Here is a 43412-nt window from a genome sequence, read left to right on the forward strand (position 1 = left end):
TTTTCAGGCATAGCAGGAAATGGCGGGGGGATGACTCTGACTGCTGGTGGCAATATCAACACTCAATCCCTAGACTCCTATTCATTTTCAGGCATAGCAGGAAATGGTGGGGGGATAACTCTGACTGCTGGTGACAATATCAACACTCAATCCCTAGACTCCTCATCTTTAGGCACAGCAGGAAATGCGGGAAATATTACACTAAAAATCTCTGAAGGTAATATATTCATACCCTACATTATATCTTATGCTACAGGAAAAGGCGGAAATGGCGGAACAATTCAACTCACTGGAGACAAATTAGATATTAATGGTATTGTGATTAATAGCGATGGACAAAATGGTAGCAATGGCGGTCTAATTAAATTAGATTCACCCTTGATACAATTAACAAATAGTGATCTTAGTAGTTCTAGCTATGGTAGTGGTAAATCTGGACAAATTGAATTAAATTCCACAGGGGATATTAACTTAAATAATAGTCGGTTATTTACCACATTAGAACCAGGTAGCACAGGACAAGGTGGTAATATTGAGGTTAAAGCACAAAATCTTAATCTCACTAACTATGCTGTGATTAATACTGGAACTTATAGCAGTGGTAATGCAGGTAATATTAAAATTACTGCTGAAAATGTCTCTTTAAAAGATGGTAGTAGTTTGCAAAGTTTAACCACAGATAAAGGCAACGCCGGGAATATTTCTTTAGATGTCGCCAATGGCAATATATCTCTGAATACTAATAGTAGTATTAGTACATCAGCCACGAAAATCGCATCAGGAAATAGTGGCAATATAAAATTAAATTCTCGCACATTATCTTTGTCAAATGGCAGTCAAATTCAAGCCTTAACAGAAGGGGAAGGAAGATCAAAAGCCGGAGAAATCACCGTTGATGCTAGTGATAGTATCACCATTAGTGGAGTTGATTCTAACTTTACTAATTCTGATCCTAATGCTTTACCACCGCAAAATATAATTAAAACTGATTATGTTGATGATTATGGTCTTTTTTATGTTAATAATCCTTTGCAAAAACCAACTCTAGATATAGGAACAAATAATTCAATTTCTACAGCACAGCAACTACAAGCTAGTGATTTTTATGTTAACAATCCTCAGCAAAAAAATAGGAATGTAGAATATTCTACTAGAGTTCCTTATGTTTCTTTAAAAGCTACAGGAGATGATAAAATTCATGTTTATGCTATCAAAGTAAATGCTGGGACAAAAGCAGTTTTTGATATTGATTATACTGGTGATAATTCCTCTGGAACTAAAGATACTCGTGACTACAAAATCTTTCCAGCAGTGAATACAAAATTAACCTTATTAGATAGCCAGGGTAAAGAATTAGCATCTAATAATGATAGTCCTCATGGTCTTGGTGCGGCAGGAAGTAATGCTAAAATGACTTTACAACAAGACCCATATCTGAGATATACTTTCACTCAAGGGGGAACTTATTATATTCAAGTTAGTGATTCTGATGGTCAAGGTGTTCCTAGTGGTAACGATGATTTTGGCATCCCAAAATCCTACAATTTGCAAATCTCTCTAGAACCTAATCCCATTCAAGCAAATATTACCAGTCAAGGTCAACCTTCAGGCATTTTTGCCTATACAACAGGTGCAGGAAAAGCCGGAGATATTACCTTAAAAACTGGCGATTTAAAATTAGAAAATAGTGGACAAATATCAGCTTTTACTAAAGGTAGTGGTAATGGTGGTAGCGTCAATATTACAGCGTCGCAAAATATTAACATTACCGGACAAGGAAAATTAGCGGTTGAAAGTTCAGGAACTGGTAATGGCGGTGATATTTCCATCACTTCCCTAGCCATTAATTTAACAGATAATGCCAAAATAGAAGTTGATAGTACCAGTTCTGCAAACACAAGTTCTGCGGGAACTATTACTATGAAAACTAATTTACTCAAACTAGATAATGCTGCTATTACTGCTAGAAATGCCAGTGGTAATGGTGGTAATATTGACGTGACAACAGAAAATTTACTCCTGCGTCATAACAGCGAAATTTCCACTACAGCAGGTTCAGCAAATAATCCTGGCAATGGCGGAAAAATTACTATTAATGCTAAAAATGGTTATGTAGTTGCTGTTTCCACAGAAGACAGTGATATCATTGCTAATGCTTTTGGTGGAAATGGTGGCAAGATTGATATTAGTGCGATTCGAGTGCTGGGATTAGAGACAAGAGGAAGATTAAATACAGCGCAATTACAAACCATTCGGACTAATGAAACAAGTGATATTACTGCTAGTTCTGATGTGGGAACAGATGGAACTGTAGCAATTCAAAGTTTAGGGATTGATCCTAGTCAGGGACTTGTGGCCATACCTGTAAATTTAATAGATCCATCAGGATTAATTGCTCAAGATTGTAATTCTAATAATAGTAACTCGGCTCAGAGTCAAAGTGAATTTGTCATTACTGGACGGGGAGGACTGCCACCTAGTCCTGATGATGTGCTGACTGTTGGGGCATTGCCAGCTAAATGGGTGACAAGAGAAAAAGGTGATCGAGCAATTTTACCGATAGGAGTAGTACCTACTACTACTGCTCCTTTAATAGAAGCTCAGGGTATGGTACGGAATGCAAATGGTGATATAGTTTTAATTGCTCAACCTGTAATTTCTACTAATTTCTACTCTGGGTTATCTAGTCAATTATGTAGGATTACTCAGAACCATCATAAACTATGAATTTTCTTGGTGTCGCATCTACTCGCATAACTTTAGAAACCGCTACAAAACCTCATCTATTTGGGTTTTGGCGGGTGATATTCCCATTGGTATCAATTATTGTTCCTAGTTTCCATGCACAACCTTTATTAGCCCAAATACCTCCAGAGGTTAAACCGCCTTCGAGAGAATCGCTACCAGAAGCCCAACCGCTGCCAGTATTACCACCACCTGACCAACTCCTCCCAATTCCATCACCAATACCGAACCAACCCCAAGTGACTCCAGAGACCCTATCTACAACATTGGTAGTGGAACGGTTTGAGTTTGTTGGGAATACGGTTTTTAGTGCTGAGGAATTGGCGAAAGTAACTGCACCCTATACGAAGAAGCAAATTAGCTTTACTGAACTGCTGCAAGTCCGTTCCCAGATTACGAAATTATATGTTGATAAAGGCTATGTGACATCTGGGGCAATTATTCCCATCCAAACTATTAAGAATGGTGTGGTGGTGGTGCAGTTGGTAGAAGGAAGTTTAGAGAAGATTAATGTTACTGGTACAAGCCGTTTAAATCGTAGCTATATTAGCGATCGCCTTTCCCTAGCTGCTGGTAAACCATTTTCACGCGATCGCCTCCTCATAGGATTGCAACTCTTACAACTTGACCCTCTAATTAAAAATATATCTGCGGATTTACAAACCGGTATCCGTCCAGGGACAAATATTTTAGAAGTTAAAGTTACTGAAGCTGATTCTTTCCAAACTCAACTATCTATAGATAATGAACGCAGTCCCAGTGTCGGCAGTTTGCGAAGACGAATTAATATTAATGAAGCCAATTTATTAGGACTGGGAGACGGTTTCAATTTTGGTTATACGAATACAGATGGAAGTAATGGCATAGATATTAGTTATAGTTTGCCCGTAAATGCCCGCAATGGTAAATTAATTTTCAACTATGGTGCGACAGGAAATAATGTAATTGAACGTCCTTTTAATACCTTAGATATTACCTCTCAGTCCCGCTTCTACGAGTTACAATTTCGGCAGCCACTCGTACAAACGCCTACTCAAGAATTTACTTTGGGACTCACGGCCAGCCAACAAATGAGTCAAACATTTTTGGGAACTGACAATATTGGCCCTTTTCCTCTAGGAGTTGGTGCAGATAATAATGGGAAAACGAAAATTTCTGCATTGCGATTTTTTCAAGAATGGAGTCAACGCAGTAGTAAACAAGTTTTAACAGCCCGTTCTCAATTTAGTTTAGGGTTAGATATTTTAGATGCCACTATTAATAGTAATGAACCTGATAGTCGCTTTTTTAGTTGGCGAGGACAAGGACAATGGCTGCGTCAATTAGCACCAGATACCATATTGTTAATGCAAACAAATTTACAATTAGCAAATAAGCAGTTGTTGGGACTAGAACAATTTGGTTTAGGTGGACAAAAAACCCTGCGCGGATATCGTCAGGATAGTTTATTAACAGATAATGGTTTTTTAGCGTCTACAGAAGTAAGATTACCAGTTTTGCGAGTTCCAAAACTCCAAGGACTTTTACAAATAGCACCTTTTTTCGATTTAGGAACTGGCTGGAATAATGGTGGCTCAAATCCTGATAATAATACTTTACTAGGAGCAGGTTTAGGACTAATATGGCGACAAAGTAGTAAATTTAATGCTCGTTTGGATTGGGGGATTCCCTTAACAGAAAATAATTCCAAAAAGGAAACATGGCAAGAAAATGGTTTGTATTTTTCTCTCACATACAGTCCTTGATAGATTTAATTGTTCAATATTCTCTATACACACCCACCAGGGAATAAATTCCCTGTCTCATAGCTCAAGTCCGTTTTAACGGACTAATAAAATTTCTGGGTTATTTAGTCATCTTTAGATGACTTTTGCTATAAGAATGGGAATTCATTCCCAGGCTGACTTCTCCCCTTACATATAATCAACATTCACTAACTAAAAATGAATTTATCAATCACCCGTTTTCTTGTATCATTGCCTCGCTGGCTTCGCTATATATTTTTAGCTTTGATCATAGCTATAATTTGTATATTGAATTCACCAGTAATTGCGAAAAATAATCCTGAATCAGTTATTAATTCCCAAGAAACCCAAGCACAACTTTTATATACAGAGGGACGATTTGCTGAATCAATAACTTTATTAAAAGAATCTTTACAAGATTATCAAAGTAATGGAGATCAGCTAGGAAAGGCTGTTATATTGATTAATATGGCTCTGAATTATCAGCAAACTGGAGAAATCCAAGAAGCTAACAAAACCATTGTAGAAGCTATGAATATTCTGCAAAAAACTCCTAATTATTCACAAAGTTCTGCTATTTGGGCGCAAGCTTGGGATGTTAAAGCTAGTCTACAACTGGCACAGGGAAAACCAGAAGATGCTGTATTATCTTGGCAACAAGCTGAAGCTACTTACCAAAAGTTAGGAGATAGTAACAAAGCTATCCTGATGGGAATTAACCAGGGTCAAGCATTACAGAATTTAGGATTATATAAACGGGCAAATGCTGTTTTTCAAAATTTAGCAGCAACCTTGCAAAATCAACCAGATTCACTCACTAAAGCTATTAATATTCGTAATGTAGGCGGCGCTCTTCGGGTGTTAGGTGATTTGGAAAAAGCAAAATCAAACTTTGAAGAAAGTCTCAGAATTGGCCAAAAACTACAATCACAAGAAATTATTGCATCGGCTTATCTTGCTTTAGGTAATGTTGTCCGTGCTGACGCAAATGTAAAAACTGCCCAGGGAAATATTGCAGCAGCAAGAGAAAAAAAAGTTGCAGCAATTAATTTTTATCAAAAAGCAGAAGTTGATAAAACTCCTATACAAATTCAAATTAAAGCCAAAATTAATCGGTTGCGATTATTGATAGAAATAGAAAAATGGCAAGAAGCTGAATTACTTTATCCGCAAATCCAAAATCTAATTCCTAAATTATCTCTGGGTCGTGCGGGGATATATGCTCAGGTAAACTTTGCTCAAAGTTTGATGAAATTAAATGAAGAAAAACCCGTAAATTTACAAACAATTGCCCAAATCTTAGCTGTCGCTCGTCAACAAGCCGAACAAATTCAAGATGTGCGATCGCAATCTTTTGTTTTGGGGAATTTAGGACATATATATGAATTAACAAAACAGTGGAATATTGCTCAAGACTTAACTCAAAAAGCCCTAAATTTATCACAGTCAATTCAAGCCCAAGATATCACCTATCGTTGGCAATGGCAAATCGGACGGATTCTTTGTCAAGGTGAAAATGAATGCTATCAACAAGGAGATATTAAAGGGGCGATTCCTACGGAGCGCCTCGCTATCGCCACATATACTGAAGCATTTAATACTCTCCAAAGTATTCGGGGTGATTTAGTTGCTAGTAGTGCAGATGTGCAGTATTCATTCAAAGAAAGTGTCGAACCTGTATATCGCCGATTAGTAAATTTGTTATTACAATCTCCAGAACCTAGTCAAGACAACCTCAAACAAGCTCGTCAAGTATTAGAAACTTTGCAAGTAGCGAAATTACAAAACTTTTTGCAACAAGCTTGTCAAGATAGTAAATTACAACTTGATGAGGTGATTGATACTAAAGACAAAACAGCCGCAGTAATTTACTCAATTATTTTGAATGATCGCTTAGAAGTTATTCTCAGAGAACCTAATAATCCCAACTTATATCACTATCCTGCGACCAAATTATCCAAACAAGAAATTGAAAATACTTTAACCAATTTGTATAAATCTCTTCAAGATCCTGGTGCTTATGAAGAAGTCCAAACCGCTGGTCAAAAAGTCTATAACTGGCTAATTAAACCAATAGAAGAAAAACTAGAAAAAAGCAAAATTAACACTTTAATTTTTGTTTTGGATGGTTCACTGCGGAGAATTCCTATGGCCGCACTTTATGATGGAGAAAAGTATTTGATGGAGAAATACGCCGTTTCTTTAGCTTTAGGTTTACAAGTTCGTGATCCTATGCCTTTACAAAGAAAAGAAATGAAAATATTGGCAGCTAGTTTAATAGATCCTCCTAAGAGCGTTCCTGGTTTTGCTTCTTTGCCAGGTGTTGCTCAAGAAGTTAGAGAAATCCAGAAAACAGGAGTATCTGTGAGTTGGATTGCTGAACAAGAATTTACCAATCAAAACTTCAATAAAAAACTCAATACTGCTAAATTTGATATCGTCCATTTAGCCACTCATGGTTTTTTTGGTGCTGATAGAGAAAATACATTTGTGGTGACAGCAGATGGAAAATTGAAAATTGCTGAATTTGATAGACTGTTCAGAACCCAAAGGAAAAGTGCTAATGAAGGCATTGAACTATTAATTTTGAGCGCTTGTCAAACAGCTACAGGAAACGATCAAGAAGTCATGGGTATTGCAGGGACAACAGTGCAAGCAGGAGCGAGTAGTGCGATCGCTAGTTTATGGGATTTAGATGATCAGTCAAGCGTACCCTTTATTAAAGAATTTTACCAGCACTTAGGAGAACCCAACATCAGCAGAGCCGAAGCACTGCGTCTAGCACAACAGGCTTTACTAAAAGATCCCAACTATGATCATCCGCGTTTTTGGGCGCCTTATGTATTAGTTGGAAGTTGGCTTTAAAAGAGGTAGGAGGTAGAAGGCAGGAGGCAGGAGGCAGGGAGAAAGAATTTACCAATGACTAATGACTAATGACCAATGACTAAGATCACTTAATTTTTTGGAGATGACTAATGAACGATTTTCAAGATGCATTTATATCTTATGGCAGAGCCGATAGCAAAGCCTTTGCTACCAAACTTCATAACCGACTCAGAGAAGAAAAACTAGAAATTTGGTTTGACCAAAATGATATTCCTCTGGGTGTTGATTTCCAGAAGCAAATTGATGATGGCATCGAAACATCAGATAATTTTCTCTTTATTATCGCTCCCCATTCCATTAACTCACCATATTGCGGTAAAGAAATTGACCTAGCACTCAAACGGAACAAACGGATTATTCCCTTGCTGCACGTAGAGCAAATTACCGAAGAAATTTGGCAGCAACGTAACCCTGGCAAAGATCCCAGCGAGTGGGAGATATATAAATCAAAGGGATTGCATTCTAGTTTCCCGAATATGCACCCGGCTATTGGCAAAATTAACTGGGTATATTTTCGTGAAGGCATAGATGACTTTGAGCAATCCTTTACGGGATTATTAGAACTGTTGACTCGTCATCAAGAATATGTGCATCAACATACCTATTTTTTAGCCAAGGCTCTGGAGTGGGAACGGGAGCAACAACAATCCAGTTGCCTCTTAATTGGCGATGAACGAGTAGAGGCAGAAAAATGGCTAAAAATCAGGTTCAAAGAGGAACAGCCACCTTGTGAACCCACAGATTTACATTGTGCTTTTATTTGTCAAAGTGTTAAAAACGCCAATAATTTGATGACTCAGGTGTTCCTTTCCTATTCGGATAAAGAACGGGAGTTCATGGAGAAAATTACCAAAACCTTGATGCGGGAAAGCTTCACAGTTTGGACAAATAAAACTGATATTCAAACTGGGACAGATTTTCAAGCAGCAATTAATCGCGGGATTGAAGAAGCAGATAATTTAGTTTTTCTCATGTCTCCATCTTCTTTAGCATCAGAATATTGTCAACAGGAACTTACCTATGCGTTGTCTCTAAAAAAGCGGATTATTCCCCTATTAATACAACCATTAGACTTAGATCAAATTCCCCAAGAATTGCGTAATATCCAATTCATAGACTTTACCGACAAGGAAGAAGAGGGCAAAGAATCGGCTGATACCGATAATTTAATTAATATTCTCCATCAAGATGCGGCTTACCACCACCAGCACAAACTGATTCTGACAAAGGCTTTAAAGTGGGAACGACAAAAACGTAATCCTAGTATTCTGGTACGAAATAACGATCTCCGTAATGCGGAAGCCTGGTTAAAGGTAGCAAAACCAAAAACACAGCAACCGTCTTTACCTATACAAGAAGAATTCATTGCGGAAAGTCTCAAGCAACCACCCAATGCGGTTTTAGATGTATTTGTTTCCTACTCTAATGCTGATGCAGACTTTGCCCGTAAACTCAACGATACACTGCAAATTCAAAATAAAACTACCTGGTTTGATCAGGAAAGCATCATCTCTGGGACTGATTTTGAGGAAGAAATGTATAAAGGAATTGAACTTGCTAACAATTTCTTATTCATTATTTCTCCTAATTCGATTAGTTCCAACTATTGCGCGACAGAAGTGGAATATGCAATTAAACTGAATAAGCGTATTGTCACAGTTTTGTATTTACCCGTTGATGTTGATAGTCTTCACCCTGGTTTAGCAAAAGTACAATGGATTGATTTTCGCAAACATGGCGGCGATTTTCTCACCAATTTTGGGGAATTAACCAGAACCTTGGATGCAGATCCAGATTATGTCAAAAATCACACTCGTTTATTGCTCAAGTCTAAAGAATGGGAACAGCAGAAACGTGATGATAGTTTCTTGCTGCGGGGAAAAGATTTAGCAGCATCTGAGGAATGGCTAAAAGAGTCTGAAAACAAACAACCAAGTCCTACCAACCTCCAGCTAGAATATCTTACTGCTAGTCGCGCTCTCCCCTATCGCAAAATTAAACTTCGCAGCGTATTTTTAACTAGCTTAGGTGTGACAATTTTCATGTTCATAGCGCGGTTGTTGGGAATCATGCAGCCATTAGAATTAGCGGCTTATGACCAAGTAGCGCGGCTACGTCCTAATGAACCACAAGATGAACGATTTTTGATGGTGGATGTTGATCCTGAAAGCATTGATAGGATGAACGAAAACCCGAAATATCAACAAGGAAGAGGTTCAATTGCTGATGCTGCTGTGGATGATTTACTGAAAATCCTCTCCCCAAATCAACCCAGTATGATTAGTTTAGATTTCATTCGGAATTTTCCAGCAGAAGGCGGTTTGGGTAAACGTCTCCGAGAAACGACAAACTTTATTGCATTGTGTAAAAACAGTTATATCAATGAACGTGGTCAAAATATTCCGGGCTTTAAACATCCCCCAGAAGTGCCATTAGAACGGGTTGGATTTAGTGATTTGGTGGATGATGATTCTCAAGGCGCTCGCTTTGTTCGCAGACATTACATGATGCAAAAATCAGAACCTAAATATTGCAATGTTCAGGAAGCTTTGAGTTTAGTAATTGCGCGTCGTTATCTGGAAGCACAAGGTCATAAATATATTTCTCCTTTAAATCCAGAAACGAGAGAATATGATCAAGACATGGCCTTTGGAAAAACCGCAATTCCCCTACTAACGGGCAATGGTGGTGGCTATTCAGGGTTTAATAACAACCAGCTTCAAGGTTATCAAACCATGCTGAAATATCGCGTTTATCAGGGTGATGCTGATAAGTTTGCCCCCAGAGTCAATATTTTAGATGTTCTGAACAACAAAGTACCAGCGGAAAAGATTAAAAATCGGATTATTTTAGTTGGCTTCACAGACAGACAATTCCGACAAGCAGATTATTGGAATACGCCCTATGGGGATGTGCCAGGGGTGACATTGCATGGACAAATGATTAGCCAGATTCTCAGCGCTGTCTTGGATAATCGTCCCTTGATTTGGTGGTGGCCTTTTGATTATGAAATCCCTTGGATTTTTGGTTGGTCTTTGGTCGGTGGTATCGTCTGTTGGCGACTTAACCGCACCTCTTATCTAGTTATGGGTATGGTTGGTTCTGTAGCTGTCCTATACACCGCTTGCGCTGTGATTATGGTGTCCCAAAGCGGTTGGGTTCCTTTAGTTCCTCCGGCTTTATCCTTGATTGCTACAGGAAGTGGAGTGATTTATCTAACTTACAAATTACGTAATTTGTAACCTTTCATCTCGTTCCTAGTCTCTGACTAGGAATGCTATCATTGAGGCTCTGCCTCAAGTACAAAGGAAGCCAGAGTCTTCCTACATTCATTCCCATGCAGAGCATAGGAACGAGATGATGATTTTATTTTTTGGGTGGAGTAAAACCAAACTTTGTAAACATCCAGTGATACCATTCTTGATGAGTAGTAACAAAAGTTAAAGCTGATTCCAAATCTATCTCTAAATCTTTATTATGAATACTGATAATTAGATCATAAATCAAATCGAAGAGAATTCTATCTTCTTTATTAAACAGAACAAAATTCCCATTAGCACTGTTTTCTAGTTGTTGTATTCTTTCTTTACCGACTTTAGCAGTAATGCCTGGTTGACGTTCATCTCTGATTAAATAAAATTGGCTTTGAGGATTATTAATCACCAATTCATTAAAATTACTAATCCGACTCGTAAAGGGAGTACCACTAATTTCTAAAAAAGCAATTACATGATATTGATTACCCTTTTCTATGACAATATGTTCTGGTAATACCTTTTTCCCTAAACGATATTGTGTTAATTTAAACGACTAGATATGAGTTAAAGCTTCAGCAATATTCCTCAACTTACCAACATCATCACCATCACTAACAATAGATGGATTATGATATTTTTGTTCTAACTCAATTCTATGTTCATTGAGATATTCAATTACAGGATTTACAGGAATTGCAGTTTCACCAGATAAATAAGTTGCTAATCTATTCTGTAAGTTGCTTAAATCAACAGCATTAGGTGATTGTATAGCTTGAATTAGCTGACTTAAAACTTCCATTGATGTTTGTTGCTGTTGCTGTACAAATTTTAATTGCTGTTCTATTTTTTCATTACTATCTAATTCCCGAATTGGTTTTCTTTCCTCTGGTAAAGGAATTCCATTAACTCTATAGTCATAGTATTTAGCCGCACGATTTAAAGCCGCACGAATAGGTTTCTTTCCTAAGATATCATCTAAATCTTCAGGTAAAAATAACTGTTCTAAGGTAATATCTACAGTTTGTATTTTCACTTTGAGAATAGATTTAACTTCCGCTTCTGTCGGTTGACGTAAAGAAACCTGATATTGAGATACTCTCCCAATAATAGATTGATCAAATGTTGTTTGAAATTTTTCCCACCTATCAGGAAATAAATTCAAAATAATTAAACTATTGGGAACATGAGTGAAAATTTCTTTGATAGCTTCCCCAAAATTTAACAAGATTTCTTGATTGTGAGGAAGTCCTAAACCTTCTAATTGATCAAAAATAATAATTAAAGGTTCATCTAAAACAGATAATTTACCTAAAACTGAAATAGCTTCTAAAGAAAAAGCTTCTTTACTAATTTCTTCTCCCCAATTTGGTAAACCAACGGTTTCAGCTTCTTCGTCAGTTAAAACATTTCCTGCTAACCAACGAGTGGTAATATTTCTATATTTATAATCTGTATAACTGCAATATTTAACCATGCCTTTAATGATAGATAAAGCAAAACTACCCGGAGCATAATTACTCATCCACCATTCATTAATCGTCTTTTCTATATATTGCCAATATTCTCGTTTTCGTTGTGTATTTTCTTTACTTAAAGCACTAATACTATTATCTTCTAAATCATATAAGGCTTTTAAAATATCTATATCTTTTTGTGTAACATCTCTATCATTAAGACTAACTATTTTCCGAAAAGTGTTAATAATTAAAGAGTATAATTGAGGTAAATTTCCGGCTTTCTCAACTAGGGATTCTAAAATTCTACTATAAATATGATAAAGTACAAATTGGGCATTATTCGGTTGACGAATAAATAGTAATCTATTACTTGATAATCTCTCATTAGCAAGTCGCATCATTAAATGAGTTTTACCAGTACCTGGTTCTCCAATAACAACTACACCTTTACTCTGATGATTAGGATCTAATTTAATATTATTTAAAGCAGTTTGTAAAATCTGAAATTCTCGATGATAAGTATCAGCATAATCTGGATGATGCTGAAAAGGAGTATCAACTCGACTGCTAGTAAAGGGATTAGGTTGTTTTTTGAGATTTTCTAACATTATCTTTCTATAAAGATGATAAGTAAATGTGGCATCATAACTAGCGGTATGTGCCATATTCGGCAGAAAATATTGATTATTAGCTCGCAGATTCAAATATTTACTCAGATACTCTAAAGAATAACTTTCTAAATTTGGAAAACAGTCTTTTGCCAAAATCCAAGTACAATCAAATTGTAAATTTTGCCAAGGTAAATCAACTTGTCGAAAACTATGCTTGAGGATATCAATATCATGTTCTGCATAGTGACAAATAATTTTTTTATTTTCAACAATAGTCAGAAATTCTGTTAATAAGGTTTTGAGACTTTTGAGATTTAAAACATTCTGAAACCCATGAGAATTACCATCACAGAAACCTTCATAAATTACCACACCTTGACTATCAACAATAGCTAATTCAGTTAAATTTGGTTTACCCTCAGTATCTAAAATAACAAAGTCTATATGAGTTTACTTTTAAGTATAACACCTGTGATAGTTCCATTGTAAACTATAAAAGACTTATTTCACCAGATATCTACCTATGAAACGTCAACAATTATCACTTTTTTCTCGAACTGTTTTAGTCTGCACCTTGACAACGATTTTCTCTAGTAGTCTGCTATCTTTGGTGTCTCCTGTACAGGCTTCAATTTTTGACGGTCTCTTTAATAACAAAGCTGAAGGAAACGCTTCTGGACGGTCTAGAGGTGGAGCAACTCGTTCTCAATGTTCGCAAATCAGCGACAAAAGCCTCATGGCCTTAGTTCCTCAAAGTAATGAAGGATTAACTACTAAGGACTATCCTGAATTCTGGTTTTATATCCCATTTGATAGAACGTCTCAATCTCCCCCAGGACAATTTAGATTATTAAATGAAAAAAGAAAATCTGTTTTGCAAAAACCACTTTTATTCCCTTTACCTGATAAAAAAGGGATTGTCCATTTTAGTCTTCCTACTACCGAAAAACCACTATTAGCAGGAGAACGATATCGTTGGTTTTTCAAAATTGCTTGTGTGAATGATCAAGGTTCACAAACTAATATTACTATTGATGGTTGGATTAAAAGAGTCGAACCAAGTCCTAAACTTGTAGAGCAACTAAAGAAAACCAGTTCTCAAGAACAATATGTTCCCTATGCGGAGAATAATATCTGGTATGAAACTTTGAGTAAGTTGGCGGAAAATCGGACTACTTATCAGCAGGAGTGGAGTGAAATGTTATCGCTGTTTAGTCTGACAGAATTCAAAGAATCTTCTATTTCTGAACTCAAGCCGCAAAAGTAATTTAAACAAGAGGTGATAATTGATAATTGTCAATTTCTAATTATCACCAAATGTTGGTAATTTTTAATGTTTCCGTCCCCTTGCGGGGATTAGTTATAGTTGCTGCTTGTCTAAGTAAGTAGACGAAAATAAATCAAAGTAGATTAAGTAATGTAAAAAATCTGGAGATGATTTCGTAGTAAGGGCTTCAGCCCTCAAATGAGGAATAAATTCCTCACTACAAACTTTGAATTATTCAAGCCGTTCTACTTAAGTAAATCAGACATTACCTACGTTTACCAGAACGACGTGGTGTAGGAGAAGTAGAACCAGGCTTTTTATCACCTGCTGCTGTGCGTGAAGAAGGCTGTCTAGGTGATTTTGAAGAAGCAGATTTAGGCGCAGAACGACGAGTTCGCTGATTTCCACCACCAGCAGGGGCTTTGCGTCCATTGGGAATTGGTTCGGCCTTAATTTCCGGGTTGACTCCAAAACCAGCCACCACCTCTTTCGGTAAACGCTGCTGAATTAGTTGCTCAATATCCGCTAACAAATGATGTTCATCAACACATACAAGGGAAATCGCTTGACCTTCCGCACCTGCGCGTCCAGTCCGACCAATACGATGCACATAATCCTCTGGGACATTAGGTAAATCGTAATTAATAACGTGGGGTAGTTCGCTGATATCAAGTCCACGCGCAGCAATATCCGTTGCTACCAATACCTGCAAAGTCCCATCTTTGAACTTAGCTAAAGCGTGAGTTCGCGCTCCCTGACTCTTATTACCGTGAATAGCCATCGCTTGAATGCGGTCTTCACCCAACTGCTTCACCAACCGGTCAGCGCCATGCTTCGTGCGGCTAAACACTAATACTTGATACCAGTTATTTTCCTGAATCAGATGAGAAAGTAATTGCCGCTTGCGATCGCGGTCAACATGATAAACTTTCTGTGATATCGTTGCCGCAGTTACGTTCCGACGTGCTACCTCAATCATTGTCGGGTTATGTACTAACCCAGCCGCAAGAGTTTTCACCTTATCTGAGAATGTCGCAAAAAATAGCAAATTCTGGCGTTGTTTGGGCAAAAGCGAAAGAATGCGGCGAATATCATTAATAAAACCCATGTCCAGCATTCGGTCTGCTTCATCCAGTACCAACACTTCCACACGGGACAAGTTCAGAGTCCCTTGTTGAACATGATCTAACAATCGTCCTGGAGTTGAAACCAAGATATCTACGCGGGTTCGCAATTTCTGTTTTTGGGGACCAATACTGACTCCCCCAAACATCACCATTGAATTCAGATTTAAGTATTTACCATAATCACGGACACTTTCTTGCACCTGTGCAGCGAGTTCACGGGTAGGTGTCAGAATTAACGCCCGAATTGGGGAAAATCCAGTAGAATGACTGGGAACGTTCTTATTTGCAGATAACCGATGTAACAGCGGCAAAGTGAAGCTGGCAGTTTTGCCTGTACCAGTTTGCGCTCCAGCCATAATATCACCACCAGCCAATACCACAGGGATAGCCTGTTTCTGGATTGGTGTGGGTTGATTATATCCTCGCTCAGTGACAGCACGGACAATTTCCGGGGACAAGCCGAGATTAGAAAAAGACATAGAACTCCAAAAATAACATCGGCCTGTCGCCACTCACGGCTTCAGTCTTAGGCGGACGAATGGTTTAAAATGCTAAATGGGCGGTAAGCACCAAGACTAGGAGCAAATGCCACAGTCAACCATCATAGCAGAATTATTGTTAAATCTGAAACTATGTTTAGTATGAAGTTAATTTCCAGAAGGAATTAAATATACGCTTTCTAAAACCTTTGTAAAGACGTTCCATGGAACGTCTCTACTTTTTTACCAGATGTGTCATTCTCAATAATTAGAGAATCACTATTGTTGGCTGGCTTTTTCCCTTAACCAAACTTCTAAATCACCAACTTTTGAAAAATCTAATAATACATCTCCTAATGACTCCAATTCATCAGTAGATAATCCTTGAATTTGCCCTATTAAAGATAATTCAAGTTCCCCAAATCGGTGCTTTAATAACCGGAGAATTATCTGTTGTTCTCCTAGTTGCTGTCCTTGTTGTTTTCCTTCTTGTCTAGCTTTTTCTCTGTCTTCTTGATAAAGCGGTGCTAATCTCATCACTAACTCCCTATCATCTGTTTCTATTTGTTGATTAATGTTCAAGTTTTTTTGGAGGTTGTATAGCAATTCTAGCGTCACTTTCCGAAATGGATGATTTGCCGGTAGTGCTGCTAATTCATCAATTGCCTGTTTTTGAACTGTGCCACGTCCCAATACTCTCAACCACAATGTTTCTTGAGTACATGGTAACTGATGCAAGGCAACGATGACTGTCCGTAAATACTCAGGTAAAAAATGTACTCCTGCAACCCAGTCTGGTTTTTGAGTTGCACCAAATCCTGAGAGGATAGTGGAAGATGCAGTAGGAGTGAGAATCCATAATTGCGGGACTTCTATATTTTGAATAGAAGTTTTATTGCGGTTTGCTTCTCGTTGTAATGCACTCCGCACTTCCAGTAATTTTAACAGACAATCACATATTTCTTCTTTGGCTGCTGGATTGCGAAAAGGTTCAAAGATTGCAGGTTTAGTGGCTATCTTCCCCAATAACCCTAATATTTTTAAACTAGGATTTTGTGGAGAAAAAGGCGAAAATAATACATCTATTTCTCGAACTTCTGCCGCAACGCGACTAGGTGCTTGAATTTCTCCATAGGGTTTGAGTAATTCTTCTAAATAGTCCTTTGAAAATTGGTCATGAATAAATCGCGTCATTGAAAATCATGTCAGACAATGTGCTAATTACTCGGATCTTATCTGTTTTTCAGTAGCTTTAGAAAAAGGTTTGCAGAAAATAACTTTAGAAACAACTCTTAATAATAACTATAGTGAGATAATTAAAGATTGATATAGAGACTTTGTAAACTATGGCTGAACTACCCAAAACCCTAGAAGATGCGATCGCTCAATCAACTGAAGCGGTAAAATCAGCTTTAGCTGATGGTATGACTCGGATTCAAGTTGAGTTATTATTTCCAGAACTCAAATTCATGACAGTTGCAGAACAGTTTCTTCCCCTGTTCACTGAATATGAATCCCGTCTCAAAGTCTTCTTTGCTGATGCTGGTGCGGCTGCATTAGCCCGTCGTGATTGGACAGATGCCCAATTCCAAATTTCCGATATTGGTACAGGTAGGGCTGCATCTTTAGAAGCGAAAATTCAGCCAGAAGATGAAATTTTCCTATTTATTGCTCCCACCTCCGTAGAAGTCCCACAATTAGAAAAGTTGTGTGAACTGATTGGGGAACGTCCCGTCATCATGTTAACACCCAGGCTAGAAGATTCCAGCGTAGTTGGTATTGGTTACACAGCCAGAGAAACCCGTCGTCGCTTCATTAGTACCATCGAATCTTGTTACTATATCCGTCCTGTAGATGATGAATCTGCCCTTTTCCGCTGCTACCCTGGACTATGGGAAGTATGGCTAGAAACAGCGGGTGAATATCAAAAAGTTGCCGAACTCCCTAAAAAACCCTCCGGTGATGAATTAGACGCGATTCTCATGGGGGGACAAAGGGAAAACACTACGGACGCTACACCTACGAGAAAACCCAGTGTGTTTAAGAGTTTGCAACGGTTTATCAAGGCTTTGAGCAGTTAGGATTACGAAGTAATGGGGAAATCGGTTAATCACCCAATTACCCATTACCAATTACAATTACCAATTACCCATTCTTTTGATTATTTATTTTAAAGATGAAATTAATCTGTTCTCAAAGTGATCTTAGTAGCAATCTTTCCCTCGTCAGTCGTGCAGTCCCGTCCAGACCAACTCACCCTGTCCTTGCCAATATTTTATTACAAGCAGATGCCGAAACTAATCAAGTCAGTTTAACGGCTTTTGACCTCAGTTTAGGTATCCGTACCAGTTTTACTGCCGAGGTATTAGAAGGTGGGACAATTGCTCTCCCTGCCAAACTGCTTGTAGATATCACCTCTCGCTTACCAGAAGGGGAAATTACCCTTGATGACCAATCAGGAGATAATACTGGAGAAGGTATAATTGTTACTCTCAAACCCAAAAGCGGACGTTATCAAGTGCGGGCTATGGGGGCAGAGGAGTTTCCTGAATTACCAGTGATTGAAAACGCCGAAGCAATTCATCTTACTACTGCGGCACTAATTGAAGGGTTGAAAGGTTCTTTATTTGCTACCAGTTCAGATGAAACCAAGCAAGTCCTCACAGGTGTACATTTAACCCTGAAACAAGATACTTTAGAATTTGCAGCCACGGACGGACACCGTTTAGCAGTTTTGGAAACTACTAATGAGCGTCCTGTGGAGGGAAGCGAACAGGTAGAGGTGACAGTACCTGCAAGAGCATTACGAGAGCTACAACGGATGTTAGGACATAATTCTACATCAGAAGAAACTGTAGCTGTCTATCTTGATCAAGGGCAAGTTGTCTTTGCTTGGCAAAATCAACGGTTAACCAGCCGCACTTTAGAAGGACAATATCCCGCTTATCGGCAATTAATTCCTCGGCAATTTGAACGCCAAGTCACATTAGAAAGAAAGCAATTTATCAGCACTTTGGAACGAATTGCTGTATTAGCAGATCAGAAAAATAATATTGTCAAAGTCAGTATTGATCATGCCAATCAAGAAATTACTTTATCTTGTGAAGCGCAAGATGTTGGTAGTGGTACAGAATCAATGCCAGCCCAAATATCTGGAGAAGATATAGACATTGCTTTTAATGTCAAATATCTGATGGAAGGTTTGAAGGAATTACCATCTTCAGAAATTCAAATGCACTTAAATCAAAGTTTAACTCCAGTAATTTTCACGCCTTTGGGTGGTTTGAAAATGACCTATTTAGCTATGCCTGTACAACTGAGAAATTAGTTTTTAAGTCAGCATTTAGCTATCAGGTCATACAGCAGATTTCGCTCTAATGAGGTACTTGAATCATGAAACTCTTGTAGTGCGGGCATACTTCGACAAGCTCAGTACAAGTCTTGCCCGCTGGATATATACCTCATAACACCGGAAAGTGCTGTAACTAGAATATCCTAGATTTGTAAGGGTTTAGCAGTGCTAAACCCCTACCTATAGAATCAAGCCTACGGGAATAATTTAGTAATAAATTTTACCGCCACCCCATTTAGTCCCAACAACTTTTGGTTGGAGGAGAATGTGTCCAGAGATAGCCACCAAGTTATCTTCCGTCAGATTTCGCATTTGTGGGAAAATATCCGCACTCTTGATACTGGGGTGGATTTCAGAAATCTCGGTTTCACCATCATAGGTAGTGGGATTTTTGATATAGTCCACCAAACCTACAATATTATTGCGTTTAGGTAAAGCTCCTGCCAAAGCTTCTGGGTCAAGTCCCACGTTTTGGTTAGTCTTAGTTACACCACCAGCATGGCATTGAGCGCAAGCAAAATTAAAGAGTCTTTTGCCTTCTTTGACTTGTTTTAAACTGAGAACGACGGTATTACCTTGATCATTTAATGGCACCGTACGGATAGCTTCATCTAGTTGCATTGCTGTTGCAGTACCGACAACCATCTGTAATGTCAGCAAAATAGTAGCAACAACAACACCAATTAGTCTTTTAAACATATTTCCCCTCAAAGATTTTATTGAGTCACTGTAATACCAATATCATGTTAGGAGTCCAATTTGTTGCCAAAAATACGATATGTTAGACTCTCAAAATCTAAATTTCTGGATAGGATTGGGGAGACAAAGCTAAAATCGCTATTTTTGGTGTTGTGAAATGGAAATGGTATAGTTGTACTTTTGTTTCGACAATTCACCCACATACACTGAGTATTTGCCTACTGTCCAGTAGCCAGAATGTTTTGGTTTATTCGCAATATCATCATTACTGAGTACACAGAAGCGCCCTCCTGGTCCCTCAACCAATAGTGTTGGCTGTCCTTCAGCCTCTACTGTTAACTGTAGATAAGGTAGTGGCTCTGTCACTTCAATCACTTGACTGGGTGCAGTGGAAGTATACCCGCAATCAGTTTTTGCCTGTCCTCCAGAGATACCAGTTAAAGTTATGGGGTCTATATCAAGAGGATTTTTAATTTTAGTAGTTGGGGGTTGTGGGGGTTGGGCAAAACCGGACTGAGTCAGCAATAAACTCATGGTTAACCCGACGGGAACAACTGTAAATATCCTGAAAGTTTTCATGTTATTTCTATGACCTTAAATGTTGAGAACGCAATTTATGCATATAGTAATCTTGAATAGTCTATATTCTCAAGACGAAGGCAATCAGATGGAGTTCCTATGGGATATTTTCAAAACTAAGGCTGTAATTGACTAAATTAAGAATATTTGGAGGCGGAGAGGATGCCTAAAAAGTATCATGCAAGTAACTGAACAAAATTAATTGCACATTTTTTTCATAAACAGAAATCTCTGTATTCCTTTCCTGTTCCCTCTCCTCAATCTGAAATTTATTTTGCACGACTACTTATATCTGAATTACTGCTTCAGAGTGCGGGAAAGAATGGGAGGATTGCGTTAGGCTGGATAAAACTGAAAAACAACGGGTTGTTCCATCCGTATAAATCCTGTTGACACTCCCCGGTCTAAAGACACGAGGATTCTTGGTTCAACGAGACCACTTAAACTAGATTCCTTGCGTTATCTAGCTCAGAGGTGGGACTCTCCCCAAGCGTTAACTTTCGGTCTGTCCGACCGTAGTTGCATGACTGCAAGTCCTGTTTAACTTGAAACGAGAAAGTTTCAAAATTCTGATTCGTCTAGTTCCTATAAATCTTTTACCTACTGCTAGGAGGAAACTAGAACAATGCAGTAGAACCGCATAGATTTAATTGTCAAGGTACAGAAAAGCCGTTAGGCAGTTAGGTTTTTAGACAGGTTGATTACCCTTCCTGTTACAAATAGTGTAACACTAATCGTCACTGGGGGATAAATCCCCTAGATGGCTTTCATCCCCGTCTTAAAAGACATTGACACCTAAAAACTTTTTGGATTTTTAGGTGTCAATTCCGGGGTTTTCAGCTTATTTTCTTATAAAATTTCCTGATGTTCAAACTAAAACATCCTCAAAACACTAACACAGGGTGGTCTTTGGATCAACGAGATCCAAAGTTCATCGAGTCTATGATGCCTATACTAGGCTTGTTATATAATTTCTATTTTCGAGTCCAAACCAGTGGCTGGGAAAATGTCCCAGATGAGAAAATTCTCATTGTCGGTTCTCATAATGGCGGACTGGCTTCTCCGGACACATCCATGATGTTATATGATTGGTTACGTCGCTTTAGTGTGAAAAGACCGATTTATGGCTTGATGCACCCTAAAGTTTGGGATGTGTTGCCACCGGCGGCGGAAATGGCGATGAAGGCTGGTGCAGTGAGAGCGCATCCGAAAATGGCTTACAAGGCCTTGCGGGCTGGTGCTAGTGTCTTAGTCTATCCTGGTGGCGCTGAGGATGTGTTTCGACCCCATGCAATGCGGGATAAAATTTATTTTGCCCAACGGAAGGGGTTTATTAAGTTGGCACTCCGGGAAAATGTCCCGATTATACCAGCAATTTCCTGGGGATCACATGATACTCTGATTGTCTTGGCTGACATATATGAAATTATGCAGCAATTTCATAAAATGGGGATGCCTTGGCTGTTTGGGATAGATCCTTTGGTGTTTCCTGTTTATCTGGGATTACCTTGGGGATTGGCTTTTGGACCTTGGCCGAATATTCCTTTGCCCGTGCCTATCTATACTAGGGTTTGTCCCCCGATTGTGTTTGCAAGGTATGGAAAAGAAGCCGCAAGCGATCGCATTTATGTGAACGAATGCTATGAATTAGTCAAAAGCAAAATGCAGCAAGAGTTGGATAGTTTAATTCAAGAAGCTGGTCATTAATATTATCCTGGCGGTGCTTTTGTCGCCAGGTATTTTAAAACGTTAATTAGGTATTTGTAGGTGTAACAATTGCCTGTATATTAAGTAAGTGGACGGGAGATAAACAAAACTTGTAACAATATGTAAATTTGCCTCTATGCGTTATTGTGGTTGAGTTTTAGCCATTCCCCAAAACGAAATATATTTTGATTTTCCTCCGCCCACCTACTTGGATTTCATATTGAATATATCAGAGAGTTTTATGGTACAGAAAAAACCGCAATGGTTTGAAACCGCTCTACAAATTAAAGGTTCAGTCATTGCTGCTATCTACAAACGGGTGCTGTTATGTGGTGCTTTTGGAGTTTTAATTTCTCTACTTTATCATCTTCAAATTCCCGTTTCTCAGCCAATTTTAGGGACTGTTATTCCCAGTATTGTTTTAGGTTTATTATTAGTATTTCGCACGAATACAGCTTATGATCGCTTTTGGGAAGGGAGAAAATGCTGGGGGCAATAGTCAATACTACCCGTAATTTAGCCAGACAAATATGGGTATCTATTGATGAAAAAGAACCAGAGGATAAAAATAATAAAATTGATGCCTTAAACTTACTTGTGGCTTTTGGCGTAGCGACAAAACTACATTTACGAGGTGAGCCTATCAATAATGATTTAGAAGAATTAATGCCAGACTCTTACTATATAAAATTAAAGATTATGAATAATCCTCCTTTAGAAGTAGCTTTTTGGATTAGCGATTATTTACAACAGCAATACAATCGTCATTGCATTAATAGTTATCAATTGACATCTCTACAGGAATTATTAAATATCTTGGTAGATAATTTAGGTTCTTGTGAACGAATTTTAAGAACACCAATGCCTCTAGCTTATGCTATTCACCTTAAACAATTATTATTACTGTATTGCTTCCTCTTGCCATTTCAAATAGTTCAGAGTCTTGGCTGGTGGACTGGGTTAATTTCTGCTTTGGTTAGCTTTACGTTATTAGGTATTGAAGCCATTGGTTTAGAAATAGAAAATCCCTTTGGTTATGATGAAAATGACTTACCTTTAGACGCAATTTGCATAACAATGAAACGGAATATTGATGATTTAATCAGCTTAACTCCTACTGTGCATAAATCATGAAATTTCAAATAGCAGTGGCAATTAAAAGAATGCAGAATTTAGAATTTAGAATGACGTTTTGCAACGGGGATTTTACCCCGACGCAAAACCCGCTGCTTGTAGAAGCAGGGGACTTTAACCCCCAAAGGTAAGTTAAAAATCTCATCTTAGATTATCAGGAAATATCAGCTATAAATGGAGATACTGCCTCAACAAATGCCTGAGTATATTCATAGGGCATGACATTTTTGCCAATGATTTTTACTCCCTGACTTTGAGGTAAGCAATTCAGATAATATGCTAATCGTTCGTCGGGAGCTTCTGGTTTACTTTCTTTACTAATACCGCGAGCTTGTTCTCCCACAACCAATAATGTCCGGTGCGAAATTGAGGCAATATCACTACTGTAATCTCTTTGCCAAAATCTCGCTAAAAAAGCAAATACAGCATAACGCCCTCGCATATTTTTAGCATCTGCTATGAGAGTATTTAGCCATTCATCATCAACGTTTTCACTAACAGCAAACAATTTTTCAACAGAGAAAGAATATAAAAATTTGCGGGTACGGGCATAGCGGAAAAAAGCATTACCTATGGGAGATGTAAAAATGCTCCAAAGTAAGTTCTGTTGCCATTTGGGGGCATTTTTAGTAATAACTGGACGAGATGTAGGATCAGATAATACTAACCCAGCAATTAAGTCTTTTTCCAGTTTCACTAATTCAATGGCAACGGGTAATAAAGCTCCTTGGACTACGATAATAACGGGTTGTTTAACCACAGTTTGCAAGAAGTGTTCTAACTGTTTTGCCCAGTTAATTGGTGTATGCGCTAAAGCTGGCATATCACTTTCACCACATCCCAATAAGTCGGGATTATAAATAAGATTTTGGTGCTTTTTATCATACCATTCTCGGCAAAATCGCTGCCAAAATTGCCGTGATAATCCTACTCCGATAGGATGAATTAAAAGTAACGGAATACCTGAAGCAGTAGAATTGAGAGGTTGATGAATTTCATAAGCACAGCGGTAGTTTTGCCAACTATAATACTGGGTTGGAGATGCTGTGGAGTTGCTGATTGTAGATGATGACATGATGGCAATTTTTAATAGTAACTAAAAAATCATGTGAGGATGAATGAATTGATATCCAGCATCTTTCAGTTTTTGATTGGACACCCAGGCATTATATGGGCGGGTATTTTTATTATCTGCATCCCAAATAACATTAGGTAAATTATTTTTTGTCATCACATTATTAAGTAATTCTTTATTCGTGAGATGACTATCATCTACAAGATTATAAATACCTTGTAAGCGCTGCTCACGAGCAAATTCTATTGTACTAACAATGTCATCAAGATGAATCCAATTGCTGATATCTTCCCCATTACCAGGACGGGTTGTTCCTGACGCTCTACTAAATAGTTTTACCAGTTCTCTACCGGGTCCATAAATACCTCCTAAACGTAAAATACAAACGCGGGTATTGTCATTATTTGCTGTTAATAATATATCTTCTGTTTTTCGCAGTAGTTGAGAATTGCGATTAGCTGGTGCTGGTGGGCTTTCTTCGTCTACCCATACACCGTTTCTATCTCCATAAATTGAATAACTACCTGTATATATTACTTGGTGAATATTAGGAAATTGGGGGAGGAGAGAAACTAGATTTTTGGCAGTGTTTACATAAGTTTCTTCATAAGAATCAGCGGTTTTTGCGCCGACACTTAATAAGATAACTTCTTGATTTTTTAATACAGCTTTCAAGCTTTCTAGATCATTACCTGAAGTGACAATAACCCTTTGTGCTACTGCTTCTAAAGTAGATATCCTTTGGGGATTAGTGGTAGTTGCCGTCAGCATAAAATTACTATTTGACTGCCAATATTTGCTAACGGCACAACCGACATAACCACAGCCAATAATTGCAATGTTCATGATCATTAATAGAACTAAAATAATTTATTTTTAACAATTACCAGTCAATCATCAATAGTACAGGAATCCAGAAGCTTTTGGCTAATAAGTATTAGTCTAACTTTAAATTTTCCTACCTATTCAGATGTATAACGGGAGCAGGAAGCCACATTGATAATTAAATTTGGTGAATATAGCAGCCCTATTTTCTATTTAAACTTGACTGATGCACTCAAGCAGCAGGAAATAGATTCTCTCACATATTATGGAGTATGGCTATATTATTAATTTCAGTGGCTATGAACTGTTACTCACTGGTGATTTAGTTTGTAAGTAATTTTAACTTACTTTTTTACTTTTTATCCTCTGAAGTCGTTTTTAGTTATGAATTATACCATCTGGCATGATTGCTCCAGTTAATTTAGCACCAATTAATTTTACCAGCAGGCGATCGCCTGAACGAATTCTCGCCCCTGTCAAGTCAGCACCCCGCAAGTCAGCACCGCTAAGATCCGCACCAATCAAATTAGCCGAGCGTAAGTTGGCATCTCTTAAATCTGCTAACAGTAAGTTAGCTCTAAATAAATTGGCTTCTGACAAATCCGCACCTCTGAGAATCACCTTGTGCATAAAAGTATCACTGAGATTAGAACCGCTTAAATTTGCATAACTCAAGTTTCTTCCTGATAAATCCCGATTACTCAAATTAGCGCGGCTAAAATCTTTACCACTTAAATCTGAATTTGCCTGTGGTTGTTGATAGGTTTTTTGTGGTGAGTAAGAGTATGTAGATGATGGTTTATCGGCTTGAGGTGGTGGAGAATAAGCGGGAGTGGGCTGTTTATTCCGGAAAGAGCGCAATTTATCACGAGCTTCATTAAATAATTTCAGCTTCTCATGTGCCTTGTTTTGTAAGCGCAGGTTGTCTTTGGGGAGGCGGTCCGGGTGCCAAACAAACACTAAATCTTTATAAGCCTGGTTGATTTCTTCAAGTGTGGCCCCTAGCTCTAATTCTAAAATTCTGTAGTACCGCTCCAGTTCGCTGCTCGTCATAGTGTATTGATGAATATTAATTAATAATTGAACAAATGATGAGTTATTTGTTCATTCTACAACTTTCTTATTCAATGAACTTACGTTGAATAGGAGTTTGACTGCTTTTACAGCCACTAGCATCTTGACTAATTTAACTGGTTTACTTGCTATTTTTTCAGCATCAAGGAACACATCTAAATTTTCCAAAATTTACATTACAAAAAAGGGAACAGGGAATAGGGAACAGGGAACAGATAAGAAACTCAAGTTTCACCAGTTTAAAGCTCAGTCAAGAAAAAGATATTTTTCAAAGATGCGTAGCCCGAAAAAAACAGTGTCATTCAAAAGCGAACCCCAACAGTATCATATAATTGATTGTTGAGTTTATTTTGTCAATTTGATCAAATAATGTATTTTCTATGAGCTTATGTGGCAACTTTCATAAAAGAGATAAATTGAGTTTATTGCCAGATTACTAATATTTATTTGCGATATTTTGAGAGAGTTTTAAAAGGGGCATTCGATATATTAAAAATAAATTTTGTTGCCGCAAAATTTTCGGCAGTAGTATTTGCATTTTTGATAGCAGCTACAATGGACTCATCAACTTTGTTCCAATCAAATTGTTTATCAATAAATACTAAGTAGGTGAACGGAAAAAAACCGTAGACGCGGAGCGGCTTCTCGAAGAGTAATATGTAACGAAAAGTAAAATATTTAGCATGAGCCATACCAGTAATTACCAAATCAGGTTTCAATTCATAAATCCGTTAAATTTGATTGTAATTATCAGGTTTTTCCACAATTCTGAATTTTTGGAAATTGGAAAGTAGATGATTGGGTATTGGGGAATGGGTACTAAAAACAGGTTTTCACCCTGATAGAAAGCCCCCTGATCCCCTGCTTCCTCTCGCCCACCTTCAACAATTAATTGTTGGGGAAGAGACGAGCCATTTCTGATTCATTAAAAACCTCAGATGGCAGTTCTTCCAAATTGTCGTCACCATTCTGAAACGAAGTTTCATCACCCCAGATGTCCGAAACTACATCATCAAATCCATTTTCTGCAGATGTATTCAGCCCAGTCAAAGCATGATCAGGTATTTCCCCAAAGGGATTTTCACCAACTGAAGTGAGGCTATTAAGGCTCTGATCATTGCTTTCATCAGTTAAAGACATGGAAGTAAAGGAAACATGACCAAAATTACCCATTGCTTCTGAGTCATGGGCAATATCTTCATCAGATAAGGAAATATCACCAAAGCCATCATCATCTTGTTCTACAGCCCAAGTCGCTTGTGTTTCGTTTCCCAACTCATTCAGACTCATCTCAGGGATTGAGAAAGATTCCGCTTCTGGTTCAGGTCCATCCACCATGACCACAGCCTGCTGACGGGAGTACATCTGTGGTTCTACTGTAGGACTGAGACGATTACCAAGGGCAATATCGGGGTCAAAATGTAAATTCAGAACTTCAATTAAAGTATCCGCATCTGGATTCAGTTTGGCAAAGGGAAGCATTAGCTGGGCCAATTTCGGTTCTAGAGCATTAATAACTCCCAGGATAAGGTAAGAAGAAGGTCGCTTGCCGCCATCAGGGGTATAAACTGATTCAACAGTCATCTGAAGCGTAATCCATTCACGATTGGCTTGAAAGAATTGCAGCCACTTTTGTTTGATCGAATCGGTAAAACTATCAAAGAAAGCCATAAACCCATCCTGAGAGGTAAAATGTTTGATACAATCATCAAGTCTAATTCCTCTTCAGCATTTCTGGGTTGAACTTTTACTGAATTGAGATAAAAATCTGACAATAAAGAAAAAAGTTCACGATCTGAAGTATCGGAGGGAACAACATTCTCATAGTCATCATCACTGCTGAATTAGTAAATATTTTTAAATTAGAAAATACCTGATATAAAACTTAATAAATGATGCGTAATAGGTAACGGGTAAGGGGTGAAAAAAGAAAGTTCTTCACAACCGACAACCGACAACTAACAATTGACAAATGACTAAAAAACAAAAATTTCCTTACCTACTGGGTTCTAAATGGACTGCACAACAAAAAGTTGATGGCTGGCGACATTTTCAGGTTGTTAACCGTAAAAATCAGGGTAAATGGGTATATGCAGAAATGGTAGCAGCTTGTGATCCTCAAGTGCGCTTTTGGTTAAATGCTAAATTATTGCAAGATAATTCCCAGTGGTATGCTGGGTGGCAAACTTTGCAAGAAATTAATTCTATTGAATCCGATCCAAAAAAGCTAACAAAAGCTAACAATTGTTAGCTAACCCTAATTGATAAAAAAACAAGGGATGATCAAAATATAGGAAAATTTTGATCATCCCTTCCGACTAGATATTTTATTGTAAAATCTGATTCCGACAGTATTCTTGCGTAGGTGTCACAGAAGCAACTTCCACCTCTACAGGTTTCTCTGGAGTGGGGTTAATAATAAACTCACTGGGTCCTTGATGAGGTTTTTGAGAATTTCCCCAGTCATAAGTATAACCTAAACCAGACCAAGGATAATATTCCTTTTTAGCATTGGTGTAGGAATTGGTATATATTGCCTTGACTACAGGACTACTATCAGGAACAGGTAAAGGTAAAAGATTACAACTAGCATCGTTAATTTCTGCATCAATACATGGTCTAGTTAGATCTTCTGCTTTTACCCACATTTCGACAAAATGGGTTTTCGTAGAATATTTATTTAAGATTAATCCCAAATACTGTTGTAACCGCAATGAAAGTTCAACATTATCAGGAATATTGCTATCAATAGCTTGATATTTCTGACAAAATTCTTTCACTTGTGGAACTGCTGTAAACCAAGTTTGATAAGGTAGCAGTTTTTTTGTACCTATTGGCCAATCTGAACTTGGGCTACTTGTATATTTCCAAGTTGACATCAAATATTCTATTTTGCCATTATTTTCTCTCCATTTAACCTGTGGATTATTTGGAGATAAAGCCAAAAGATTATTCACTACTTCATCTGCTAATGGTTGTTTAGCATCTTCAATACTTTCTGCCAATTTTTTTGTCAGAATATTATAAGTTTCTGGTTGATACTGCAATAGATAATCATAGACATTTTGAGTTACTTCTAATTGTGATAATTGGGTTTTTGCTACGGGTGTACTATAGCTAGTCATTCCTTCAGCTAATACCCTATTTTGCCATCCGAAAACTAAAAATGCACAACAAAGTAAGCCCAAAAATAATTTATGCTGCCAATTTCTCATGATTAATCACTTGGTACGTTAAATTTTCCGTCAAAGATGATTCTACATGAAAACACTATCAATTCTGTAACAATAATTGTTAATAAAACATTAAAAATACTTAAAAAAGATCGTAACCATAAATTTCATATATTCAGAATTTTTACTAGCGTATTAATACTTAAAAAAGATAATGTGTCAGCACTTTTCCAGGACATTGACTAGTAGTCTGTCAGAGGATGTTTGAAAAGTTTTTAATGTATCAATAAACCCCTCTCCAAACCTCTCCCCGACGCGGGGAGAGGCTTTGAAACCCCCATTCCCTTGTAGGGAAGGGGGGAAGGGGGGTTAGGTTTCGGAGATTGTTGGTTTCATCTAATACTTTTCAAACAACCTCTCAGGATAAAAATGATGGACTGTAGTGTGAGCGTCTCGCTCACGCGGGCAAGATGCCCGCACTACAAGAGTTTCATAATTCAAGTTTGTACCTCATTAGAAGTCAACAAAAGTATTGCAGGTGAAGTTGCTAGTTTCAAAGGGGTTGTGAATATTCCCAGGAAGGAAATTGTCAACAGAAATTAACTACAGAAATTAACTATATTTGCGATATCTGAAATAAAGCTAAAAACGTACATTCCCAAACCAAGCGAGGTTGGGCATAACAAAGTAAATGTTTCCGAGTTTTTTCTAACTGTTGAATAATTTTTGGTTCATGTATTTGTTGCCAATAGTATTGTTGCAGATAATCAATTAACCATAATTGAGCTTCAGTATCTAATTCTTTATCAATTTTCTTGGCTAATTCTAAAGCATGACGGTAAGAAGTCGGGGTTTTTTTCACCTGGGCGATGAACTCGCTAGGAATTTTTTGTAATTGTTGATAAGATAAAATCGCATTTCCTGGACTACCTGCGGCTATATTTAAAACCTCTGGATGTTGCAAAATTTCGGCATTTCCTGTTTGCGTCAATACCTGACTCATCACAGCAATATCCAACCGATAAAAAGGAATCTTTTGACAACGGGATACTAAAGTTGGTAACACAGATTCTGGTGAAGGGGCAATTAAAATTAATGTCGCTTTTCCCGGTTCTTCCAAAGTTTTTAACAACGCATTAGCCGCAGATTCCGCCATTGTTTCCGCTTGTTCTAGGACTATGATATTTCTCTCTGCTGCCAAGGGTGGCCGAGAAAGAAATTGCGTAATTTCTCGAATTTGTTCCAAACGAATCACTGGTGGGGCTTTGCGTTTAACGCCCTTTTCTGCTGCTTCTGCTGGTGTAAGTCTTTGTCCTTGAAATTGATAAGTTGGTTCTACCCACAATAAAGCCGGATGATTTCTTTGACGAATCCGATTTTGTAAAAGGGGAATTTGATCAGGTGCTACAGAACTGGAAAAAAGTAATTCAATAAAACACCGGGCTGCTAAACTTCTACCTACACCATCTGCACCTACAAACATATAAGCAGGTGCAACTCGATTTTGTTTAACAGACTGAGTTAGTAATTCTACTGCTTGCTGTTGTCCGACTAATGGTGAGAACATAAATTATGAAAACAGGCGATTATGTAAAATTTCCTGTATACTTTGTTGCACATTTTCTTGACTATTATTCCCATCTATCCGTACAATCTGAGACGGATAAGATACAGCTAACTCCGTATATCCCCGCTGTACCCGCCGATGAAAAGCAATTGTTTCTTGTTCAATCCTGTCTAATTTAGCTTGTCCACGTTTGCGAGACAGCCCTATCTCCACATCTACATCTAACCAAATAGTTAAATCACTAGCTAAACCACCAGTAGCAATTTGATTAAGTTGATTAATTATACTCATACTTAAACCCCTGCCATAACCTTGATAGGCAATAGTAGAATCAGTATAGCGATCACACAAAATATACTTCCCTATGGCTAAATTAGGTTTTAATTCCTCTTCAATGTGTTGCGCCCTATCCGCAGCATACAATAACAGTTCCGTCACTTCCCCCACGGGCTTATTAAGTGACTTTTCCAATAATAACATCCGTAAATCCTTTCCTAACTCTGTTCCCCCCGGTTCACGAGTCAGCACCACAGATATATTTAAACTTTCTAGCCACTGAGAACACAGTTGCATCTGAGTAGTTTTACCACAACCTTCTACCCCTTCAAATACAATTAATTTACCACTCATATTGTCAAATTTTGCTACTACCGATTTTATGAACTCATTTTCTCACGTCTCAAACCATACCTAATTCCCGAACGACTGTAAAGGCATATAGCAGCTTTCAGCGGTTAGTAGTCAGAACTAAATTACTTTCAGTCTAAGCTTCTATGATTGAAATTAGAATTTCATTTAACTGCATACCGCTATAGTATTTACCTATATTAATTTACCATGACTATAAAGAGTTTATTGTCAACTCCTGAATCTGGCAATAACAAATATTTAACCCCCTTCCAAGTGGAAACCTATAGTTTTTTAAGCATAATCAACCTCCCAGTAGATTGGACTAAATTACGAACTTAGTTAATTACATAAAAAGTCATCAAATCCAAAAAGAACTTACCTGAAAATAAAAAATACAATAATGCCTATAACTGGAGATACCAATGAAAATTTATTCATGTCTTCATTATTTTCACAAAATCACTATCTTTTTTGGACAAAACAGTATTATGATAAATAATAAATAGCAAGCCACTTATATAAACTGGAGATAAAAGATAAAATTGCCAATAATGCAACAAACAAAAATTTCTACCAGGGGATTACTTCACCTGGGATTATCTTTTTCCCTATTAACAGGACTTTATGCCTGTGGTAAAGAAGGCAATTCTAGGATCAATCTTGAAAATTTAAATATTGGTGTGAATGTAACACAGATTCAAAAAGTTACCAAACAAAATCAGGACACTACAGTTTACATTCAAGGTAAAATAGAAAAGATTGCTCCTTTAATTCAGAAAAAAGCATATCAAATCAACGACTCAACTGGAAAAATCTGGATTATCACTAATCAAGGCAATTTTCAAGTTGGAGAACAGGTAGTATTGAAGGGTAATGTGCAGTACAAAAGTGTCCCTTTAGCTGGCAAAGAATACGGAGAAATTTATTTAGAGGAAAAATAATTTATGAATAATCAATTAGTTCATGTAGCCGTTACCATTCTCTATCGAGAAAATAAATTTTTGATGCAATTGCGGGATAACATTCCTAATATTATCGCTCCTGGTTGTTGGGCTTTGTTTGGTGGACATATCGAACCTGGAGAAACTCCAGAAATAGCAGTTCAGCGAGAAGTTATGGAAGAAATTGGTTATGAGTTAACTGACTTTACTCAATTTGGAATTTATAGCGATGAAAAAGCTGTTCGTTATGTATTTCAAGCACCATTGTTAATAACAGTAAATCAACTTGTTCTTTCTGAAGGTTGGGATCTAGATTTGTTAACAGCAGAAGATATCTATAGAGGTGAATGTTATTCTCTAAAAGCAGGAGAAGTAAGACCTTTAGCAAGTTTACCTCAGAAAATAATGCTGGATTTTATCAAAAACCTATAGTTCGATTACTCGATTTACAGACCCTTTAAAGTTTTCCAGAAATTTTGCAAAAATTAGACTATTAATAAATTCCATGCAGCCAGTAAACAATCTACCAAATCTACCTAAATGGTTAAATATAGGATTAGCCTTTCCTGTTATTCTTCTGAATGGTTGGCTATTAATTCAATTTATTAACTACTTTCAACCTTTAGTCAGTGTTATCTCTGTCGCTATTCTCTTAGCTTTTGTGCTAGATTATCCGATTAAACTGCTCCAAAAACGTGGAGTACCTCGCATTTTAGCAGTTGTCGTAGTATTACTGTTATCTATTATTATTTTAGGTGCTGTAGGTGTTATTCTCTTACCACTTATTCTGGAACAACTGAATGAGTTAGCTAATCTTCTTCCCTATTGGATTGAATCGGGAACTCAACAAATAGAAGCTTTGCAAAATTGGGCAGCTACCCAGCAGTTACCAGTAAATTTAAGTGGATTAGCTAGTGAATTTTTAGGAAAAATATCTAGTCAACTACAATCTTTGACTGGAAAAATTCTCGGTTTTGCTTTTGATACTATTGGAAATTTATTTAATTTACTAATAGCCATAGTTCTGACTATTTATCTAGTATTGAATGGTGAAGCTTTATGGGATGGAATTTATCTGTGGTTTCCGTCCCAAATTGCTAAAAAAGTTCGAGAATTACTCCGAGAAGATTTTAATAATTATTTCATTGGTCAAGCTACACTAGGTGCTATTTTAGCCGTGTCTATAACATTGGCATTTGTCCTCTTACGAGTCCCTTTATCACTCCTTTTCGGGATAGGAATTGGTTTATTTTCTTTATTTCCTTTTGGGACTGGTATTGGGGTTGGTATTGTCAGTTTATTAATAGCTTTAAAAGATTTTGGCTTAGGATTAGAAGTTGCGGCTATAGGTGTAGCTATTGACCAAATTAATTCTAATATTATTGCCCCACGCATTTTAGGAAATTTAACCGGCTTAAATCCTGTATGGGTGGTCATTTCTTTATTAATAGGCGCAAAATTAGGCGGTGTATTGGGTGTATTGGTTGCTATTCCTCTCGCTAGTTTTATGAAAGATATGGCTGATAGTTGGCGGAATGGTGAATTTAATAAAACCGCTGTTGATAGTGAATATCTGCAAGAATCTTGAATAGCATTGAGATTTTCACAAATTCAACTAGTCTGGTCTAGGGGAAGCTGTAACTACTCCTGGAATTGTTTTTACTGATGCTGATAATGTTATTCCTGATGTGGTGTGGATAAGTAATCAACGTTTAGCAACTTTATTAGATAATGATGGACATTTAACAGGTGCGCCAGAATTAGTAATTGAAGTTCTTTCTGCGGGGGGAGAAAATGAACGTCGAGATAAATAAGTGAAATTAAAACTTTATGCTTCTAGAGGTGTGCAAGAATATTGGATAATTGATTGGCTCTCCATACCTGCGACTAGATACGCCTTTTAGAGCATTTACTATTTGAGAAACAGATAATTTAGGAGGATATTCAATTAGTGTATGGACGTGATTTCCTTCACAATTGAATTCAAGCACTTGAAAATTCATTTTTTCAGCCACCTCACGAAATGTTTTTTGAATTAAATCAATACTTTCACCAGTGAACACAGACCGACGATATTTCGTAACGCAGACCAAATGAATTTTTAAGTCCGTAACGCTGTGTCTTTCTCTTCTGAGGAGACTTGCCATTTTGTGTAGACCAATATATAATTAATTTACAGTCTAATTATATCATTAACGATGAAAGCCAGATATCAATTCCGTTTCTACCCGACAGACCAACAGCAAAAGCTTTTAGCTCAATTGTTTGGTTGTGTTCGCGTGGTTTGGAATGATGCACTGGCTATTTGCAAACAAGTAGAAAAATTACCAAGTAATAACGATTTGCAAAAATTAGTTATTACCCAAGCCAAAAAAACTGTTGAGCGGCAATGGTTGTCCGATGTTTCTAACATTCCTTTGCAACAATCGGTCGCAGATTTGGGAGTTGCCTATAAAAACTTTTTTGATTCTCTAAAAGGGAAACGCAAAGGTAAAAAGTTAGGCCGCCCTAAGTTCAAAAAAAAGACTAATCAGCAGTCAGCACGATTTAGAATCGGTGGGTTTTCAATCAAAGGGGATGAGGTTTATCTAGCCAAAATTGGTAACGTTAGCCCGATTTGGTCAAGAGATTTACCCTCCGCTCCTAGCTCTATTACAGTCATAAAGGATTGCGCTAACCGTTATTTTCTCAGTTTTGTAGTAGAAGTTAAACCCGTAAATATTGATGCTAAAAACCAAAGTATCGGTATTGATTTAGGAATCAAAACTTTTGCTGTTATGAGTAATGGAGAAAAAGCCCAAAGCCCCGATTACTCAAAATTGGATAGGAAGATTCGCAAACTTCAGAAAAAACTAGCGAGGCAACCCAAAGACTCACAACGAAGAAATAAAACCCGAATTCAAATTGCAACACTACATAACGAAATAACTGATACCCGAAAAGACTTTTTGCACAAACTATCCACCAAAATAGTTAGCGAAAATGAAGTTATCGTTTTAGAAGATTTGAATGTATCGGGCATGATTAAAAATCATAAACTTGCTAGGGCGATTAGTCTTCAGGGATGGAGAGAATTTAGGACTTTATGTGCAGCTCAATCACAGAAATTTGGTAGGACATTTCACATTATTAGTAGATGGGAACCGACTAGCCAAATTTGCTCTGAATGTGGCTACAAATGGGGGAAACTTGATTTAAAAATTCGGTCGGTTAAGTGCCTGAATTGTGGGACTGAACACGACCGAGACGAAAACGCCGCAAAAAATCTAAATAAAGCTTGCACTGAGCCAAGCCGAAGTGTCGGGATAGGGCATTGCCACGACTCTAAACGGGCGCAGAGACAGAGTAAGACTAGCAACGGTTAGCGTCAGTCGGTGAAGCGTCAAGAATCACCGCACCTTTAGGTCGGTGAGTATGTCAAGGGACTAAATTTATCGCTGCTGCTGTTCCTTTTGTGGGCGACCCTTGGGATATTTTAGCAAAAGCCGCACCCGTAACTGCGGCTTTATCAATGGGGGTGGTTTTGACTTTACCCGCAACTGGTTCGGAAATGAACACAAACTCAGTTGTGACTAAGTGGGAAACTCAAGAAAAGTTATTTTTCGCTAGTCCCTTCGTGTTTCCTAAATTTTCAGTTCTTGACCCAGAAACGACTTTCTCCCTACCTCCTCGGCAAATTAGCAATGGTATTGTTGATGCTTTTACTCATGTAATGGAGCAATATTTAACCTATCCAGTCAATGCACCATTACAAGACCGCATGGCCGAATCAATTCTGAAAACCCTGATTTGCGAAGGACCAAAAACCTTAGCAAATCCCACAGATTATGATGCCAGGGCGAATTTAGTTTGGTCGGCAACAATGGCATTAAATGGGTTAATTGCTGCTGGTGTCCCCCAAGATTGGACAACTCACATGATTGGTCATGAGTTGACAGCGTTGCATGGTTTAGATCATGCTCAAATTTTGGCGGTTGTACTACCTAGCACTTTAACAATTCGCCGCGATCGCAAATGGCAAAAACTTCTACAATATGCAGATAGAGTCTGGGAAATTGGCGGTGGTTCAGAAGAAGAACGGGTAAATGCAGCAATTACTAAAACTCGTGATTTCTTTGAATCAGTTGGTGTTCGGACTCACCTATCTGACTATGGTATTGGATTACAAACTATTCCAGCCGTGATCAAAAATTTAGAAAAGCATGGAATGACAGCTTTGGGGGAAAATAAAGATGTTAATCCGCAAGTTATTGAGCAGATTTTAGTTCTTTGTGCTTAGAGGTTGTTTGAAAAGTATTATATGAAACCCATAATCTCCAAAAACCTAACCCCCCTCCCCCCCTTCCCTACAAGGGAATGGGGGTTTTAAAGCCTCTCCCCTGGTAGGGGAGAGGTTTGGAGAGGGGTCTGTTTACACATTAAAAACTTTTAAAACATCCTCTTAGGAATGCCAGAGATATTCTCGTTTTGCTTGCTTAGATATGAGGAAATAAGTGAAAGTTTTAGTTATCGGTAATGGGGGACGGGAACACGCTCTAGCGTGGAAATTGCTACAATCTGAAAAAATAAACAAGCTTGTTTGCGTACCAGGTAACGGTGGTACAGCAACTTTGCCAGGTTGTGAAAACTTGCCTTTAGCAGTAGATGATTTTGCTGGTATCAGCGAATATGCGATTAATCATGGGATTTCTTTAGTAGTTGTCGGTCCAGAAGTGCCTTTAGCTCAGGGAATTACCGATTATCTGCAAAATCAAGGCTTAATGGTATTTGGTCCAAATAAAGCAGGGGCGCAAATAGAAGCAAGCAAGGCTTGGGCTAAAGCTTTAATGGAGGAAGCCGGAGTTCCTACTGCGAAAGCTGCTGTATTTACTGAAGCAGCCCCGGCAAAAGCTTACATTCAATCTCAGGGTGCGCCCATTGTTATTAAAGCCGATGGTTTAGCTGCTGGAAAGGGGGTTACAGTTGCCGAAACTATTGCCCAGGCTGAAGAAGCAATTGAGGCAATTTTTCAAGGACAATTTGGATCTGCTGGCAGTTCCGTTGTCATTGAAGAATGTTTAGTAGGGCAGGAAGTATCTGTTTTAGCTCTAACCGATGGTTTAACCATTCGCCCATTGTTACCTGCTCAAGATCATAAGCGCGTCGGCGAAGGTGATACAGGAGAAAATACTGGTGGGATGGGTGCTTATGCTCCTGCACCAATCGCCACACCGGAGTTAATGGCACGGGTACAAACAGAGGTGTTAGAAAGAACGATCACAGCTTTACAGTCCAGAGGCATTGACTACCGAGGCATTTTGTATGCGGGGTTAATGATTTCACCAGATGGGGATTTTCGGGTTTTAGAATTTAACTGTCGTTTTGGTGATCCCGAAACACAAGTAATTTTACCGATGCTAGAAACTCCTTTGGAAGATTTAATCTTGGCTTGTATAGAACAGCGGTTAGGAGATATGCCGCCGATTGCTTGGAAACAAGGGGCTGCGGCTACGGTGGTGGCTGCTTCTGGTGGTTATCCAGGAGAATATGCCAAAGGTCAGGTAATTACTGGCTTTGAGGCAGCCCAGACAGCAGGGGCGACGGTTTTCCATGCGGGGACAAGATTAAATGCAGCCCAGAAAGTTGTTACAGATGGCGGTAGGGTGTTAAATGTGACGGGTTTGGGTGAGGATTTCCGGGAAGCTTTAGCTCAAGCTTATGCAGGTATCGAACATATTCAGTTTGATCAGATGTATTATCGCCGAGATATTGGTTATCGGGTTTTAGGCTGATTTATTTTTGGATAAATAATTTGTTTCGCGCAAAGGCACAAAGGAGCAAAGGCGCAAAGGAAGAAGGAAGAAATACATTTATGATGCTGTGGGGACTTGATCACTTTTTGGTGGTCGGTCCAAATTTTGTTTTTCTTGTATCCCAGTCCTCCCCGCAAATTGAGAAAACTTTGTATGCTGATATCTATATGGTTCTTTATAGTTTTTAATTAAAATTAGTGCAAGAAGATTTTCGCTTAATTGTTGATTTGGTTTTGGTGTTTGCTGTCGCTGCTTGCGGTGGACTCTTAGCTGCACTGTTAAAACAACCTGTTTTGCTGGGATATATCATCGGTGGTATAGTTGTTGGTCCCTCTGGACTAAGGCTGATTAAAGAACTTGTCCAGGTGGAAACCTTGGCTCAGTTTGGAGTCGCGTTTTTGTTGTTTGCTTTGGGTGTGGAGTTCTCTTTAACGGAACTCAAAAAAGTTAAGGCGATCGCTCTCGGTGGTGGTACTTTACAAATTATCCTCACTATTCTCATCACTGTTTTGGTCTGTGGTGTCACTGGTGCTTGGGGAACTCTACCGGCTAAAGGTGTATTTTTGGGTTCGATTTTGTCTTTGTCTTCCACTGCTGTGGTTCTCAAATGCCTCATGGAACGCAATGAAACTGAAACACCTCACGGACAGGTAATGCTGGGGATTTTAGTGGTTCAGGATTTGGCTCTGGGGTTCATGTTAGCTGTATTACCAGCCCTTCATCAACCAGGAGAAGCCATTGGGGTGGCTGTGGTGATGGCATTGGTGAAAATTGGTTTATTTGCAGCGGGTGCAGTTGTGGCTGGGATTTGGTTAATTCCCCCTTTACTCAGATTATTAGCCAGCACTGAAAGCAAGGAGTTATTTTTATTAGGTGTCGTCACTATCTGTTTAGGAATTGCTCTGCTCACAGAATATTTAGGACTATCCATTGAAATGGGGGCATTTGTCGCCGGTTTGATGATTTCTGAGGTGGAATATGCTGATGAAACTTTAACGATTGTTGAACCTTTACGGGATATATTTGCTAGTTTATTTTTTGTGGCCATTGGGATGTTAATTGATCCAGTATTTTTGTGGCAAAATCTGGAGTTAATTCTGGGATTAGTGGCTTTAGTTTTTGTGGGTAAGTTTTTAATTATCACCCCTTTAGTCAAGTTATTCCGTTACCCTTTAAAAACAGCTTTAATTGTCGGTTTAGGACTAGCGCAAATTGGGGAATTTTCTTTTGTTTTAGCTAGTGAAGGACAAGCTTTGGGTTTGGTTTCCCGACGCATATATTTACTAATTTTAGGAACTACCGCAGTGACTTTAATGCTGACTCCTTTTGTCTTGCGGTTAGTCCCATTTTTATTCGATTTTGCTGAATCTATGCCTTGGCTAAAACCATATTTGGTGGATGATCAAGCTCATGATTTTTCGGAAGATCTACCACAGAAAAATCATATAGTAGTTTGTGGTTATGGACGGCTTGGTAAAAATTTGGTGAAGCTGTTACAGCAATATCAATTACCTGTAGTAGTGATTGATCAATCAGAAAGTCGAATTCAGCAATTACGGGATGCCGGAATACCTTATGTTTATGGTAATGCGGTGAGTCTTCATGTATTAGAAACCGCCGGTGTCAGTCATGCTCAAGGTATGGCGATCACTCTCCCTGATCCTGCCAGTATTCGTTTGTGTTTAAAACGGTCTTTGGAAGTATGTCCAGAATTAGATACAGTTGTCCGTGCTACCCAAGATAAAAATATTGAACTACTTTATCAATTAGGTGCAAAGGAAGTAGTACAGCCAGAATTTGAAGCTAGTTTAGAAATGGCAACTCATCTATTAATTGGGGTGGGTTTATTACCAGAGATGGTACAACAGAAAATGCAACAAATTCGCCAAGATCATTATTTGGATTTACGTCCTGAAAGTTCCGCTGCTGAAGTTTCTAAATATTTACAAAAAGTTACCCGTGATTTAAATCGTCGTTGGTATGATTTACCAGCAGATTCACCTTTAATTGGCATGAGTTTGGAAGAAGTGAATATGCGTTATTTAACTGGGGTGAGTTTAATGGCTATTCGTCGCGCTGATGGGGAAGAAATTGATTATCCTCATAATCAAACTACACTTCTTTTAGGCGATCGCTTGTTAGTGGTAGGATCAGCCGAAGAACTCACTGCTTTAGTGGAGTTTGCTGAAGGTAAAATTAATATTTCTGACGAAATAGAAAAATGAATACTCAAGTGTATTCAGTTATAATGTCAGAAATAATTACAAAAAATATGTGGTAATGTTTTAAAATACCACATATTCATATTCAGCTATAAAGCCGATATTTTTTAATGGGTTATAATCATCATATAATTGGGAAATTTATGTTTAATCCCCAACTATTTAAGTATTTTGTCAAGTCACCAGGATTTAATTCTAACCCGTTAAAAACAGCCTCTAGTATGGGGTTTAAAGGAACAGAAGTTAAAGAGTCTGTAGCGATATCTGTAGTTGTACCACCTACTATAATTTCTTGTTGTTTAATAGGTATATCTGTGAATAAAGGTATATCTGTGATTAGTATTTTAGACATTCTAGAAATATCCTTAACGTTGATTAGTCTCGCTAAATTCCACCGTTGATTTAAATAGTAGAAAAACTAATAATAGAAAGTCAATACGATAAGCAACACGGTTTTATCTAAGTTTTACTGATAGCGGAGCGAGACTAACTCTCTTTAACCTACCATATTACCTAAAGTTTTCATGTAGGCGATCGCCTGTTTCCAAACCATAATCTGCTCATTATTGCCATCAAAAATACAGATACAATTGTGATCTTGCCAAAATATTCGACCTGTAATCAAATCACCAGTCATTAATCTAAATTCGACCATTAATTTTTCTTTAATACACTTCTGGACTTGACGAGTGCTAGGTAGGGAAGTATCAAATTGATTGGTTGCCATATATTATACTGGTGATTGGTAATTGGTAATTGGTAATTGGTAATTGGTGATTGGTAATTGGTGATTGACAACTGTACGGGCGAAGCATTTGGAGAACTATTTTTGGCAATGACCGATAATTTATCTTCCAAATGCTTCGCCCCTACTGACAACTGACCACTGACAACTGACAAATTTTTTAATAGTATGAATGAATCTTTAATAATTCATTTAGAGCAAAATGGCAATCGAATTTACTAAGTATCACGGACTCGGTAATGATTTTATCCTCATTGATAACCGTTCCTCGTTGACACCAGTATTGACACCAGAGAAAGCGATACAGTGGTGCGATCGCCATTTTGGTATCGGAGCAGATGGTGTTATTTTCGCACTTCCTGGACAAAATGGCACTGATTACACCATGCGGATTTTTAACTCCGATGGTTCAGAACCAGAAATGTGTGGCAATGGAATTCGCTGTTTAGCGGTATTTCTGACGGAATTAGAAGGCATTTCTCGCACCAAGGATAAATATCATATTCATACCTTAGCAGGTGTGATTTCACCCCAACTCACAGATGAGGGTCAAGTTAAAGTAGACATGGGTGAACCCCGATTATTAGCAGGGGAAATTCCCACAACTTTATCACCTACAGAGTTTCAAGTCATTAATCAACCCTTAGAACTAGCCGACAAAACTTGGGATGTTACCTGTGTCAGCATGGGAAATCCCCACTGCATCACCTTTGTCGAAGATGTTGCGGCTATTGACTTAAAAAGCATTGGACCTAAATTTGAAAATCATCCCGTGTTTCCTAAAAAAACCAATACCGAATTTATTGAAATAGTCAATCGTAACTATTTGAAAATGCGAGTTTGGGAACGAGGCGCTGGAATTACTCTAGCTTGTGGAACAGGTGCTTGTGCGTCCTTGGTAGCGGGAGTATTGAATGATTTATGCGATCGCATTGCTACTATTGAATTACCCGGTGGCCCCCTAGAAATCGAATGGTCAGAACTTGATAACCGGATTTACATGACAGGCCCCGCAGAACGAGTATTTACAGGCAAATATTAAATTCAGCCTGTTTTGAGTTCTAAGTTATAAGAAAATAGGCTGAAAACCCCGGAATTGACACCTAAAAATCCAAAAAGTTTTCAGGTGTCAATGTTTTTTAAATACCTTATTTTAGTTAAATACTGATAGAAAATCAAGATTAATGATGTCAGTGATCATTTGACCAAATATTAGCCAGTATCTGTTAAGATTGATGAAGAATTAATAATTTTTAAGACCAATACTTGGAGAGTCTAATGTTTATTAGTGAATTATCGCCCCTATTTCAAGAACTTGCCCAACATCCAGTTTCATTTTTAGGTGGGTTTGTCTCTGGTGTTCTCCGACTTAATCTCAATGAAGATCCCGTCAAAAGTTGGCTAAATAAAAAATGTTGTGGAAATAGTTCCAGCAACCTCAGTACAGAGGCAGAAAATGGCAAAGCCAATGGACCGCAACAAATTACAATTGACTAAATAACGCAAGTTGTTAGTTATCTAAAATTGAAGCTGGTAATGGGTAATTTGTCAAATTTTTACCTATTACCTATCCAATAGGTTAACTAAAATTTACCAAAAAATCTAAATTTAATTGAGGATTCGTGATAAAATGGGAGCAGACTCAAAAATATCTGTTAACTTCAGTAGTTATAAAGAAATAATTAAGCGTCTTATTATCTATCACAGTGATCATTCTAGAGTTAGAGCAAAGGATCACAATAGAATGAAAGTGATTCAGAGAAATTTGTCAGGTTAGCTCATCCCAAAGGTTAGTATTCAGGCAATCACGAGCTATATCTTGTAGTGAAACTGCACGATCAACAGTAAAGTTCGCTATTGTGCAAGTTAATATTGCAGTCTGTGGGTGCAACTGGACAAAGTAACCAAAAACTTGTTGAGCAAGGATATTGCCAGAGGCTGGTTTTGATGATAGGGTAGGTTGAGATTCCGTTTTTGAGAAAAAACCCCCAGTGGAAGTTAGCCAGCTAGGGGAGTTTAGTTATCAGGGTGCATCTACCAATTAAATGTTCTCAAGTGCATAACGATCCTCCGGATAAATTTATTTTTAACAAATTTGTTTTGAGTTCGCGATTCAAGTACCCAGATGTTTTTGACACCTGGGAGAAAAGAAAAAACCCCCAGTGGAAGTTAGCCAGCTAGGGGAGTTTAGTTATCAGGGTGCATCTACTTGTTAATTGTTCTAGAGTTCTATGTAATGCTCCGGAAAAAATGGCTGGGTAGCAATAATTATTTTGTGCTAACCACGGACAAAAAAACCCTCAGTGGTGTTAGCCAGCTAAGG

General features: G+C 38.0%; 33 protein-coding genes and 5 pseudogenes. 20 read left to right on the forward strand and 18 right to left on the reverse strand.

The window, feature by feature from the left end; translation table 11 throughout:
- The 4 genes from FJR09_RS13745 to FJR09_RS13760 all read left to right on the forward strand — a co-directional run.
- Positions 1 to 2727: S-layer family protein (locus FJR09_RS13745; protein WP_217361124.1), on the forward strand; the 2727-nt coding region annotated here is incomplete at its 5' end.
- A complete protein-coding gene (locus FJR09_RS13750; protein ID WP_168653754.1) occupies positions 2724 to 4490 on the forward strand; it encodes a ShlB/FhaC/HecB family hemolysin secretion/activation protein in 1767 nt (588 codons plus the stop codon). The genes FJR09_RS13745 and FJR09_RS13750, both read left to right, overlap by 4 nt.
- A 198-nt stretch (positions 4491 to 4688) precedes the next feature.
- Complete coding sequence (locus FJR09_RS13755; protein ID WP_168651478.1) at positions 4689 to 7355, forward strand: CHAT domain-containing protein; 2667 nt, start codon at positions 4689 to 4691, stop codon at positions 7353 to 7355.
- A gap of 110 nt (positions 7356 to 7465) precedes the next feature.
- On the forward strand, positions 7466 to 10618 hold the full coding sequence (locus tag FJR09_RS13760; protein ID WP_015079552.1) for a TIR domain-containing protein: 3153 nt from the start codon (positions 7466 to 7468) through the stop codon (positions 10616 to 10618).
- Positions 10619 to 10742: 124 nt separating this feature from the next.
- Here the strand turns inward: FJR09_RS13760 and FJR09_RS25265 are convergent, their stop codons facing one another.
- Both FJR09_RS25265 and FJR09_RS13765 read right to left on the reverse strand, forming a co-directional pair.
- The gene (locus FJR09_RS25265; RefSeq protein ID WP_235081987.1) at positions 10743 to 11042 is read right to left on the reverse strand and encodes a hypothetical protein; all 300 of its coding nucleotides are present in this window, start codon (positions 11040 to 11042) and stop codon (positions 10743 to 10745) included.
- Between the two features lie 144 nt (positions 11043 to 11186).
- Positions 11187 to 13073, reverse strand: coding sequence for an exonuclease domain-containing protein (locus FJR09_RS13765; RefSeq protein WP_235081990.1), 1887 nt, complete (start codon positions 13071 to 13073; stop codon positions 11187 to 11189).
- Positions 13074 to 13224: 151 nt separating this feature from the next.
- Between FJR09_RS13765 and FJR09_RS13770 the strand changes: the two genes are divergently transcribed.
- Positions 13225 to 13968, forward strand: coding sequence for a DUF928 domain-containing protein (locus FJR09_RS13770; protein WP_015079553.1), 744 nt, complete (start codon positions 13225 to 13227; stop codon positions 13966 to 13968).
- 265 nt (positions 13969 to 14233) lie between these two features.
- Here FJR09_RS13770 and FJR09_RS13775 read toward each other — a convergent pair whose 3' ends face one another.
- Both FJR09_RS13775 and FJR09_RS13780 read right to left on the reverse strand, forming a co-directional pair.
- The gene (locus tag FJR09_RS13775; RefSeq protein WP_015079554.1) at positions 14234 to 15574 is read right to left on the reverse strand and encodes a DEAD/DEAH box helicase; all 1341 of its coding nucleotides are present in this window, start codon (positions 15572 to 15574) and stop codon (positions 14234 to 14236) included.
- A gap of 279 nt (positions 15575 to 15853) precedes the next feature.
- Positions 15854 to 16768 (reverse strand): DUF4351 domain-containing protein, encoded by a 915-nt coding sequence (locus tag FJR09_RS13780; RefSeq protein WP_015079555.1) that lies wholly within the window; start codon positions 16766 to 16768, stop codon positions 15854 to 15856.
- A gap of 152 nt (positions 16769 to 16920) precedes the next feature.
- Between FJR09_RS13780 and FJR09_RS13785 the strand changes: the two genes are divergently transcribed.
- Positions 16921 to 17655 carry a DUF1995 family protein gene (locus FJR09_RS13785; protein ID WP_015079556.1) on the forward strand — a complete coding sequence of 245 codons (735 nt, stop codon included), beginning with the start codon at positions 16921 to 16923 and terminating at the stop codon, positions 17653 to 17655.
- A 95-nt stretch (positions 17656 to 17750) separates the two neighbouring features.
- Positions 17751 to 18902, forward strand: coding sequence for a DNA polymerase III subunit beta (gene dnaN, locus FJR09_RS13790; protein ID WP_015079557.1), 1152 nt, complete (start codon positions 17751 to 17753; stop codon positions 18900 to 18902).
- 231 nt (positions 18903 to 19133) lie between these two features.
- Here the strand turns inward: dnaN and psbV are convergent, their stop codons facing one another.
- Positions 19134 to 19625, reverse strand: coding sequence for a photosystem II cytochrome c-550 (gene psbV, locus FJR09_RS13795; RefSeq protein WP_015079558.1), 492 nt, complete (start codon positions 19623 to 19625; stop codon positions 19134 to 19136).
- Positions 19626 to 19763: 138 nt separating this feature from the next.
- Complete coding sequence (locus FJR09_RS13800; protein ID WP_015079559.1) at positions 19764 to 20204, reverse strand: hypothetical protein; 441 nt, start codon at positions 20202 to 20204, stop codon at positions 19764 to 19766.
- 864 nt (positions 20205 to 21068) lie between these two features.
- Between FJR09_RS13800 and FJR09_RS13805 the strand changes: the two genes are divergently transcribed.
- Complete coding sequence (locus tag FJR09_RS13805; protein ID WP_015079560.1) at positions 21069 to 21911, forward strand: lysophospholipid acyltransferase family protein; 843 nt, start codon at positions 21069 to 21071, stop codon at positions 21909 to 21911.
- A 241-nt stretch (positions 21912 to 22152) separates the two neighbouring features.
- Positions 22153 to 23045: pseudogene (locus tag FJR09_RS13810) on the forward strand (bestrophin family protein).
- A 154-nt stretch (positions 23046 to 23199) separates the two neighbouring features.
- On the opposite strand, the gene FJR09_RS13815 reads toward FJR09_RS13810, so the two are convergent.
- The 5 genes and pseudogenes from FJR09_RS13815 to FJR09_RS13835 all read right to left on the reverse strand — a co-directional run.
- Complete coding sequence (locus FJR09_RS13815) at positions 23200 to 24120, reverse strand: alpha/beta fold hydrolase (protein WP_015079562.1); 921 nt, start codon at positions 24118 to 24120, stop codon at positions 23200 to 23202.
- A gap of 21 nt (positions 24121 to 24141) precedes the next feature.
- The gene (locus FJR09_RS13820) at positions 24142 to 24966 is read right to left on the reverse strand and encodes an NAD-dependent epimerase/dehydratase family protein (protein WP_015079563.1); all 825 of its coding nucleotides are present in this window, start codon (positions 24964 to 24966) and stop codon (positions 24142 to 24144) included.
- Between the two features lie 357 nt (positions 24967 to 25323).
- The gene (locus FJR09_RS13825) at positions 25324 to 25998 is read right to left on the reverse strand and encodes a pentapeptide repeat-containing protein (RefSeq protein ID WP_015079564.1); all 675 of its coding nucleotides are present in this window, start codon (positions 25996 to 25998) and stop codon (positions 25324 to 25326) included.
- A 909-nt stretch (positions 25999 to 26907) separates the two neighbouring features.
- On the reverse strand, positions 26908 to 27690 hold the full coding sequence (locus tag FJR09_RS13830; RefSeq protein WP_015079565.1) for a DUF5331 domain-containing protein: 783 nt from the start codon (positions 27688 to 27690) through the stop codon (positions 26908 to 26910).
- A 29-nt stretch (positions 27691 to 27719) separates the two neighbouring features.
- Positions 27720 to 27842: pseudogene (locus tag FJR09_RS13835) on the reverse strand (ferredoxin:protochlorophyllide reductase (ATP-dependent) iron-sulfur ATP-binding protein); the annotation flags it as partial.
- Between the two features lie 149 nt (positions 27843 to 27991).
- On the opposite strand from FJR09_RS13835, the gene FJR09_RS13840 reads away from it, so the two are divergent.
- The gene (locus FJR09_RS13840) at positions 27992 to 28270 is read left to right on the forward strand and encodes a TIGR02450 family Trp-rich protein (protein WP_015079566.1); all 279 of its coding nucleotides are present in this window, start codon (positions 27992 to 27994) and stop codon (positions 28268 to 28270) included.
- Positions 28271 to 28346: 76 nt separating this feature from the next.
- Here the strand turns inward: FJR09_RS13840 and FJR09_RS13845 are convergent, their stop codons facing one another.
- From FJR09_RS13845 to tmk, 3 genes are all read right to left on the reverse strand, one after another.
- Positions 28347 to 29234 (reverse strand): hypothetical protein, encoded by an 888-nt coding sequence (locus FJR09_RS13845; RefSeq protein WP_168651473.1) that lies wholly within the window; start codon positions 29232 to 29234, stop codon positions 28347 to 28349.
- A 574-nt stretch (positions 29235 to 29808) separates the two neighbouring features.
- A complete protein-coding gene (locus FJR09_RS13850) occupies positions 29809 to 30759 on the reverse strand; it encodes a DNA polymerase III subunit delta' (protein ID WP_168653752.1) in 951 nt (316 codons plus the stop codon).
- Between the two features lie 3 nt (positions 30760 to 30762).
- Positions 30763 to 31389: a dTMP kinase gene (tmk, locus tag FJR09_RS13855; protein WP_015079569.1), complete on the reverse strand. Its 627-nt coding sequence runs from the start codon at positions 31387 to 31389 to the stop codon at positions 30763 to 30765.
- Between the two features lie 551 nt (positions 31390 to 31940).
- Between tmk and FJR09_RS13860 the strand changes: the two genes are divergently transcribed.
- The 4 genes and pseudogenes from FJR09_RS13860 to FJR09_RS13875 all read left to right on the forward strand — a co-directional run.
- Positions 31941 to 32330: a hypothetical protein gene (locus tag FJR09_RS13860; RefSeq protein ID WP_015079571.1), complete on the forward strand. Its 390-nt coding sequence runs from the start codon at positions 31941 to 31943 to the stop codon at positions 32328 to 32330.
- Between the two features lie 3 nt (positions 32331 to 32333).
- Positions 32334 to 32762, forward strand: a complete 429-nt coding sequence (locus tag FJR09_RS13865) for an NUDIX hydrolase (RefSeq protein WP_015079572.1) — start codon at positions 32334 to 32336, stop codon at positions 32760 to 32762.
- A 73-nt stretch (positions 32763 to 32835) separates the two neighbouring features.
- Positions 32836 to 33918 carry an AI-2E family transporter gene (locus tag FJR09_RS13870; protein WP_015079573.1) on the forward strand — a complete coding sequence of 361 codons (1083 nt, stop codon included), beginning with the start codon at positions 32836 to 32838 and terminating at the stop codon, positions 33916 to 33918.
- Between the two features lie 31 nt (positions 33919 to 33949).
- A pseudogene (locus FJR09_RS13875) lies at positions 33950 to 34141 on the forward strand (Uma2 family endonuclease); the annotation flags it as partial.
- A gap of 60 nt (positions 34142 to 34201) precedes the next feature.
- On the opposite strand, the pseudogene tnpA reads toward FJR09_RS13875, so the two are convergent.
- Positions 34202 to 34477, reverse strand: a pseudogene (tnpA, locus tag FJR09_RS13880) (IS200/IS605 family transposase); the annotation flags it as partial.
- Between the two features lie 51 nt (positions 34478 to 34528).
- On the opposite strand from tnpA, the gene FJR09_RS13885 reads away from it, so the two are divergent.
- From FJR09_RS13885 to FJR09_RS13900, 4 genes and pseudogenes are all read left to right on the forward strand, one after another.
- Complete coding sequence (locus tag FJR09_RS13885; RefSeq protein ID WP_015079574.1) at positions 34529 to 35695, forward strand: RNA-guided endonuclease TnpB family protein; 1167 nt, start codon at positions 34529 to 34531, stop codon at positions 35693 to 35695.
- A 47-nt stretch (positions 35696 to 35742) separates the two neighbouring features.
- A pseudogene (locus FJR09_RS13890) lies at positions 35743 to 36609 on the forward strand (iron-containing alcohol dehydrogenase); the annotation flags it as partial.
- 214 nt (positions 36610 to 36823) lie between these two features.
- Positions 36824 to 38101, forward strand: coding sequence for a phosphoribosylamine--glycine ligase (gene purD, locus FJR09_RS13895; protein ID WP_015079576.1), 1278 nt, complete (start codon positions 36824 to 36826; stop codon positions 38099 to 38101).
- Positions 38102 to 38319: 218 nt separating this feature from the next.
- The gene (locus FJR09_RS13900; protein ID WP_015079578.1) at positions 38320 to 40347 is read left to right on the forward strand and encodes a cation:proton antiporter; all 2028 of its coding nucleotides are present in this window, start codon (positions 38320 to 38322) and stop codon (positions 40345 to 40347) included.
- 121 nt (positions 40348 to 40468) lie between these two features.
- On the opposite strand, the gene FJR09_RS13905 is transcribed toward FJR09_RS13900, so the two are convergent.
- The 3 genes from FJR09_RS13905 to FJR09_RS13915 all read right to left on the reverse strand — a co-directional run bounded on the left by FJR09_RS13905 (position 40469) and on the right by FJR09_RS13915 (position 41223).
- A complete protein-coding gene (locus tag FJR09_RS13905; RefSeq protein WP_015079579.1) occupies positions 40469 to 40696 on the reverse strand; it encodes a hypothetical protein in 228 nt (75 codons plus the stop codon).
- Between the two features lie 144 nt (positions 40697 to 40840).
- Positions 40841 to 40999: a hypothetical protein gene (locus FJR09_RS13910; RefSeq protein ID WP_235081992.1), complete on the reverse strand. Its 159-nt coding sequence runs from the start codon at positions 40997 to 40999 to the stop codon at positions 40841 to 40843.
- Complete coding sequence (locus FJR09_RS13915) at positions 40999 to 41223, reverse strand: hypothetical protein (protein WP_162471193.1); 225 nt, start codon at positions 41221 to 41223, stop codon at positions 40999 to 41001. The genes FJR09_RS13910 and FJR09_RS13915 overlap by 1 nt, the downstream gene beginning before the upstream one ends.
- A 68-nt stretch (positions 41224 to 41291) precedes the next feature.
- On the opposite strand from FJR09_RS13915, the gene dapF reads away from it, so the two are divergent.
- On the forward strand, positions 41292 to 42131 hold the full coding sequence (gene dapF / locus FJR09_RS13920) for a diaminopimelate epimerase (protein ID WP_015079581.1): 840 nt from the start codon (positions 41292 to 41294) through the stop codon (positions 42129 to 42131).
- Between the two features lie 236 nt (positions 42132 to 42367).
- Positions 42368 to 42586: a hypothetical protein gene (locus FJR09_RS13925; RefSeq protein WP_015079582.1), complete on the forward strand. Its 219-nt coding sequence runs from the start codon at positions 42368 to 42370 to the stop codon at positions 42584 to 42586.
- Positions 42587 to 43412: the final 826 nt, after the last annotated feature.

The organism is Dolichospermum sp. UHCC 0406, from assembly GCF_009712025.1.
Classification (GTDB): domain Bacteria; phylum Cyanobacteriota; class Cyanobacteriia; order Cyanobacteriales; family Nostocaceae; genus Dolichospermum; species Dolichospermum lemmermannii.

Excerpts from the sequence above, each read along its gene's own strand:
- FJR09_RS13760 (WP_015079552.1), top strand. The coding sequence starts at position 7,466 with ATGAACGATTTTCAAGATGCATTTATATCTTATGGCAGAGCCGATAGC.
- FJR09_RS13860 (WP_015079571.1), top strand. The coding sequence starts at position 31,941 with ATGCAACAAACAAAAATTTCTACCAGGGGATTACTTCACCTGGGATTA.
- FJR09_RS13825 (WP_015079564.1), bottom strand. The coding sequence starts at position 25,998 with ATGACGAGCAGCGAACTGGAGCGGTACTACAGAATTTTAGAATTAGAG.
- FJR09_RS13830 (WP_015079565.1), bottom strand. The coding sequence starts at position 27,690 with ATGGCTTTCTTTGATAGTTTTACCGATTCGATCAAACAAAAGTGGCTG.
- FJR09_RS13885 (WP_015079574.1), top strand. The coding sequence starts at position 34,529 with ATGAAAGCCAGATATCAATTCCGTTTCTACCCGACAGACCAACAGCAA.
- FJR09_RS13805 (WP_015079560.1), top strand. The coding sequence starts at position 21,069 with ATGTTCAAACTAAAACATCCTCAAAACACTAACACAGGGTGGTCTTTG.
- FJR09_RS13785 (WP_015079556.1), top strand. The coding sequence starts at position 16,921 with ATGGCTGAACTACCCAAAACCCTAGAAGATGCGATCGCTCAATCAACT.
- psbV (WP_015079558.1), bottom strand. The coding sequence starts at position 19,625 with ATGTTTAAAAGACTAATTGGTGTTGTTGTTGCTACTATTTTGCTGACA.
- FJR09_RS13840 (WP_015079566.1), top strand. The coding sequence starts at position 27,992 with ATGACTAAAAAACAAAAATTTCCTTACCTACTGGGTTCTAAATGGACT.
- FJR09_RS13775 (WP_015079554.1), bottom strand. The coding sequence starts at position 15,574 with ATGTCTTTTTCTAATCTCGGCTTGTCCCCGGAAATTGTCCGTGCTGTC.
- FJR09_RS13925 (WP_015079582.1), top strand. The coding sequence starts at position 42,368 with ATGTTTATTAGTGAATTATCGCCCCTATTTCAAGAACTTGCCCAACAT.
- FJR09_RS13755 (WP_168651478.1), top strand. The coding sequence starts at position 4,689 with ATGAATTTATCAATCACCCGTTTTCTTGTATCATTGCCTCGCTGGCTT.
- FJR09_RS13780 (WP_015079555.1), bottom strand. The coding sequence starts at position 16,768 with ATGACGCGATTTATTCATGACCAATTTTCAAAGGACTATTTAGAAGAA.
- FJR09_RS13850 (WP_168653752.1), bottom strand. The coding sequence starts at position 30,759 with ATGTTCTCACCATTAGTCGGACAACAGCAAGCAGTAGAATTACTAACT.
- FJR09_RS13865 (WP_015079572.1), top strand. The coding sequence starts at position 32,334 with ATGAATAATCAATTAGTTCATGTAGCCGTTACCATTCTCTATCGAGAA.
- dapF (WP_015079581.1), top strand. The coding sequence starts at position 41,292 with ATGGCAATCGAATTTACTAAGTATCACGGACTCGGTAATGATTTTATC.
- FJR09_RS13845 (WP_168651473.1), bottom strand. The coding sequence starts at position 29,234 with ATGAGAAATTGGCAGCATAAATTATTTTTGGGCTTACTTTGTTGTGCA.
- FJR09_RS13820 (WP_015079563.1), bottom strand. The coding sequence starts at position 24,966 with ATGAACATTGCAATTATTGGCTGTGGTTATGTCGGTTGTGCCGTTAGC.
- dnaN (WP_015079557.1), top strand. The coding sequence starts at position 17,751 with ATGAAATTAATCTGTTCTCAAAGTGATCTTAGTAGCAATCTTTCCCTC.
- FJR09_RS13910 (WP_235081992.1), bottom strand. The coding sequence starts at position 40,999 with ATGGTCGAATTTAGATTAATGACTGGTGATTTGATTACAGGTCGAATA.
- tmk (WP_015079569.1), bottom strand. The coding sequence starts at position 31,389 with ATGAGTGGTAAATTAATTGTATTTGAAGGGGTAGAAGGTTGTGGTAAA.
- FJR09_RS13905 (WP_015079579.1), bottom strand. The coding sequence starts at position 40,696 with ATGTCTAAAATACTAATCACAGATATACCTTTATTCACAGATATACCT.
- FJR09_RS13750 (WP_168653754.1), top strand. The coding sequence starts at position 2,724 with ATGAATTTTCTTGGTGTCGCATCTACTCGCATAACTTTAGAAACCGCT.
- FJR09_RS13800 (WP_015079559.1), bottom strand. The coding sequence starts at position 20,204 with ATGAAAACTTTCAGGATATTTACAGTTGTTCCCGTCGGGTTAACCATG.
- FJR09_RS13870 (WP_015079573.1), top strand. The coding sequence starts at position 32,836 with ATGCAGCCAGTAAACAATCTACCAAATCTACCTAAATGGTTAAATATA.
- FJR09_RS13815 (WP_015079562.1), bottom strand. The coding sequence starts at position 24,120 with ATGTCATCATCTACAATCAGCAACTCCACAGCATCTCCAACCCAGTAT.
- FJR09_RS13770 (WP_015079553.1), top strand. The coding sequence starts at position 13,225 with ATGAAACGTCAACAATTATCACTTTTTTCTCGAACTGTTTTAGTCTGC.